Genomic DNA, 57,671 nt, shown 5'->3' with positions numbered 1-57,671 from the left:
AAGAGAATGGCGGCGCTTCGCGCCGCCATTCTCTTATTTGGTTTTGATTTTGTGCGGCGCAAAGCGCTGCCATCAATCTTTAAGGCAAAAAGGAAAAAGGACGCATTGTGTCCTTTTTCCTTTTTGCCTTAAAGATTTGCGAAATCTCGTGTAAATTTGTGGCGCTTAGCGACAATTTGTGGTATCACTTACCAGTATTATTTTTTCTTATTTTTGCTGAGACAAATTTAAAGCATTGTGATTTGGCTAAGATAGCGGTAAAAAACAGCACAACTTTGGGTATTACCAAATGTGCATGGCTTATGGAGTGAATAGGATCGGCATATGATGCAAAATACAGATAATAAAAACCAGTTTTATGTAACTCAAGACGTTGATGTTTATACAGACAACGTTGATAACTTAATGGACGATCTATTTGGAGATGTCGAATCCACACTCCATGTCGATTATGCTAAGCAGCGATCGCTTAGATCAAAAAATTCACAAACCAAACAAAGCAAATCATCAGCCCCCTATGCCTCTGTAAACTCCTCAAGCTCAGACATAGTTGCTATTTCCAAAATTGACACCTCCGAAAAAGAGATGTCAACATCAAAAGATACCGTTAGCATTACCAAACTTAACGTTGCTGATATTGCCTTACCGCCCATCTCTAAGCAAGATGTCCTCTGGATTCAACCCTACATCATGCGGAATCCAGAACCAACTAGCAACCTGCCACCGATACCACCCGAACCAGTAGCTCCAAAATATAACCTGCTTGATCGGCTGTTACTAGTGTTTGCTTGTAGCTCAGCCTTGATTGCCGCCATAATGTGGACAATTAATCACGGAATTTGGTTAGGTCGGCAGTCAGTCACAGTTGCTCAAGTTTCATCAAAAGATACCGCTACCAACAAATCCTTTGGCGAAGAAATTAAGCGGATGTTATCGGAAGTAGCCGATAAAAATCGCGCGATCGCCACTAATCCCAACAATATCAGCAGCAATATTCCGCTCATGGCTGCGCCCCTAGTCAGTAATATGCCCTTACCTGTTGGCGCAAATAATCCTTTTACTAATGGCATCCAACAACCTATGTATGTGCCTGTATATCAACCACCAGCCGTCAGCAATAGTGGTAATGCACCATCTCCTTTAGCCTTGCCACCTGTCACCGCAAATAACTCGGTTGATGTCTCTAACTCCACAACCACAGCAAAACCAAATACTGTGGCTGCATCTCGTCCAGTTGCTGCTGCACCAGCGCCATCGTATACATTAATTGGAATACTGGATTTGGGCGATCGCTCTACTGCCATGATTGATATCAATGGCTCTGTGCAATCCATCGGACTAGGCAAGGCGATCAATAACACAGGCTGGATTTTATCCCGTGTTAGCCAGCAAGAGATCATCCTCAAACGTGGTAAAGAAACTAAAACTATATTTGTTGGTCAAAAGTTTTAACCAAACCAAAAAGAGAGTGGTGGCGCAAAGCGCCGCCACTCTCTTTTTGGTTTGGTATCAAAGCCAATGTTGATATTGAGTTACAATTTTTCTGGAAAGCGCCTAAACCAATTGAGGAAAATATATGGGGTTAATAGAGGATATATCTCGCTTTTTAGAGACCCGCCTAGAGGAGTTTATTCGCAATAACCCACAGATTGAGTTGCAAATCCTCGAAGATAAGTTGCGTCAACAAGAAGAAGAAATAACGAAATTAATTGCTAGCTCGAAACTAGAAGAGAAAAAACTCCAAGATCGAATTCTAGAAATTGCCGAAGAAATTCGGGTCTGGCATGATCGCACTGTCAAAGCCGAATCCTTTGATCGCCCCGATCTAGCTAGTGCGGCAAAAGAACGTGAAGCAGCTTTATTGAGACAAGGCAATCAAATTTGGGCGCAGATGGAATTGGTCAAAAAAAGAGCGATCGATAGTCAAGCCCTACAAGTGCAAATCCAAGAACGGCGGAAGGAAGTCCAAGCCAAAATAGCGGAAGCTGCCAAAACTGCCAAGGCAAAATCGCCAACTAGTACTCCTTTAAATTGGGATAACCTTTATACACCACCCTTTCGAGATCCTAACGATCAGTTAGAAGAAACTTTTCGGCGTTGGGAAATGGATGAAGAACTCGATCGCCTCAAACGCAATATGGGCAAATAAAATCCACAATAAGGGTTCTACTATTTAATTAAGAACCAGATTTTTAGTGGCGCAGCTTCACTGTGCCATAAAAAGTTGGTTCTTTATTTTACTGCTTATCCCTAAGGGAGACAGACAGTGAGTATGGCTAGCCCTGATGCTGAAACTCATTTAGGACTAACCTTTGGTTAGTAATCATGGATTTACCACTTATCTATCATCCCAATTACGTCGCGCCGATCGCTAATACCAATCGCTTTCCGATGGAAAAGTTTCGCTTGCTGTATGAGATGTTACTGACGGATGGTGTAGCGCGACCTGAGCAATTTTTTCGACCAGAATTACCAGACTTAGATGCGATCGCCTTAGTCCATGATCGCGAATATGTAAATGCTTATTGGCAAGGCAATCTCGACCCTAAAGCCCAACGCCGCATTGGATTACCTTGGAGTCCCGAACTCGCCTATCGTACAAGAATCGCTGTTGGTGGCACATTATTAACCGCACGATTAGCCTTAGCTCATGGATTAGCCTGTAACACCGCAGGGGGAACCCATCATGCCTTTCCTAGCTATGGTTCAGGTTTTTGTATATTTAATGATCTGGCGATCGCTTCCCAAGTTTTACGCAGAGAAGGTTTAGTCAAGAAAATATTAATCGTTGATTTGGATGTGCATCAAGGCGATGGCACAGCTCTAATTTTTCAGGATGAGCCAGATGTGTTTACCTTCTCTATGCATTGCCAGATTAACTTTCCGTCTGTTAAACAAATTAGCGATCGCGATGTTCCCCTACGTGAAGGAATGGAAGACGATGAATACTTACGCACTCTTGCTAATCATTTACCCGATTTATTAACCGAATTCCAGCCCGACTTAGTTCTTTATGATGCAGGAGTCGATCCGCACATAGGCGATCGCTTAGGCAAACTTGCTCTCACTGATGCAGGGCTATATCGGCGCGATATGCAGGTTTTGAGTACCTGTGTCTCTCAAGGTTTTCCCGTCGCCTGTGTGATTGGTGGTGGTTATTGCGAAGACATGCGATCGCTAGTATATCGACATTCTCTATTACATCGAGCTGCTAGTGAAGTCTATCGACAATATTGTCTTCACTAGAAGAACTGCTTAAAGTTTAGGTATAGCGCTTTGCAAGCAAACGAGGTGTAAGGGTTTGTTTTCCCGCCTTCGGCGGGAAAACAAACCCTTACTTCACTAGACTGATAAACGCTGTAGTGCTAAAGAAGTGATGAACGATAGGCGATCGCCATACCCCAAAGACCCAAACAAGATTACAATATGTTAAGCAAAACTTAACAACAAGGTAACGACGGTCAGGGTCGAGCATAAACATGAAAGCAGTGATTATTGGTGCAGGCTTAGCGGGTATGAGTACTGCCGTGGAACTCAGTGAGCAAGGCTACGAGGTAGAACTTTTTGAATCCCGTCCCTTTGTTGGCGGCAAAGTCAGCAGTTGGCTAGACAAAGATGGCAACCATATCGAGATGGGCTTGCACGTATTTTTTGGCTGCTACTACAACCTCTTTGCACTGATGAAAAAAACAGGCGCATTCGACCATCTACGTCTCAAGGAACATACGCATATTTTTGTTAATCCCGGTGGCGCACAGGCTGCCCTTGATTTTCGGAACTTTGGCGGCGCACCCTTTCATGGTCTAAAAGCATTTGTAACCACAGGACAGCTGCCACTCAAGGACAAAATCCAAAATGCGATCGCGATCGGGCGGAGTCCCTTAATTCGCGGCTTAGTCGATCATGTCGGTGCAATGAAGGAAATCCGCGCCCTCGACAATATCAGTTTCAAAGATTGGTTTTTGGGCATGGGTGGATCACAGGCGAGTCTTGATTTGATGTGGGATGCGATCGCCTATGGTTTAGGCTTTATCGACTGCGAAAATATTTCTGCACGCTGTATGCTCACCATCTTCCAATTCTTTGCATCAAGAACTGAAGCTTCGATTTTGAGAATGCTCGAAGGTGCGCCCGACGAATTTCTGCACAAGCCAATTGTGAAGTTGATTGAATCTAAAGGCGGCAAGTTCCATTTACGTCGTGGTGTACGCGAAGTTCTCTTTGAAGGTGAAGGCGAAGATACTCGCGTTACAGGTTTGATCATTGGCAAAGAAGACGGTGAAGAAATCGTGAATGCCGATGTATATATCTGTGCCACCGATGTTCCAGGGGTAAAAAGGATTATCCCTGAGAAATGGCGAGCATGGTCACAGTTCGACAATATCTATAAGCTCGATGCTGTGCCTGTAATTACGGTGCAACTGCGATTTGATGGTTGGGTGACAGATATTGATAATTTACTTTATGCCATTAAAGTCGATTTCTCCACCTTTGCAGATTTGGCAATTACTAGCCCTACTGATTATTACAAAGAAGGCGAAGGCTCTCTCTTGCAATTAGTGATTACCCCTGCGGATGATTATATTAAGCTCAGTAATGAAGCGATCGTTGAGAAGATGATTGCTCAAGTACATCAGATTTTCCCTTCTTCCAATAAGCTGAATGTAACTTGGTCAAGTGTGGTCAAACTGGCGCAGTCGCTCTATCGTGAAGCCCCAGGCAAAGATCCCTTCCGTCCAACTCAAGCTACACCTGTAAAGAATTTTTTCCTCGCGGGAAGCTACACGATGCAGGACTACATCGACAGTATGGAAGGCGCGACACTTTCGGGCAAGATGTGTGCCGCAGAAGTGATTAAGGGTATTCGTATTGCCCAATAGAACCAAAACAAAAAATGGCTACGCCATTTTTTGTTTTGGTTCTATTGTTTTTTTATACCAATTCACGAAAGTATTACAACACTTTCGTGAATTGGTATAAAAAGATTGCAATTAGAATTGCTGATATTTTTATACCAATTCTAATTATAAAAATCGGTTTTTTGAAATCCTGCCGACGGCAGGATTTCAAAAAACCGATTTAGGTGTTTCCAGCGCCGAAGGCGCTGGAAACACCTAAATCGGTTTCATAATGAGAATTACTGATATTTTTTGCTATGGCAACGTAAGAGATAGCTCGGACAAAAATCAAAACCCAAAAGATGAGGGGCGGCGCGAAGCGCCGCCCCTCATCTTTTGGGTTTTATGTCCTAAGCAAAACTTACATTGCTATAGGTGTTAAAATTTGCAAATGATTATGCTATGATAGGAAAGCGTCAAAAACGCAACGGGATGTAGCGCAGCTTGGTAGCGCACCACTTTGGGGTAGTGGGGGTCTTGGGTTCAAATCCCAACATTCCGATTTAGTGATCAAAGAAATAGGTAGATTATTTTGCAATCTATCTATTTCTAAGCAAATAGTAATCTAGTTAAACTTTCTGGAACTAGTTTTATATTCTGCTGCTGCATATCTGTTAAGGACAGCCATTTTGCAGTGAGTTCCGTAGTTATGGAACTTTCATAATAGGTTAGTGCTTCCTTGTCATAACAAGATTTATCTACAAATTCAGCATCATAGACAAATACAACTTCATGTCCTTGCTTACCATCGTAGATAAATATATTCTCAATCACCTCAAGCAATTTTAAATTTTCTAACTCCAGCCCAAGCTCTTCTCTAATTTCGCGCAGCATTGCTTCTTGACTGCTTTCCCCAAACTCTATCCCTCCGCCCAATGGACGGCAAAAATATTCCTGCTTTGTCGATTCAAAGCTTGTAGAAACTAGAATTTTGTCTCCATTGCGAAATAAGCAAATGGAAACTGGTCTAATACATGGAATCTTATCCATAAGCCTAAATTTCTGGATTTTGTGATATCGATCGCAAATTACCACACATAACATCACCGAAACAAGAATTAGCGATCGCAGTCCCAAAACTTATAGAAAGCGATACTCATAGCTATAGAAAAATTCCTTTACAGATCGCAAGTTAACCGTCCAAAAGCCATGATTCTCAACTCGCTAAATGAAACTCGTTCAATTGAAGTTATCACCCTTGCTGGCAGAGAGCGCGGGATTGTCTTTTTAGGCAAAACTTTTGTTGCTGACAGGGCTTACAAGAGCTTAGATGAGGCGATCGCTGCTTGTAGACAAGACTTAGATTTGGGTTTAGCTGTATTGATTACCCCTGATGCAGAAAAGTTTCGGGTCTGGGTCTCTGTACCTAATCAAATGATTTTTCAAGCTGCTTAGTCAAGATCAAAAAAATCAAGCTCTGATTTTTTTGTATAGCTATCGCCATTTGTATTAAACCCAGAAGAGGAGTTGCGGCGCAAAGCGCCGCAACTCCTCTTCTGGGTTTGTGTCCTAATTTGATCTTGCTATACATAAGCGATCGTGTTAAAGTTTTGAATATCGTACTTTAATCAAAAAGCAAGCCTATGGAAAGTGACGAGCCGCATCAAAGTAAATTTAGGCAACTAAAAAGCAGTAGACATGATCCATCTGCTTTCAATATTCAGTTGCTAACTAATAAGAACGTCGTAAATATTGGATCATGGACAAAAGAACAGGTTAGTGGGCTTGCCGAAAGTGTTAGAGATATTCATCTTCCTGATATGAGTACTAAACTAGAATTGCCATTACAGAATTGTTCTGTTCCTGCGGGATTCCCTTCTCCTGCGGAAGACTATGTGGAACATAAACTCGATCTCAATAGTTATTTAGTAACTCATCCTGCGGCGACTTTCTTTGTGAGAGCTTCAGGGAATTCCATGACAGGAGCAAATATCCATGATGGCGATTTGTTGATCGTCGATCGCTCGATTGAAGCTACTCACAATGATATTGTCATCGCTGTAGTGCTAGGAGAAATCACCGTCAAACGCCTGCATTACTTAAGAGGAGAAATTGCCCTAGTCCCTGAAAACGAAAGCTATCAAACCATTTTCATTAACGAACATTCCGACCTACATATTTGGGGAGTTGTCACCAATGCCATCCACTGTGTTAGACCAAAAAGTCGAAAAAAGATTCGCCCTAGTCGATTGCAATAACTTTTACGTTTCCTGCGAACGTTTATTTAATCCCGTACTCATTGGTAAACCCGTAGTAGTTCTCTCCAATAATGATGGCTGCGTAGTGGCGCGATCGCAGGAAGTTAAGGATCTTGGCATTAAAATGGGTGTGCCTGTATTCCGAATTTATGAACTGATTAGGCGCTACAACATTCAAGTTTATTCCTCAAATTACAGTCTCTACGGCGATCTGTCAGGCAGAGTCATGTCCACACTGGCATATTTTGCCCCTGATGTGGAAATCTACTCAATTGATGAAGCATTTATCGATTTGTCGGGATTCCGATATCGTGACTTAACGACCTATGGCAGTGAAATCCGTCAAAAAGTGCTGCAATGGGTAGGAATTCCCGTGTCCGTAGGAATTGCCCCGACCAAAACCTTGGCAAAGCTAGCTAATCTCATAGCGAAGCAATCTAGTTCAGGAGTTTTTGATCTCAGTGTCTATCCATCTATAGATGAGATTCTATCTCAAGTGGATGTTGGCGATCTTTGGGGTATTGGCTCCAAATATGCGAATTGGTTGAAAGAAAGAAGAATAACTACAGCTTTAGATTTGAAGGAAGCCCATGAAGGCTTGATTCGGAGCAAGATGGGTATTGTCGGCGTGAAACTACAAAGAGAATTAAGGGGAGAATCTTGTCTGTCAATGGAATTGATAGACAATCCTAAAAAAGGAACCTGCGTCTCGCGCTCTTTTCCGCAGTCGATCAATAAACTGTCTGAACTAAAGGAAGCGATCGCCTCTTTTACGCATCGAGCCGCTGAAAAACTGCGACGGCAGCAACAAGCTGCTAGTGTGATCACCATTTTTGCGAGAACTAGTCCTTTTCGCGATAATTTCTACTCTAATAGCGCTACCGCAGAATTAGATTTATCAACCAACTACACGCTGGAACTATCCCGTGTTGCGTCACAGTTAACGGAAAGTGTTTATCGTCAAGGACAAAATTTTAAAAAAGCTGGTGTGATTATGACAGGGCTTGTGTCTGAGAAACAAATTCAAGGAAATCTTTTTGATGTTAGTAATGATGAGCAAAAGCAGCGATCGCGCAATCTGATGAGCGTGATGGATACGATCAATGAAATATATGGCAGAGATACTTTGCGATTTGCGACTACTGGAGTAATTCAAGTTTGGAAATCTAAATCTGAACAGCGATCGCCAAAATACACAACCTGTTGGCAAGATTTACTTGAAGTCTCCTAAAAGAAAGGAGGCGTGTAGCGCCTCCTTTCTTTTGTTTAGTCAGAGCGCAAAGCGCTATGAATTAAGCTAATAATTTTTCAACTGCGGCAATCACATCTTCAGGTTGAGGGATCGTCAGATTTTCCAAGCCACCGTTATAGGGAGTTGGTACATCAAGCGCCGCAAGACGTACGATCGGAGCATCAAGCTCATCAAAATAGCTGTCATTGATCGAAGCAATAATCTCTGAACCAATACTGGCACAGCGCATTCCTTCTTCAACAATCACAATCCGATGGGTTTTACGCAACGAAGTAACTATGGTTTCCATGTCCAAAGGCTTCAGGGAAATCAAGTCAATCACTTCAGGATCGTAGCCTTTGTCAACTAAGGTCTCGACCGCTTTGAGAACGTGATAGCGCATTCTTGAGTAGGTGAGAATGGTAACATCGCTACCTTCACGCACGATTTCGGCTTTGTCGAGAGGCAACAAATATTCTTCGTCAGGAATATCTTCCTTGAGGTTGTATAGCAACACATGCTCAAAGAAGAGGATCGGATTATCATTGCGAATCGCCGATTTCAGCAAACCTTTAGCATTGTAAGGCGTAGAACAAGCCACCATTTTAATGCCGGGAACAGCTTGGAAATAGGTTTCGAGACGCTGTGAATGTTCTGCACCGAGGTTGCGTCCCACACCACCAGGTCCACGAATGACGATGGGGATTTTGAAATTACCGCCAGAGGTATAGCGCAACATCCCTGCATTATTGGAGATTTGGTTAAAGGCGAGTAGCAAAAAGCCCATGTTCATGCCTTCGATGATCGGGCGCAAACCTGTCATCGCTGAGCCGATCGCCATACCTGTGAAGCTGTTTTCAGCGATCGGGGTGTCCAACAGGCGCAAGTCACCATATTTTTTGTAAAGGTCTTTGGTTACTTTGTAGGAGCCGCCATAATGCCCCACGTCTTCGCCTAAAACATAAACGGCTGGATCGCGCTCCATTTCCTCATCGATCGCTGCTCTGAGGGCGTTGAAAAAAGTAACCTCTGCCATATAAATCTGTGATTGTGTCTATGATTATGTAAATAAGTCTTAAGCGATTATATCTTTTGGGGTGCGCCAATATACACAACCTTGCTTGGGGATATTGACGCTATAGAATGCTCAAAAATAGCTAGTTATTATGCATCCAACTAAATTTCCTTCGATTATTACCCCCTCTCAAAAAGTTCGTATCATTGCTCCTAGTGGTGCATTGCGCGAATGGGAGCGCTTTGAGCAGGGGCTAAAAGTCTGGCGTGATCGCGGTTATGAACTGGTGATACCTGAGCATCTCAGTCAGCCTTGGGGCTATCTGGCAGGAACCGATGAGGAACGGTGTCAGCAATTAATTGATGCATGGAATGATCCTGACTCTGTGGCGATCGCCTGTGCGCGGGGTGGTTATGGCTCGATGCGCCTACTCGAAAAAATCGATTGGCAAGAACTGAGCGATCGCCCTAAATGGTTAATCGGGTTTTCTGATATTACGGCGCTACTCTGGGGCTTTGCTAAACATAAGGGGATTGGTGGCTTACATGCACCAGTAATCACGACATTAGCTAAGGAACCTGAGCGATCGCAACAGCAGTTATTTGATTGGCTCGAAGGAAAAATTAATGCGATTTCCTTGTCAGGTGATGGATGGAATAATGGTCAAGCTACAGGTGTTCTTTTACCCGCCAACTTAACTCTCGCAACTCATATTATTGGTACAAATATTTGTCCAGATTTAGAAAATGTCATTTTAGCCATTGAGGACGTATCTGAAGCACCTTATCGAGTCGATCGCATGTTAACCCATTGGCGTTGTTCGGGGCATCTTCAAAAGTTAAAAGGTATAGCGATCGGTCGATTTAGCCAAGCAGAAGTTAATACTCCCAGTTTTACAATGGAAGAAGTATGGCGCGATCGCCTGACGGATTTAGGAATTCCGATTGTGATGAACTTACCCTTCGGACATGATGGCGAAAATGCCCCTCTACCCGTTGGTTGTATGGCTGAGCTTGATGCTAATCAAGGAACTCTAACCTATTCGCACCCAAATACATAAAAGCGGCGCTTCGCGCCACTTTTACAGCTATTGCGGCTCAAACGAACCACAAGAAAAAAAATGAAAGCGTTGCTTCTCAACGCTTTCATTTTTTTTCTTGGTTTGGGTTTGAGCGCAAAGCGCTGTATGTATTACGAACCTGTCAGAGTAGCTAGCTTTTCTATCCATGTATTCATAAAAGGAATTGCCGCAGCAAGAGTTAAGTCATACTTGAGAGGTGTAATCGTCACGTAATTATCTCTAATCGCTTGAATATCTGTATCAGCTTCTGCTTCTTCTTCGACCACTACACCTGATAGCCAGTAGTAAGTTTTGCCACGCGGATCAATACGTTTTTCAAATAAATCCTTATAGCGACGAATTCCTAAACGAGTAACAACAGCACCGCAAATATCTGACTCTGGAATGGCAGGGATATTTACATTTAGAAGAATTGCTTCTTCTAGTGGATAAGTTGAGATCATGTTGACCATTTTTTTAGCGAAATTTGCCGCTGCGCTAAAATCTAAATGGGCGAAGCTAGTCAAACTAAAAGCAATACTTGGCACACCTTCTAGTACTCCTTCCATTGCGGCTGATACTGTACCAGAGTATAAAACATCAGTTCCTAAATTTGCGCCGCGATTAATGCCTGATAATACGAGATCGGGGCGATCGCTTAATAATGCATCGAGTGCTAATTTCACTGTGTCCGAAGGCGTACCAGAGCAAGCCCAAGCTTCAATATTGGATGGATAAACTCCTTCGATTTGATCAACCCGTAAAGGTTCTTGCAAAGTTAGGGCATGTCCTGTAGCCGATCTCTCTCGATCTGGACATACCACCGTAATCCGATGCTCAGTATCACTTAGAGCCTCAGCTAGCGCTCTTACCCCCGCCGCATAAATACCATCATCATTACTAATTAAAATGTTCATACTTGAAGTTGCACAAGGTCTGAAAAACTATATCAATAAAACCAGAAAATAGAGGAGGGCGCTAAGCACCCTCCTCTATTTTCTTTGGGTTATTAGTAAACTTTTATAGTTTTATACCAAAGCACAAAATGGCTAAATCATTTTGTGCTTTGGTATAAAACCAGCAATTCTAATTATAAAAATCGGTTTTTTGAAAGCCCACCGACGGTGGGCTTTCAAAAAACCGATTTTGGTGTTTCCAGCGCCGAAGGCGCTGGAAACACCAAAATCGGTTTCATAATGAGAATTGCTGGTATAAAACCCTTACTGGGTTTGGTTTTCAATTTACAAAATTGTTGTCACACTTTCGTGAATTTGGTATTAGTCAAGGGTAATTACCCATGAGCCAATATAAACTGGGACGGGAATATCGGCACGCATAACCCTGCCATCAAACTGATAGAAACCACTGTAGTCAGGATTTCGGACATTAGATAGCACGGCTCGTAAGGCTGTTTTGGAAGGAATTGCTTCTTTAGGAATGATTGTGATACGGCGAGTTTCTTTATCCCAAGTTGCTGATTCAATTTCTAAATCTTTGCCCCCACGGCATTGATCCGTTACGCGCAGTTTGATATCTGACGTATCAAAGCTACCAGTAAAGTGATCAGGATAGGTAATGATTACTTCGGAAACTTTAAATTTTTGTGGTTTTACTTCTAGATAGTATCGATCATTACGACCACTGCTGCCACTGTCGAGGCAATAGTCAAGTGCGCTATCCTTGATTCCGCCAAATAAAATGAATCCTGCATTGGATTGGGCGCGAACTACAGATGGCGAAACCACAGCACAAGCTACAGCCAGACAAGAAACAATACCCAGTTTTTTGATCATTTGGATCTTCATAAATCTCTCAAGATTCTACTATTATGCTACGCACTGATCATTCTGACGAAATTTGATAGCAAATGTATCCCATCAGTGGATGATTTTTCGGGATGAAATTGTACAGCCATGAGATTATCTTTGGCGATCGCCACAGTCACAGTCTGACTACCGTGGGTTGTCGTCGCTGCTGTTACTGAGTCATCTACAGGTGCAGTGTAGTAGGAATGCACAAAATACATCCAAGGACTAGCGCCCAAATCTTGCCAAAGCGGACAATTAGTTTGTTTTAGTTCTAGCTGGTTCCAGCCCATATGCGGGATTGTCAAGTTTGGCTCATTGCTAAATCTCTTAACCTGTCCCTTGATGAGACCCAATCCCGATTCTTGCCCCTCTTCACTGCTCTCAAATAAAATTTGCATCCCTAAGCAAATTCCTAAAAATGGTTTGCCCGACGCGATCGCTTCATGGATGGGCTGATCTAGCTTCGTCGCCCGCAATTTTTGCATTGCGGGATCAAATGAACCAACACCTGGTAAAACAATCCCATCGGCGGCGGCTAGCTTGTGCGGATCATTGGTCACTATGGGGGTGGCTCCTGCCATCTCTAGCCCTTTACAGGCTGAGTGTAAGTTGCCCATATCGTAGTCAATCACTGCCACAACTGGCATGATGTTACTCCTGCTTGATAGTCTTGCAACTGGGAACTTTAAGCTCCTTTGCGCTTTCTAAAGCGATTATAATGGCTCAAGTCCTGAAAAATACGTTATGAGGTTTAGGATGACTGACAAATTAGTTGTTAATCATATTTTATTAGCGCTAAGTATTGGCGCGATCGCACCATTGGTGATAGTAAGTGAGACCTCAGCAGAGGAGGTGATCACTATCCCTCAAGCACCAGTCGAGCCAAGTCTGTGGTGGAAAACTCAACGCTTGCAAGAAGGTTGGGTAGAAAATATTGAGATCGATGCGGAAGCTAAACAAGCGATCGTCACGATTAATACAACTAGATGGATAGCCTCTGATTATTTGCAGCGTTTTAGTTTTCTATTTAAGCTCGGCACTGAAGCCCAAAAGCAAAATTTTAATGTCATGCTGCATAATCGCCGCGATCAAAAGATAGCCGAGTACAGCACCATAGAAGAACGCTGGCGCATCGACCCAAAATCCCTAGGTGCTGAGCCGTTTCGGGTCAATGCCCCAGTCCTTTTTCAACAGCAATTTTAAAGTACAGCGCTTTGCGCTTTCTCAAAAACCAGAGAAATTATGAAAAAGCTTGCTTAGCAAGCTTTTTCATAATTTCTCTGTATTACATTACATAACCCCTAAATTGCGAAGCCCAAATAAAGAATCAGTGGCGCGGCGTTGCCGCGCCACTGATTCTTTATTTGGGCTTCGCAATTTAGCTAGTTACTTTCTGCGATCGCTTAACCATATATTTAGTCAGATCTACAAAAGTGTCACGACGTAAATAAGGATAATCTCCCACCCAGAGATTGTATTGAGGAATGTAAGCATCAGAAGTGATCCGACTAACCCGACCAAAGCGGCGATCGTTAGAAAATAACAACATGTATACCGTTTGCTCAGGTCGAATCCGCTTCAGTTCGCGCTTCATCGGTAAGCGTAAAGTCGTTACAAACTCCGTCTCATCACCCAGCTCAATATTTAAAAAACTTTCCGCATCATAACTAACATCCATGCGTCCCCGTGAGTTTACCTTTTCAGCACGAGCCAGCACTTCCTGCGAGACATACACATCCAACACTTCCGCCTGCCAAAAGCCACAATAGGCAAAGCGACGCAACTTGGCATTACGAATGCTAGCCAGTCCCACTGGCTCTAACATCCAATACAATCCGCCCAAGGCTGCACAAACAAACATGACTAGAGCCGCGAAACTACTGGGATTGTTTTCATGAACTCGGTTATAGAGGATTGTGAATACAATTACACTGGCGATCGAAATGGCAACGCGACGAAATACACTCTGACCATCGCCCCAATAGTATTGATACTGCTCTGAGGTAGGTACAGCAGGAATAAGCTCATCAAAATTTTTGCGTTTGAGTGGTGTAATCATAGAAACAATAATATAACCAAAATACAATCAACGAAAATCTTGTATAGCTATAGCCACCTATATCAGGACAATTCAAAACCCAAATAGTGTGAGGCGGCGCGAAGCGCCGCCTCACACTATTTGGGTTTTGTGACACTGTTTCTCAAATCAGAGTCAATCTCCAAAGACTTTTTCCTTATTATTCAGATGGCAACGTTAACTAATATTAAGGAAACCCGTAAAATATGCTTAGAACAAGTTAAGCAGTTTAAAAATACTTTATGGGCTATTGATCAAATAGCAAATAGCTTACTTATCAAAACCAATTTTAGGATTTCCGCGCCTACGGCGCGGAAATCCTAAAATTGGTTTCATAATTTCAGAAATGCTGACTCATCAAAACATAGAAACGAAAAGCAATGGGAAAACCGACAGGATTTATTGAGTACCTTCGCGAAGCACCGACGGAAATAGCACCAAGCGATCGCATCAAAAATTGGGATGAATTTCATGTCCATATGCCCGATGAAAATCTCCGCACACAGGGCGCTCGATGTATGGACTGTGGTACACCATTTTGTCATACAGGCAACCTGATCAGTGGCATGGCTAGCGGCTGCCCAGTCAATAACCTGATTCCCGAATGGAATGACTTGGTATATCGGGGACTGTGGCGCGAAGCCCTAGATCGTCTACACAAAACCAACAATTTCCCAGAATTTACAGGTCGTGTCTGCCCAGCTCCCTGTGAAGGTTCCTGTGTCTTAGGGATTACGAACCCACCTGTGACTATTAAGAATATTGAGTACTCAATCATCGATAAGGGTTGGGAAGAAGGTTGGATCGTCCCCGAACCTCCTGCAAAACGCACTGGAAAAAAAGTTGCCGTAATTGGTTCAGGTCCCGCAGGATTGAGTGCAGCAGCGCAGCTAAACAAAGCAGGGCATTGGGTAACTGTTTATGAACGCGCCGATCGCCCAGGTGGATTGTTAATGTATGGCATTCCCAACATGAAGTTGGACAAGCAAAAAGTGGTATTGCGCCGCTTAGGTATCCTTGAGCAAGAAGGGGTGAAGTTTGTTTGCAATACCGAAATTGGCAAGGATCTCCCTGCGGAAGATTTGCTTAAAGAATTTGATGCGGTTGTACTTTGTACGGGTGCAACTAAACCCCGTGATTTAAGTATCGAAGGACGCGAACTCAAAGGCATTCATTTTGCCATGGAATTCCTCACGGCAAATACTAAGGCAGTTCTCAATGGTAAGTCAGGGGATGACTTTATCTCTGCACAGGGTAAAGATGTGGTGATTATCGGTGGTGGCGATACAGGTACGGACTGTGTTGGTACATCAATTCGTCATGGTTGCAATAGTGTTGTCCAGTTAGAAATCATGCCTAAGCCTCCAGCCACCCGTGCTAAGGATAATCCATGGCCCGAATGGCCGAAAGTCTACAAGATGGACTACGGACAAGAAGAAGCAAGTGCAAAGTTTGGTGACGATCCTAGAGCTTATATCACGACTGCAACTAAGATCGAGGGAGATGAAAACGGTCAGGTCAAAGCGGTTCACACTGTGCAAGTGCAATGGGAACGCAATGATAAGGGTCAGTTCATTCCCAAGCAAGTAGCTGGTACTGAAAAGGTAATCCCTGCTCAGATTGTGTTGCTGGCAATGGGTTTCCTAGGACCAGAACAACCTTTACTGGATTCCCTAGGAGTGGAACGCGATCCTCGTAGTAATGTCAAAGCAAATCACGGTCAATTTACTACTAGTCTACCTAGCGTTTTTGCCGCAGGAGACTGTCGCCGTGGACAAAGTCTAATCGTCTGGGCGATTAACGAAGGTCGTGGTGCTGCCCGTGAATGCGATCGCTATCTTATGGGTAATACAGATTTACCCTAAATCAATCTATAACAAGGGGCTTAAGCCCCTTGCCTGTCATAAAGTAAGGAATGAACTATGGAAAGTAATGTGTTGGTTTCTCCTGAGACTGTCTATGAAAACCTCAACCAACTCGATCTAGTGGATCTCACCACTAGTGCCGAATATCGAGAAATGGCGCAGGAAGTTCTTGCTGATACTCATGTAAATCGTGATGTGCGAGAAGCGATCGCCGATCGTCTCAATCAAGCAAATCAACAACTAATTAATACGACTGTCAGTAAAACCGATAGCTATTAATAACTCCAAATATTTGAAGAGAGTGCGCCCCTTCGGGGCGCACTCTCTTCAAATTGACATAAAAAAGAGCGCTAGGCGCTCTTTTTTTATATGCTTCCCATGCGGCGCAACCAATGGAAGTGAGATAGACAACCCGCCCAGAAAGAAGTGTGATAGTTATATCTCACGCCAAACTCTAGACAGGTTTGCTCGACTACTTTGGAAATCTCAGGATAATTAACATGGCAAATATTCGGGAATAAATGATGCTCGACTTGGAAATTTAAGCCACCAATTAGCCATGTCACAAAGGGATTATTACGAGAGAAATTCACCGTTGTTTCAATTTGATGGATCGCCCAATCATTCTCAATAACGTTCACTTCTTGCACAGGCAGTGGGAAATTTGCTTCTTCAACTACATGGGCTAGTTGAAATACTACACTCAGTACGATGCCCAAAGTTACAGCGACTAACGTATAACCAGCTAAAACCTGCCATACAGAGTGAAATAGTAAGGGAATAGCAAAGGCAAGTGTGAAGAAAATGAGCTTGCCACCAAAGAAAATCGCAAGATTGCCCTTGGTAGGACGAGGATAGGTGCGATCGCCAATTTTGCCAGTGATCAGGCAATAAAAATCGTCATAAAAATGCCACTTGATCGCTAACAAACCGTACAGTAGCCAAAGATAATAATGTTGCCAACGATGAAATAGAAGTCTGGGATGGGAAGGAGAAAGCCTCCCAAAGATTCCTACTTCTAGATCCATATCGTAGCCAGCAATATTGGTATAGGTATGATGCAGGACATCATGTTTCCAATGCCAAATATAGGAACTTCCACCGATTAAATCTAAACTCATAGACATGAGCTTATTTACCCACGCAATATTTGAATAAGCATGGTGTGCGCCATCGTGCTGAATACTAAAACCGATTCCTGCGGTGATGACCCCAAGGGCTATACAAAGGGGGACTACTTGCCACCATGTCTGGGCAAAGAAAACTAGGGCAGTATATAACCCGATTAAGCTAAACAGCAAAATCACTGTTTTCATGTACATCTGTGAACAATCACGTTCTCTAAGCTCACTATTTTGAAAAAGTTGATCCACTCGTCTTCTCAGTTCAGTCTGAAATCCACTATTCTTGGCAAATTTTAGTTTCTTAGCTGGTTCTTGCTCGGAACTAATCACAAACTGTTGAGATCCGTTTCGCTCTTGCATCTTTTAACATTTCTAATCAATATCGTATTTATAATTTTTCACTTATACTAATTGCCTAAAGTGGTATAAAACTTTAGAAAATCAAAATTAAAACTCAAATCTGGGTTTTATTCGGCAAAAAATTGTTTTTTCTACAGTAAAAAAGCTTTTGGTAAGCGATCGCACTATCTTTCTGATGTTACATGATTCATCTGGATATTCCCTAAACGATTTGCAAAAAGCAATGAGAACCCAATTCAACCTTCGTCACTAAAGATGCATAAATACACTTTTTTAAGATTTTGCATTAACCTTGGTGCATTTTTATTACTCGCCCTAGGTTTGACAGTGATATGGGGATGGTATATCGGTTCTGAAAGGTTGATTCAGATCCATCCTAAATTTGTGCCGATGCAGTTTAATACGGCTCTAGGATTTGGGCTTATAGGTCTAGCGCTCTTGGGTGTAATCAATAATCGCAAAAAATTTGTCAAATATATTGGGATTGGACTAGTTTTATTAGGCGGATTAACTCTAGTTCAACATATTTTTGGGATAAATCTGTCGATCGACGAATTATTGATGAAGCATTACATTACGATCGGCACTTCGCAACCCGGCCGCATGGCTCCAAATACAGCTTTAAACTTTTTGCTAAGTGGTCTTGCCATCCTCATAATGTCAACAAAAAAACTTAATTTGAACCAACTTTTAGTTGGAAGTTTTTTGGGGACGGTGATTATGGGACTTGGAAGTGTTGCCTTTTTAGGATATTTATCTAATGTCGAAGCAGCCTACGGTTGGGGCAATTTAACGAAGATGGCGATCCATACTTCGATAGGCTTTATCGTAGTGGGGATGATGTTGGTTTTAGAAGCAAGATATTTGAGTTGGCAGATTCAGCAAAAAATCCCCTCAGTTGTGTTGCCCCTTATCTTAAGTGTTTTAGGTTTTACGATTACTATTTGTCTCTGGCAAGCGCTTTATTCAACTGAGCTATATATTACAAATCAATATGGTTTCAAAACAAAAAACTTTGTTGCTGAGGGAATTTTAATTTTTGGGGGACTATTTTCCATTGTCATTGCGATCGCGGTATGGTTTGCAATCCGATCACGCGAACAGTTGGAGGCTCTAAGGTTGGCTCAAGCAGAAATCTTGATTCTCAATCAACAATTAAAAAAGATGTCTTACCTTGATGGATTGACGGAAATCCCTAATCGCCGTTCTTTCGATACGGTCATCGAAAAGGAGTTAGCACGAGCCTGTCGATATCAACATTCCATTGCTATGATTTTGTTGGATATTGACTATTTCAAAGCTTACAACGATTACTATGGGCATCAAATGGGTGATCATTGTCTTCAGCAAGTTGCCCATACAATCAGTAATATGGCTCAACGTAAAACTGATGTGGCGGCTCGTTATGGTGGCGAAGAATTTGCTTTGTTGTTGCCTGATGCTACCTTGATTGACGCTGAAAAAATTGCGGCAATGACACTTCAAGCGATCGCAGATTTAAAGATTCCCCATGAGAAATCCAAGGTGAGTAATGTCGTTACTGTCAGTGCTGGGCTTAGTGTTTGTATTCCTTCCCTAGATACAACAATTGAAGAATTAATTCTTCATGCCGATCAAGCTTTATATGAAGCAAAAGCCCAAGGTAGATCTTGCATTGTTGCTACAAAATTTTAGTCATATTTGCATCGCTTTGCGCTCAAATTTGAACCAAATATTTTTGTGAAAGTTTTGCTTTGCAAAACTTTCACAAAAATATTTGGTTCGTTTAATCAGTAATTGCTATAGCAATTACCGAGTAGTCCTGCAATCAACTCTGGGATAAAAGCTCAAACCCTTTGAAACGGATTATATAGCTGTCGCCATTCTTGTTAGGACATAAAACCCAGATAGTGTGAGGCGGCGCTTCGCGCCGCCTCACACTATCTGGGTTTTGATTTGTCCTGATACAGGTGGCTATAGCTATATGAAAGTATCTTTAGTCCACTTCAGTGGACTTGAGCTTTTAGCCAAGAACTTGAGTTCTTGGCTCCTTATAGCTTCTTACCTTGGATAGAATAATCCAATAGTTCCATTGGATGCATAAGGAGAACATTCTTATTTTGCAATTTCAAATGCTTCCGAATTTGGGTAATACAGCCCACATTTGCCGAAGCTATTAATTGAGCGCCCGTATCCGTGAGATTAGTTACCTTCATCTCTCCCAATTCATGCCCAACTTCTGGTTGCAAAATGTTGTAGATTCCTGCACTACCACAGCATAGCGAAGCATCAACCGATTCCCTTAATTGGACATTGGGTATTTGACGCAACAAACGACGTGGCTCGAGGCTGATTTTTTGTCCATGCAGCATATGGCAAGCATCTTGATAGGCGATCGCTAAAGGTTCATCCTGCAAAGGAGAAAGCTTGGCAGTTAGCCCTACATGATCGAGAAACTCTTGGACATCCTTTACTTTTGTAGAGAATAGCTTTGCTTTCTCAGCATAGTGAGGATCATCTTTCAAAATATAACCATATTCTTTCAATGTATGTCCACAGCCTGAAGCATTGACTAGCACTGCATCAAGATTTAAGTCAGCAAAAGCATCGATGGTCTGCTTTGCAAGTTCTAGAGTTTGGGCTTCCTGTCCTTGGTGATGGGATAATGCTCCACAGCAACCTTGCAATTTAGGAACTACAACTTCACATCCATTGGCTGTTAGTACGCGCACTGTCGCATTATTTACCTCAGGCAAAAATACACGCTGCACACAGCCCAAAAGCATTCCCACACGGTAACGCTTTGCTCCTTGAGCAGCAATTACTTCGGGTAAATTATCCTGAAAAGCTTGGGGAGTCAATTCGGGTAGCACCGATTCCATAGCAGCTAGTTGCTTGGGCAAAAACTTTTCTAGCCAACCCTGCGATCGCAATAGTTTTTGCAACCCTAATTTCTGATAAGCCAATAAAGGCGCAAGCAACACTCGGAGGCGATTGGGATAGGGAAAAGTCGAAAAGATAAATTGCCGTAATAATTTCTCAGGTAGCGATCGCGGATGATTGCGCTCAACTTGAGCGCGAGTTGCTTCGATCAGTTGGTCATACTGTACGCCTGATGGACAGGTGGTGACACAGGCAAGACATCCTAAACAAGAATCAAAATGCTGGGTGATCGCAGGTGATAAAGGAATATCGCCTTCATTAATTCCATCCATTAAATAGATGCGACCGCGTGGCGAATCTGTTTCTTTACCGATGATGCGATAACTAGGGCAGGTAGACAGGCAAAAGCCACAATGTACACAAGCATCAATTAGTTGTGGATTTGGTGGATTTTTAGCGTCAAAACTAGGAATTATTTCCTGGTTGTTGGTAGATATATTCTCAAAGCTAGCTTTGTCAGAAACCTGCATATTTTAAAAGTGATTACGGCTACTAAGATTCTATAGCCAGACTAGTCATTATCCGTACCACCAAGATAAAAACTCAAAGACCAAATCACCAGATCTGCCTAAAATCGCCGCCACTCAATCTCAGAATCTGCGATCGCCATAAATAAAACCCATCAAAAAGCGAGCGCCTAAAATAGACCTAAAATAGACTTGTTGGGAAATAAAAGCAAGTCTATTAACCATTCGTTAAATCTTATACCTTTGATGAAAAGCTATGGGCTTTGAGAATTGCAGCAACGAGAAACGCATAGGAAAGACCGCCAACGATTGCCAATAGCCAAAAACTTACTAAAGCACTCGTATTCCAAAGGGCATGAAGTAAAGCCGAACTAAGATATCCAATTGTGAGAATTTGCCAACGGAGAGAAGGTTTCATAATACTCAACCCAATGAAATAGCCGAAATAACCGCTATAAGCCATATGCCCAGCTACTGAGCCAAGCACGCGAGGAATCAATAATTGCAAACCTGTCAGTTCCGCAATCTCAGGACTACCAGCTTGATTAGCTACACTCTGCACAATGCTAGGTACATATAAGCCCAAGGTTTCCGTCAGTGTAAAACCCACAGCCGAAGCCGCACCTATCAAGATTCCATCTAAAGGTTCGCTAATACCTACACGCGATCGCCATTTCTTCCCTAGTCGTAATCCCATAAACCAGAGCGCAAACACGGGCAAAGCCTTGAGCAACTCCTCCATTAATCCCGCCCCAAAAAACATCGCAATCAAAACACTGATAAAGCTAACCTGCCCCGTTGGTGCAGTCCCTGGTAAAACCTTATAAAAGAACCAGAAAAAAATATTTAAAATGGGACTTCTGAGAATCAATGCTGTAGATATTGCTGCGCCTAAAATTACCCACCAAGGTTTATTTTTGCCACAAAGTTGATAGACAAAATAATATGCTGCGAGACTGATATATACAGAAATTGTGAGATTAAATAATTGTGGTTGTCCCAAAAAAGCAAACATCATCACCACAAATCCCACGGTCGCAATCCCTGGCAAGAGATAAGCTTTTTTCCACAAATCATTTCCTGTGGAGAAAATTGGTAAGAGCTTCGTGAGAGTAATGCTGGTAATCTGCGATCGCGGACGCTTTCTAAGATCTGTGTTTAAAGTTGTCTCAGTACTAGGATCTAGCTCAAATACGAACTGGGGACCACCTTTAGTTAGCTGAATGCGATCGCCATGCTTGAGTGGATAACAGCTATACAAACGGTGATCATTAACAAATGTGCCATTAGCACTATCAAGATCACATATTTCCCATCCCTTAAACTTCTGTCTAACATCTTGACGATTGTTCTGCTCCACAAAAATGGGACGAATTTCCGCATGACGACGCGACACCGAGCCATAGATGTTGATATCGATCGCCACTTCACAACTAGGATCGCGCCCCAATGTAATCGGGTGATCGCCTAAAGTCGCCACAATTTCACTGCGATCGGGTTTGTGGAGATCGGCAGAAATTTGCTTGAGAAAAGCTATAGCAGTAAGGCGATCATACATAGCTTCATTTATATCACTAGTAATGTGCCTTACTATGCGATCGCCTTTACTAAATCAGAATTCTTTCTATGTCTAACTCTGAAGCCGCAAGCGCCAATTGTGCAATATCGCTCAAATCCTTGATATAAGGCAGAATTCCCAAAATGGGAACTGAGGCAAGTCGCGAAATCATCTGTGGCGGAGCAAGTTCTTCAATCTCTTCCGTAGAATAAACTTGAGAACAACTCAGCACAATTCCTCTGAGCTTCACCTTTTGCATATTCGCCAAAGCTACATTGGCGATCGCCTGAGAGATCGCACCTAAACGCACAGGCACAACCAAAATAGTGTCTAAAGCCCAATCTCTAGCCAAATCCGCCACAATATATTCATCGGTAATTGGTGAGCCTAAACCTCCCATAGCCTCAACTAATAGACATTCCTTCTGTTGTTGCAATTTTTGGAACTGTTGCCAAATTAGCCCTAAATCAATTGCTTTACCTTCTTTATAAGCGGCGATCGCAGGAGCGATCGGCGTTTCAAAATACAAAGGCGTAATTTCGGCAAGGGTTTGCGAAAGCGCAAAAGTCTGGTTATAGAACTCGCGATCGCCTTCTCCTGATTGCAAAGGCTTATAAATACCGAGAGATTTACTAGGTTCGGTTAGAGATACATTGCGATCGCGATAGGTCAACCAATAAGCCGCCAAAGCCGCCGTTAAAACAGTCTTCCCAATACCCGTATCACTACCAACAATCAATAGAGGTTTTATCATTTAGTTAATATTCAGTAAAGTCTGGCTAAGTTCTATTTGTAATATTTATCAAGCTTAAATCTTAGTTTAGGCGATCGCCTTCACATGAGCAATTTCTCACTTAATCATTCTGAGATTTTGCTATAGTAATATGGTTTATACTTCGGTAATGGTTCATTCTTTTCGATCGCAAGCTCTATTAGAATTTCGATCAGTTCCTTAGCATTTTGTAGTGCTTCTGAATAGGTTTTGCCATGAGTGCAAGGTTGGTTGATGTTGGTAAAGTCTGGCAAGAAAACAACAAAGCATTTATCTTCATCAGACCATTGAAGTGTAATTGTGTATTTCATAGGTTCTTAAATTAACGGTACGCAATTAACTCCTAGCCCACTCATTTGACGAATATGCTCATCAAAAGAAACAATAAAGACCGTTGAGATGATTACCCATCTTGTTTTAGGATTGGCGAAAAAGTAATCGTGTATTGCTTTATGGTGTTTTTCTGAGCCGACAAAAAAGGCTATAAGTGCTGATGTATCAAGAATAACTTCTAACATGAGAGATTCCCATACAAAATATCGTCAATCTGTTCGGCATAGTTTGTTTCAATAGTGGAAACATCGACGATATTCGTTTCTTTTGGCTGTGAAATTTGCAGTTTACCGCATAGTTGCCAAGTTTGTGTTTGTAGTAAAGTTGATTCACTATTAAGATATTGCTGAACTGCTTTCGCAACAATTTCTTGCAGGGAGAAGCCTGTTTGTTTGATTTTTGGTAGAAATTCATCGGGAATATCAACTGTAATTTGCATTGCTTAATTACCTGTATTTATTGATTACATTCTAGTTTATGCGATCGCCCTGAAATGAGTAATTTTGCGAACTCAAATTCCTAAGGAATACCCCTCTGCACAAAAAATTTGCTGCTCTTACTTGAATTTTCATAAAATAAAGATTACTGTCATAGTTAAACACGAAAAATCAAAAATGTAATCAAATGAATATTGAGCCTCAATCACTAACTCCAGTATATGTAACAGAGGAGATAAACCAACCATTGACTCTCTACGAAGGAGACATGAAATTTATTGGAAACCAAGGAGATCGGGATATCATAGCTCACGGGACTGGAACCGTAAAACTTAATTGGTTTCCCACAATAAGAATCAAATATTCTTTTAGATCTAACGATAGTGTTGCGTTTAGTTATGAGAAACCACATGTCTTAGAATTAGTCAATTTAAAGGCTTCCTGTGAAGCTAATGCTACTAAATATCAATTATCGGTAGGAATAAAAACAGAGGTTTCAGGCTTTTTACATGAGCCTGCTGTTATCACTTCTAATTCAAATCTTTCCTATGTAATATTTCACCTCACAAACTTTCATAGCTATCAGCTTTTATTAGAAGCAAATGGATGGAAAGTAACGATTGCTCCAGTAGAAAAAATCAAAGAACTGACTAACTCTCTAGAAGATGAGGGCGGATATGCAATTACCCATGTAGCTAAACTTGAAAAGAGCAACAAACATACATTTACCTCTGAAGAAGCTCTAGATATTTTAAGTGGTTTATCATCTTTTCTATCATTTGCTAGAGGAATGTGGGTAGTACCTTTACTGCCTATTGGTTTTAATGCTGAAAATATTCCTACATGGGAAATTTGGTATTCTTCTACAGCATCCGCATACCAACGAAATATAACTTCGTGGTTCCCAGTTCAAAGACCTGAAAATTTAACAGAAGCTTTTGTCGGATTTATGAATCTTTGGGAAGATCCAGATTGGCAGCAGCCACTACAACTTGCTATTCACTGGTATGTAGAAAGTAACCTTCAGGCAGGAGCTATTGATGGTTCAATCATCTTGGCTCATTCAGCCCTTGAACTTTTATACGAACATCGGATTGGTATATTTATTAAAAATAACGCAGCGTTGAAGCTAGAAAAATTGTTTAAAAAGTCAAAACTTCCCATTAATGACCTTGACAGTAAATCTAATTTAATCATCAAGCTACTAGAATTTGCTGAAGAAAAGAAAATTAATATGCCTAAGGCAATTACGGAAGTTCGCAATAAGCTTACTCATCTTGAACAAAAGGAAAAAGTACATCCCAAAAGCATAAGAAAAGAAGCATGGCGCTTGAGTTTGTGGTATTTAGAGCTTGTTCTTTTAGATCTTTTTAACTATCAAGGTGTCTACAAAAATCGTTTGAGATTCTCTTGGGAAGGGGATTATGACGAACTACCTAAAGGCTCGATTCATAATCATTTAGTTTAATAAAATCGCTCTTTTACTCTCAACCGATGATGAATTTTAGTGATCGCTTACTAAAATCATAGTTATATCCGCAAGAGTTGATTAAGCCATGTTACAAACAGCGATCGCTAATCATCAAAGAGATAAATTTAGCGATCGCTATTTATCTCTTTCTGCTCTTTTGCGTTCTAGTTCCGTTAGTCTCTGCTCTAAATCCATCTTGTCAGACTCAATTGCATCGGATAAATGCGATCGCCATTAATCTCAACTAATAGATTTGAGCGATCGCATTCTCATTTATTCACTATCCCAAACAGCGCAGAGACTCCAACATTCCCTTTGCTTTATTCAAGGTTTCTTGATATTCCTTCTCAGGATCGGAATCAGCTACCACACCAGCACCAGCCTGTACGCTAGCCGTTCCATCCTTCGTTACCATTGTCCGAATTGTGATGGCTGTGTTTAGCTGACCTTCAAAGTCATAGTAGCCATAGGCTCCCGCATAAGTGCCTCGGCGATCGCCTTCCAAGTTATGGATAATGTCCATGGCTCGAATCTTTGGCGCACCACTAACCGTACCCGCAGGGAAGCAAGCCTGAAGCAGATCCCAAGCTGTTTTTTCGGGACGAATTTCGCCAACGACATTACTGACGATATGCATCACATGGGAATAAAGCTCAATCGACATCAATTCATCGACTTTCACCGTGCCACTTTTGCAAACACGACCAAGGTCATTGCGTCCCAAATCTACGAGCATCACATGTTCGGCAACTTCCTTTGGATCAGCTAACAAATCCTTCGCAAGTTCGGCATCTTCGGCAGGTGTCGCACCTCTAGGGCGTGTGCCTGCGATCGGGCGGAGGACTGTGCGCGAGACTCCATCGATTACTTCCGCTTTGACCATGATTTCAGGGCTAGAGCCAATTAGCTGCCAATCTTTAAAATTGAAGAAAGCCATGTAAGGCGAAGGATTGACCACGCGCAAAGAGCGATACAAACTGAATGGTTCTCCCTTAAACTCTGTGGTCAATCTTTGTGAAAGAACAACTTGGAAAACATCTCCAGCCTTAATATGCTCCTTTCCCTGCTCTACGGCTTTGCAGAATTTCTCACGGGTGACATTGCTCGTATAACTTACGGGTGGTTGCAAACGGGGATTTGTCCAAGTAATCGCTGTTTTGTGGCGATCTAGCGGCGATCGCAGTTTATCCACCAGCACCGTCAAGCGATCGCAAGCTGATTTATAGGCTATTTCAGGATCTTGACCATTACTCAAATCGGCATAGGCGATCGCCCAAATTTTACGTTTGACCTGATCGAACACCAGCAAACTATCGACCTGCATCCACACCCCATCAGGCGTGTCTCCCTCTTGGCAAGGAAATACAGGAACTTTTGGCTCGATCCAATTAATTAATTCATAGCCCCAATAGCCAAATAGTCCCCCTAAACTCGGCGGTAACTGGGGCAAATGCACAGGATGAATCGGTGCAAGGCAATTATTCAAATGTTGAAAGGGATTGCCTATAAATTCCTTCACTGTGCCATCACGAAATGTCTGTGTGGTGCGATCGCCTCTTGCTTCTAGTACCCATAGAGGATCGCAACCCAATAAGCTATAACGCCCAAGCCTTTCGCCGCCTTCCACTGACTCTAATAAAAAACTATAGGGTTGACCTTGACAGACACGATACCAAGCTGAAACAGGCGTATCGAGATCGGCAACCAGTTCCATATGTACAGGTACAAAGTTACCTTTGCTAGCAAGCTCAATAAAGTCAGAATACTCAGGGAAAATCATGCGATCGGGATTTCTAAGAAATTTGCTGCAACTAAATTAAGATTTTATCGCGATTTTCATAAATACTATAAAATTCGTGCAAGTTAGAAATTTGAAAGTCACCGCCTCAGGACTTGGCATCTATAGCTATAGCCACCTGTATCAGGACAAATCAAAACCCAAATAGTGTGAGGCGGCGCTTCGCGCCGCCTCACACTATTTGGGTTTTATGTCATAACAAGATTGGCGACAGCTATATATGCCAAGTCCAAGGATTTCATTTTGGATGAAACTGATGTTACGTAGAACCAAAACCGTCATAATGTTGCTATCTAATCTTAAAAGAGGATTTGGAGACCAAATCTCTACATATTTGTAAAGGTAGGGGCTTGGAGACCAAGCCCCTACCTTAGTTTACATTGCTATATAAGGGGGACAAAAAAGAAGGTTCGCTTAGCGAACCTTCTTTAGTCTATTGGCTTAAACTTGGTGCAGCCTGAGCTTGTAAACTTGCCAAACGTTTGTTATCGCGTTTATTCGCTAGAGCGGGAACAGCTTCACGCAAAGTCGCCGCCAGTTGTGTCGTGGTCGAATCATAGATTTGAGTCACGACTTTAGGATAGAAACCGATACCGATGATTGGAATCAATAGACAAGCGATGATGAAGACTTCGCGAGGTTCTGCATCAACGAGATCTTGATGAGAAGTGAGAGTTTTATTTTCTTGTCCATAGAAAATTTCGCGCAACATCGAGAGCAGATATACAGGCGTTAAGATCACACCCACTGCCATCAACAAGATGGCAATCACTTTAAATGTGCCGCTATAAGCATCACTCGTCGCAAAACCAACAAAAATCATTACCTCAGCCACAAATCCACTCATCCCTGGTAACGCCAGAGATGCAAGGGAGCAGGTTGTAAACATCGCAAAGATTTTGGGCATCTGCTGACCGACTCCACCCATCTCATCAAGGATCAATGTGTGGGTGCGATCGTAGGTTGCGCCCACAAGGAAGAATAAGCTCGCGCCAATTAATCCGTGGGAGATCATTTGCAACATAGCGCCGCTTGTACCAAGATCAGTGAATGAAGCTAAACCAATCAACACAAAGCCCATGTGGGAAATTGAGGAATAGGCAATTTTGCGTTTGAGGCTGCGCTGAGCAAAGGATGTAAGCGCCGCATAAATAATATTGACGATCCCCAATATTACTAAGATGGGGGCAAAGTAAGCATGGGCTTCAGGTAACATGCCCGCATTCATCCGCATCAGCGCATAGCCACCCATTTTCAGCAAGATACCTGCAAGGAGCATATGCACGGGCGCAGTTGCTTCACCGTGAGCATCGGGTAGCCATGTATGCAAAGGGAAAATCGGTAACTTAACCCCGTAGGAAATTAAGAATGCACCGTAGGCTAGCAATTGGAAGGTGAGGGGGTAGTTCTTATTAGCAAGGGCTGCCATGTCAAAGGTGACAGTATCGCCATAAAAAGCCATCGCCAACCCAGCCACGAGAATGAACAGTGAGCCGATCGCTGTGTAAAGAATAAACTTCGTAGCAGCATATAGGCGCTTATATCCGCCCCAGATCGAGAGTAATAGATATACAGGTATTAGCTCTAATTCCCAAGTTAGGAAAAATAGCAGCATGTCCTGAACGGCAAATACAGCAATTTGTGCGCCATACATCGACAGCAACAAAAAGAAAAATAAGCGTGGCTTCAGAGTAACGGGCCAGGAAGCCAAGATTGCTAATGTGGTGATAAATCCAGTCAGCAATACCAAAGGCATCGAGAGTCCATCAACACCCACTGACCAATTTAGCCCCAGTTGGGGAACCCAAGAATAGCTCTCAACAAGTTGGAGGTTAGGGTTGCTGTAGTCATACTTTACGCAGAAGGCATAGGCGATCGCCGCAAAGTCAATTAGTCCGACTACGAGTGCAAACCAGCGAATGGTTTTGCCGTCACCTTTGTCTGGGACAAAGGCAACCACGAGGGACATAACTATGGGAAAGGCAATGATAAACGTGAGCCAAGGGAAGTTTTCGAGACTTAACATATTCAAAAGTAACCGTTGTAATTACCCACCCATTTTCTAGACAGTCATTCTACCTATGGTCACTTACCGACTCTGTAGTTGTTTATAGTTACTTAAACCTAGGCGATCGTCATAAATTTAGAATTTTAGGCTGGGATCGTTATAGCGTAAGGTATTAAGAAATTTTTATTGGTTTGAAAATTATGCGAGGATTTGTAAAGGAACGTTAACAAATAGAAATAATTATTTACATATGCTTTATTTGCCAGCCCTAAGGCTTTGGGTTTCCACTTTTCTGCTAATCTCGAAAGTGAATAAATTATTTTTTTAATAGAGAGACCTTAGGCATGAAAGCACTTATACGCTTTTCTGTTTTATTAGTGGCGATCGCGTCAATTTGGACAACTGGCTTTTTAGGTTCTTTTGGCAGTAACTCTGCATTTGCCGAAGAATTACCTGCTACCAATTTTTACACACAAGATCTTAGCAAAATCGACCTCAACAACTCTAATATCAACACTTTCCGACAAGTACGTGGCATGTATCCAACCTTGGGGCGGATCATTATTGAAAATGCACCTTACAAATCACTAAACGAGGTGCTAGAAATTGATGGTTTAAATGAAGCGCAAAAAGAACTGATCAAAGCAAATGCTGACAAGTTCACACTTAAAAAGCCTGATGAGTCTATGGGACGTGAGCGCATTAACAACGCTAACTACAGATTGTAATTAAATTGTAATTAAAGAGGCGATTTCGCCAAGAATCAAAAAAAAGCAGCACTAAGTGTTGCTTTTTTTATTGTTAAAAATCATCGCGATCGCGATTGCACGGTATGTTGCTAAAATGTTACACATCGCAATAAAAAGACAAATTCAACCCAATTTCAGGAAAATAGGTATAAATACATGGCTCTTTTCGGCTTATTTGGCAAAAAGGATGAGAAGAAGGATGCAGGCAACACAGAATCATCTTATTTTCTAGATGAAGATTCCGCCAAAACCTTTGGCAACATTGATTACATGCGTACACCCAAGGCTGTCAAAAAAACATTCCCTACGGTTAACGGGGTCAAAGGCGCTGAAATTACAGAGATTGTATCAGCAACCGAGAAAATTGAAGGTAATGAAATTGATGTTCCTACCAGCAATGTTTCTGAACCAAAACCACAATCCACATTTGAGCCAAAGATTAACACTCGTGTAGATTCGAGTATGGATATCTTTCTCAACATGGCAAAAGATATCAAAAAGAAATAAATCCATAAAAAAGAAGCGATGCTTGATTAGCATCGCTTCTTTTTTATGGATTTCGGAAAACCGTCTAGATCTGATTTAGTACTAATAACCTATACACCGTAAACTATCCTAGTAAGTTGACCACATATTCAATGATTTTTAGAGAGCGCTTCGCATCTTCTACAAATCATTGAATATAGATTCAAGCATGGCGCAAGGGTATTAGCATGGTGTTTAACTGGTTTCGGCGAAAGTTTGACGATGACAAAAGTGTAAATGATCAATCCGTAGAGTCACCCCAAACTGAAGAAAAAACACCTGAATCTACACCTGTTGAAGATCCTAGCCCGATCGCAACGCCAGCATCACAAGATCTATTAAATTGGGCAAAGGCTGCCTATGCCAATGTGCAACAACAAGCCGAAGTTGCGGAAGATCAAGCGACCGAGGTAGAAGTCTCAGAGCCAGAAATTACTCAGCCAGAAGCCAAGGTTGCTGAGCCTGAGCTTGTTGAAGCGACACCAGAAATTATTCAGCTAGAAGCCAAGGCTACTGAGCCAGAAATTGCCCAGCCTGAGATAGCAGAACCAGAGGTTGCCCTAGAAATTAGGCAGCCTGAAATCATTACTGAATTGCAAGTTGATGAACCTGCGGTGGTTGAAGCTGAGCTAGAAATTACTGAGCCAGTTGCTGAGTATTCTTTAGAAGTATCTCCAGAATCAACCACTGAAGTTCCTGCTTCGGTTGAACCTACGATCGCCGAAGTTATTTCCTCAGAAGCAGTTTCTCCAGAAATAACTACTCCTGAACCTGAAGCAGTGCCTTTTTGGATGCAGTCCGAAAGCGATCGCCAAGCACGGATTGCCGCCCTCGAAGCCACAGCGATCGTTGAGCCAGAGCCAGAAGTTAAACCTGCTGCTACTTCCAGACGCAAAGCCACGATCAAGTTTGATGATGATTTTATCTGGTCAGCCGAAGTCCTCGCATCCCAAGGTCGTCGCCCCGAAGAAATTTCAGTCGAAGAGATCACATGGCTGAATCGTTTACGCCAAGGCTTAGATAAAACCCGTTTATCGTTAGTTAATCAACTAAAAGCGATCGTTGGACAAGGACCACTCAGCGCTGATTCGGTTGATGATATTGAGGCTTTGCTATTACAGGCTGATGTTGGCGTTAAGGCAACTGATCAAATTATTGCCAAGCTGCAAGACAAACTCCGCAAAGAAGTTTTGCCACCAGAAGAAGCGATCGCCTATCTCAAACAAATTTTGCGTGAAATGCTTGATGTATCAGCACAGAAAGGTGGTGAACCGATCCCCATGTTGATTCCAGAGAAGAATCAACTCAATATCTGGTTAATCACTGGCGTAAATGGGGCTGGTAAAACGACAACGATCGGTAAACTGTCGCATCTCAGTGTCAAATCTGGTTATAAAACCCTCATTGCTGCCGCCGATACTTTCCGCGCAGCCGCAGTCGAGCAAGTCAAGAGTTGGGGACAAAGATCGAATGTCGATGTAATTTGCAACCCCGCCCAAAATGCCGATCCCGCCGCCGTGGTTTTTGATGCGATTAGCGCGGCTCAAGCCAGAGGCACTGAGTTATTACTTGTTGATACTGCTGGCCGACTGCAAAACAAGAAAAATCTGATGGAAGAACTTAGCAAAATTCGCCGCATCGTCGATAAAAAATCTGCCGAGGCAAAAATCGAATCTTTGCTAGTGCTAGATTCTACGCTTGGACAAAATGGACTTAAACAAGCCGAAGTTTTTGCTCAGTCCGCAGGGATTACAGGCGTGATCCTCACTAAGCTTGATGGGACGGCAAAAGGTGGGGTGGCGATCGCCGTAGTCCAACAACTTGGTTTACCCATTAGATTTATTGGCGCAGGTGAAGGGATTGAAGACTTACGCCCCTTTTCAAGCTATGAATTTGTCGAAGCATTATTAAGTAACTAGTTTTGCGGCGCTTCGCGCCGCAAAACTACTTTTAAAAAATTCCTGAAATCGTTTGTTAATTTCTGTCCAACTAAGGCTACACTGTTTGACTAAATTAGCTTTCGTTCAAACCACCTAGCGTTGCAGCATTGGTATGTCTCTATCATTGCCACCTAGAAATAGATCACTCCCATCACAGCCAGATATCGACAATGCCTCTGTGATGGTGATGAAGGATCTCAAAGACCTACTCAGACGGATGAGTCAGGATCAAAATAAAATCCATGAGCTGCTGAGCTTTTTGGGTTACGCTCTCCGCAGCTTTAGTAACCTCAATCAGTTTTTAGAATTAATTCCCCTGATAGCCAGTCGTGTGACCGACTCCGATGGTGGTGCGCTAATTTTATTTAAGGCAAGTGGACAGATGCGCCTAGAGTCTTTGCATTGTCCTGAGCGCAATCAAGGCGGCATGAAAGCGCAGCAAGTGAGAACGGCGATCGAGCGAGCGATCCAACAGGTTTTAACAGGCAGTCCAACCGCTCTTGATGAGATGGTCAGTCGCTATCTAGGTGCAGATGTCCATTTGTACGGCACATCAGTTTTAGTCAAAAATGCAGTGCGCGGTCGCCTTTATATTTTCAGCCGCAAACCTGATTATATTTGGACAGATAACAAACGTACTTTGATGCGCCTTGTTGCCGATCAAACCTCAGTAGGTTTAGAAAATCATGAACTCACTACCGAATTAATCAAAAAAGAGCGGCAAGATCGGGAGATGGAGATCGGCGCAGAAATCCAGCGCCAACTCTTACCACGCAACTGTCCCAAGATTCAAGGTATTGAGATCTCAGCGAAATGCTCTACGGCTAGCCGAGTGGGTGGCGACTATTATGACTTTATCCCGATGCAAAAGGGCGATCGCTGGAGTTTTGTGGTCGGTGATGTGATGGGCAAGGGGGTTCCCGCAGGTTTGATTATGACTATGACAAGGGGGATGTTGAGGGCTGAAGTTTTAAATAACCACTCTCCCAGCAAAATTTTGGAACATCTCAATGAGGTGATGTATGAAGATTTAGAGAAGTCTCATCGCTTCGTGACCATGTTTTATTCCGAATACGATCCCGAAACGCAGATTCTCTCTTTTAGTAATGCGGCTCATACTCCTGCTTTACATTGGCGAGCTAAGTCGCGCTCTGTCCATGCCCTTGATACAATGGGGGCTTTGATTGGCTTAGAGGCTGGTTCAAAGTATGAAGAACGTAGCACTCACCTAAATTCAGGTGATGTCGTCATTTATTACACTGATGGCTTCACTGAGGCGGCTAGTCCAGAAGGCGATCGCTTTGACGAAGAAAATCTCCGTAAAGCCCTAGATTGGGCTTGTCAAAATTGTTTTCCCTTATCTGATGATGTAACTCGCCCCCAGATGATTCTTGACTACATCTTCCAAGAAGTGCAAAACTTTATTGGAGAAGGGCATACTCATACCGATGACATGACCCTTGTGGTTCTGCATATAAAAGATAAAGCTCTAGTAAATTAACCCAAGACTAAAAATTATGTTTGACTTAGCCCAAGCCCAGCATTTGGTGACTAGTGTAACTAGCGCTGACTTATCGTTTCATCTCTCAGCGATCAATCTTCCTAGCAACTTACATCTCAATATTGCCGATCTGCACTCACATATCGATATGGACTTACTAGCCCAACAATTTAATCAAGATGTCATGGGAGACTTAGGAAAAGGTTGGAATAACTTTGTGAAATCTGGCCAAATTTGGGCGCTGATGATTGGTGTCGTCGTCGGCTATCTATTTAGAAGTATTACCAATACTTAAAGATAAAAAAAGCTGCACAATGTGCAGCTTTTTTATTAATGGCGGGGGACGGATTTGAACCATCGACCTTCGGGTTATGAGCCCGACGAGCTACCAGGCTGCTCTACCCCGCGTTGTTTCGCTTAGCTAATATAGCATGGTTTGATAGGAACGCAAGCATTTTCTCAAAGTTTTTTAAAAATGGCTCTGTACAATGTACAGAGCCATTTTTAAAAAACTTTGATTTTTCACCCCTCCGCAACGCCGTCTTACCTCAGTTGTTTGACCCGGTAAAACCAGGTGGAGGCTTGGCTCTCAGCCTAACTTAAGTTCCCAGATGCAAGTCTGGTTTACTGCGGCGGAGATTACGAAGACTCCTAGAAAACAATTATCGATCAAGACACATTATCGGTAGTCACGCACGCCACAGAGGAGCTTGACTAATTATAGCAATCTAAGCCAACAAAATAGGAAAAGTGCAAAGCACCCAGCAACTCTCAATATATGGCTATCGCCATTCTTGTATAGTGTGAGGCGGCGCGAAGCGCCGCCTCACACTATTTTGTTTTTTTTGTCCTGATACAGGTGGCTATAGCTATAAAAATCGCTTTTTGAAAGTCCGCCGTTGGCGGACTTTCAAAAAGCGATTTTGGAGTTTCCAGCGCCTGCGGCGCTGGAATTATTGAAGACCATCTGCTAACCAGTAAACTAATGGCGCGATCGCTAAAGCTGGTAAAAAAGATGCAACTCTGACTTTAGCGAGTTCTAACAAGTTTAAACCTAGCCCCAAAAGCATTAAGCCACCAACTCCCGTAATGATTAGTACAGGCTGAGCGTTAGCGGGATCTGGTAAACTTTGCGCCAAATTTCCTGCAAGCAAAGATAAACTCCCTTGATATAGCGCAACGGGCAAAGCTGAGAACCCAACACCGATTCCATAGGTGCTAGCAAATACGATTGAAATGAAGCCGTCTAGAGCCGACTTGAGAACCAAAAGATTATCTTCGCCTCTGAGTCCGTTATTGAGGCTGCCAATAATTGCCATTGGTCCAATACAGAATAAAAGACTTGCCGCAACAAACCCTTCTGTAAATTTACCTTTGCCCTTAAATTTCGCTTTTAACCAATCGCCAACCGATTCTAAACGTTTCTCGATTTGCCCTAATTCACCAATTACGCCGCCAATAATTAACGCAATCAGCGATAGAATCACGCCGTCTAAAGCACCAGCTTTAACCTTAAGTAAGCTATTTGCCATATTTATGCTGACAAACATGGTGATTAGCCCGATCGCTTGTTTGAGAATGGGTAACGACTGAGAAAGAAAACGACCGCGTAAAATGAGTCCGAGGAATGTGCCGAAGGCGATCGCCAAAACATTAATCCAAGTCCCACTGGTTTTAGTCCAAAAATCTAGCATTTAGTTACGGTTGGTTTACCTTTGAGCATCAAATATATCAATAAGTAGCAGTAGGCGTTCGACACTCACCTTTACTTATGGGATTCCTGTAAACCTTTGCAACTTTTTGCCCCATCTCTTGGCTTTACTAAATATAGTAAAGGGAATTAACTTATTCGATTGCTTAGCAATCAAACAACTTTTTGACATAAGACAGGGCATAGTCCTGCCAAAGATGAAGGCTTAGCCTTTTTAAGAAAAAACTAGGGTTTAGCCCAATAGGAGAGCAAAACATGGCTGTAGAGCCTTGCACAGAAGTTCCTGCCCATATAAAAAATCAATCAACCGCTGATCTGCCCGTACTTAAAGAACGTGGACAGAGAGAGGTTTTTTGTGGCTTGACAGGAATCGTCTGGCTACACCGTAAAATGCAGGATGCTTTTTTCCTTGTGGTGGGATCACGAACTTGCGCCCATTTGATCCAGTCGGCGGCAGGAGTAATGATCTTCGCCGAGCCAAGATTTGGAACCGCAATTCTTGGCGAACGAGATCTGGCTGGGCTTGCCGACGCTAACGAAGAACTCGATCGGGTTGTCGATCAGTTATTGGAGCGTCGCCCTGATATTGGTACTTTGTTCTTAGTGGGATCATGTCCCTCTGAGGTAATTAAGCTTGATCTTGCCAAAGCTGCTGAACGTTTAAATCACAGATTCTTTCCAAAAGTCAGAATCCTCAATTACTCTGGCAGTGGCATTGAAACTACATTTACTCAGGGTGAAGATGCTTGTCTGGGATCAATGGTTCCCGTATTGCCACGTAGCCAAGATGAACCAAGTCTAATGGTGGTTGGCAGCCTTGCGGATGTGGTGGAAGACCAGTTTCAAAGACTATTTGACAAAATGGGTATTGGACCTGTGTATTTCTTTCCGCCTCGTCGTGCGGCAAATTTACCACCCATTGGGAAAGGGACAAAATTACTACTAGCACAGCCATTTTTAAGTGAGACTGTGCGATCGCTAATTGCTCGCGGCGCAACTCTATTACCATCGCCCTATCCCTTTGGGATCGAAGGAACGACTTCATGGTTAAAGACTGCTGCTGATGCTTGGAATATTGCTGATGACCAGTTTGAACAGGCGATCGCCCCCTCTGTAAGCCGTGGCAAAATTGCTTTAGAGCGCTATCGTCAAGCCCTGACAGGTCGAAAAGCATTTTTATTCCCTGACTCACAGTTAGAAATTCCTTTGGCACGTTTTCTGTCTAGAGAATGTGGCATGGAGCTAGTCGAAGTCGGTACGCCTTATATCGATCGCCTATTGATGGACAGCGAAATTAACCTACTACCAGTTGGAACAGCACTTTCAGAAGGTCAGGACGTAGAAAAGCAGCTAGATCGCTGTCGTGAAGCTAGACCCGATATTACCGTCTGTGGTTTAGGGCTTGCCAACCCTCTCGAAGCCGAAGGTATGGCAACTAAATGGTCAATCGAATTAGTGTTTTCACCGATTCATGGTTATGACCAAGCTGCCGACTTAGCAGAATTGTTTGCCCGTCCACTTGAGCGACGCAGAAGATTAACAGTGTAAGAGTAATTAGCAATTAGCGATTAGCCTTTCAAAAGCTAACAGCTAATTGCTAATCGCTAACGGTCAAAAGCTAACCAACAAACTACCAATTACCCAATTTATGGAATTAACCCTCTGGACTTACGAAGGTCCTCCCCATGTGGGAGCGATGCGAATTGCAACTAGTATGGAAGGCGTGCATTATGTACTTCACGCACCACAGGGCGACACTTACGCCGATCTATTGTTTACGATGATCGAGCGACGCGATCGCCGTCCACCTGTAACCTATACGACTTTTCAAGCTCGTGATCTAGGCGGTGATACTGCGGAAATGGTCAAGACTTCAGTGCGTGATGCTTATGAAAGATTTAAGCCTCAAGTAATGTTGGTTGGCGAAAGCTGCACTGCTGAGTTGATTCAAGATCAGCCAGGTTCTCTCGCCAAAGGCATGGGCATCCCAATTCCGATTGTGAGTTTAGAATTGCCAGCTTATTCCAAAAAAGAAAATTGGGGCGCGAGTGAAACTCTATATCACTTAGTCCGCACTTTACTTTTGCCTGTTGTCCCTGCACCAAACACCCCAAGACCTAAGCGCGATCCCCATATTCGTCCGAAAGCTAATATCTTAGGACCAACAGCATTAGGCTTTAGGTGTCGTGATGATATTCGTGAAGTAATTAAGTTACTTGGGGAAATTGGCGTTGATGTGAATGTAGTCGCCCCGATGGGAGCAACACCAGATGACTTGATGCGGATTCCCGATGCTGACTTTAATATTTGTCTCTATCCTGAAATCGCTCTTACTACTTGTACATGGTTGACTCGCAGTTTTGCCCAACCAGTTGTCAAGATAGTGCCAATCGGTGTTGGCGCAACTCGTGACTTTATTGCGGAAATTGGTAAAGTAGCAGATATTGATGTTAGTCAAGCGTTGCAGCGATCGCAATCTGATACTTTAGGAAACTGGGATGCTGCAAGAGTATCATCAGCCTCCGAAGCTAATGCTTCCAGACTTCCTTGGTATTCGCGATCGGTTGACTCTACATATCTAACGGGTAAGCGCGTATTTATCTTTGGTGATGCGACTCATGCCTTAGCGGCAGCAAGAATTGCTACGGAAGAACTAGGCTTTACCCTTGTAGGTATTGGAACCTATAGCCGTGAATTTGCGCGAGAAGTACGCGAAGTAGCGAAAAAGCACGGACTCGAAGCCGTGATTAGTGATGATTATCTTGCTGTGGAAGCTAAAGTTGCTGAAGCCGCTCCAGAACTAGTGCTTGGCACTCAGATGGAACGACATATTGCCAAACGCTTGGGTATCCCTTGCGCGGTAATTTCTGCACCAATCCACGTTCAAGATGTACCTGCTCGTTATTCACCCCAAATGGGTTGGGAAGGTGCAAATGTGATTTTTGATAGCTGGGTGCATCCTTTGATGATGGGTCTAGAGGAGCATTTGATTGGGATGTTCCGTGAAGACTTCGAGTTTGCGGAAGGTCATATGAGCCATCTGCACACTGCGCCATCACAGGAGAATCGCCGCGAAACATTGACGACTGAGTCAGTGGGAGAAGCGATCGCTCTCACATCGACAGGTGCTGCTAATCAAGCCGTTCTTACGGCTGTGGAAGTGAATCAAGATTTGCAGGGAATTACTTGGAGCGCGGATGGTGAAGCTGAGTTGAAGAAGATTCCCTTCTTTGTACGCGGCAAAATCAAGCGCAATACTGAGAAATTTGCTAGCGATCGCGGTATCACTTCGATCACCGTAGAAACTCTCTACGAAGCAAAAGCAGCGATCGGGAAGTAATGGCTTTGGGCGCTTTGCGCCCAATGGAAGTTTATTAATGTAGTTGTTTTATAGGAGTTCATTTTGGCAGTTTTAACAGCGCATCCACCATCAATCACTAAATGTGAAGATGGAGAAGGTAGTGTTCAAGTACACCAAGACCCTGGAATGGTTATTGAGGGTGCTTTGGTAATCGCCGTCTACGGTAAAGGCGGTATCGGCAAATCTACTACTTCATCTAATCTATCAGCAGCATTCTCACATCTTGGCAAGCGCGTCCTCCAAATTGGGTGCGATCCTAAGCATGACAGCACTTTCACTCTTACCAAGAGAATGGTTCCGACCGTAATCGATGTTCTCGAAACCGTTGACTTCCATTCTGAAGAGTTACAAACTAATGACTTCATGTTTGAAGGCTATAACGGAGTCATGTGTATTGAAGCTGGTGGTCCCCCCGCTGGAACTGGTTGCGGAGGCTATGTCACAGGTCAAACCGTCAAACTTCTTAAGGAACATCATCTACTTGAAGATACTGATGTTGTGATTTTTGATGTATTGGGTGATGTGGTCTGTGGTGGCTTTGCTGCACCATTGCAACATGCTCATTACTGCTTGATCGTCACGGCAAATGACTTTGACTCCATCTTTGCAATGAATCGCATCGTCGCCGCGATTCAATCAAAAGCAAAAAATTATCGCGTTCGTCTTGGTGGCATTATTGCTAATCGTAGTGAAGGAACCGATCAGATTGACAAGTTCAACGATCGCGTTGGGCTAAAAACCTTGGCGCATTTCCGCACCGTTGATGCCATTCGTCGCAGTCGGTTGAAAAAATGCACAGTGTTTGAAATGGAGCCAGATCCTGAAGTTCTCGAAGTTCAGCAAGAATATCTCAAGCTGGCTAAAGGGATGCTGGAAAATGCTGAGCCACTATATGCTCAACCACTGAAGGATCGCGAAATTTTTGACCTCCTTGGTTTTGACTAATCATCACAAAAAGCCCTCGCTGAGCGAGGGCTTTTTATTAGAAATCTAGAGATCGCACGATCGCATACATCTTCACATCCCAAGGACGATTTTTAGTGAAAACATAATTATGCAAAATCCCTTCAAATTGCATTCCTACCTTCTCTAAAACCTTTGCAGAACCAATATTTTCTACAGCACAAAAGGCTTGAATTCTGAGTAATTGCATCACATGAAAGCCAAAAGCGATCGCTGCTTTTGCTGCCTCAGTCATTAATCCCTTACCCCAATAATCTCTTGCTAGCGCATATCCTAACTCAGCACGTCGATGAGTAGGTGTAGTGTGCAAACCACAAGTTCCAATCAGTTTGTTACTTTCTTTGTCAATTATTCCCCAATCCATACCTTTGCCAGAACGATATAGTTCAAAGACAATATTGTTTAAATAGGCATAGGTGTCATCAATTGATTGATGTGCTTCCCACAGGGTGTAATTAGCAACTTGGGGATCGCTCGCATAGGCAAAAATATCTTCGGCATCAGCGATCGTCAATTTCCGCAAGATGAGCCGAGGTGTTTGCAAAGTTAAAAATTGGTCTGGCAGATCTAGCATAGTTAATACCAAATCACAAAATGGTGTAGCCATTTTGTGACTTTAATTTAATAAGGAAGCAGATTTTGATGGCGCGGCTAAGCCGCGCCATCAAAATCTGCTTCCAGTTCCCAACTCTATAGATAGCTATAGGTTCGCGATCGCGATAAATTACTACACAATGCTTTACATTTCACCTAGGTATCACAGACTAAATGTAGAGTATTTATTAGTGATAAACGCTTATAAAAAAATCCTAAGTCCAAATCCCTGAAATATTAGTAAGTAGAAAGATAACGATTATGACTATCGCCCCTGTTGCTCCTAGCAAGGTTTTACTCAAAGTTCCTGTTGATTCTAAAACTCGCGTGAAACAGTTCATGCAAGGCTTACAAGACAGCATTTGCCAAGGTTTAGAGGAACTAGACGGCAAAGCCAAGTTTAAACAGGATCAGTGGGAGCGTCCTGAAGGTGGTGGCGGGCGATCACGTGTAATCACCGATGGTGACTATTTTGATAAGGGCGGCGTAAATTTTTCTGAGGTCTATGGCTCCCAGTTGCCTCCAGCCATTTTGCGCCATCACCCAGAAGTTGCAGGCGAAACTTTCTATGCAACGGGTACTTCGATGGTGCTACATCCTAAAAATCCTTACGCACCAACAGTACACCTGAACTATCGCTATTTTGAAGCAGGACCAATCTGGTGGTTTGGTGGCGGACTTGATCTCACACCTTACTATGGCTTTGCTGAAGATGCTAAGCATTTGCACAATACACTCAAAGATGCTTGCGATCGCCACAATCCTAATTACTATCCTGTGTTCAAGCAATGGTGTGATGATTACTTCTTCCTTAAACATCGCGGTGAGACTCGCGGCGTAGGTGGTATTTTCTTTGACTACCAAAATGGCGAAGATGGACTTTACAAAAATAGTAATGACTCCACAACGGCTCAAGTCATGAGTGACGAGATCGGTGATGTCCCTCGCACTTGGGAAGAGATTTTTGCCTTTGTTAATAGCTGCGGTAATTCTTTCTTGCCAGCCTATACGCCGATCGCCAATCGTCGTCGCAACATGGAATATGGCGATCGCGAAAAGCAATGGCAACTCTACCGTCGTGGACGTTATGTCGAATTTAACCTCGTCTACGATCGCGGCACAATTTTTGGTTTACAAACAAATGGACGCACTGAATCAATCCTGATGTCACTTCCTCCTCTTGTACGTTGGGATTACGATTATCATCCTGAACCTAATACCCCTGAAGCTGAACTGCACACAACTTTCTTGAAACCCCAAGACTGGGTTAATTGGCAAGTTTAATAAAAAAGCACCCCTTACGGGGTGCTTTTTTATTGGTTGGGGTCGATGCCTTGCGATCGCAAAATTTCCTCTAATCGCTCAGCTCTCTGGATAGCTTGTTCTTTAGCTAGACGTTCCTGTTCCTCTGGCAGTGGCACAATCTCACCATCAGCATTAAACCAGCGCAATTGGCTTTCTTGGATGCCCAAATACAATTCAAGCTGATCGCTCCATAGCAATCCTGAGTCAGTGGGGGGAATCGCCTCATATTTGCCATCAACTAGCTTAAATCCTGCGAATTCTAAACTATAGGGATCGAACCAGAAGTAATTCGGTAAGCGCCACACATCTTGATATAGCTGTTTCTTTTTGCCGCGATCCACTTTTGCGGTGGAGCTAGATAGTAATTCAATCACCAAATTGGGATATTTGCCACCTTCTCCCCATAACACCCAACTCTTGCGATCGCGCTTTTCAGCATCCATAACCACAAATACATCTGGCCCGCGAAAGTCCCTATTTTTTAACTGCTGCTCGTTGAAATAAACGGTGAGGTTGCCAGTAATGTAAACGTCTTGGCGATCGCGCCAATAGTATTTCAATAGGCGAATTAATAGATCAATCTGTTCACGGTGCAAATCACTTTCCAATTCTGGCTCATCACTTTCTAAATCAGTTGGTGGACATTTAATCTCATCAATTAGCTCTTCATCAATCTCACTGACCAGATTTTCACTAACCGATGGTGGGTTGACAGTCAAAAGAACCATTGCAAGTCTCCACAGCAATATTTGATTTAGTATAACTTAGACAACAGTGCTAAAAAGGTGTGCATAGGTGCATCGTGCCGCCTATACCTACCTACAGCTATTTGCGCTCAAACCCAAACCAAGAGAGATTTTGAAAGCGTTGCGAAGCAACGCTTTCAAAATCTCTCTTGTGGCTCGTTTGCTCGGCAATTGCAGTAATACCAATTCACGAAAGTGTGACAACACTTTTGTGAATTGAAAACCAAACCCTGTAAGGGTTTTAAAAACACAAAATGGCTACGCCATTTTGTGTTTTGGTATAAGACTAAACTTGGGAGATTAAGGATCGGTGTTAGAAATCAACAACCTTAGTGTTAACTATGGCGGAATTCAGGCTTTGCAAGATGTGAGCTTGACTGTCAATGAGGGAGAAGTTGTCACTTTAATTGGGGCAAATGGTGCGGGTAAAACTACAACTTTACGCACAATTTCACGATTAGTATCTCCGCGATCGGGACAGATACTCTACAGCGGCAAAAATATTACAAACCTAAGACCCGATCAAGTGGTACAAGCTGGCATCGCCCATAGTCCAGAGGGGCGTAGAGTGCTAGCCAGACAATCGGTTTTAGATAATTTGGAGTTAGGGGCTTTTTTACGCAGCGATCGCTGGGGAATTAAAGCTGATATCGAAAAGCAATTTCAGATTTTTCCGAGACTAGGTGAACGTCGCGATCAACTCGCAGGAACCTTAAGTGGTGGTGAACAACAAATGCTAGCGATCGCCCGTGCGGTGATGAGTCGCCCCAAGTTATTGCTATTAGATGAGCCAAGTTTAGGGCTAGCACCGCAAATTGTGCGCGAAATTTTTAAAACTATTGTTAATCTCAACCAAGATGGGGTCACGATTTTATTAGTTGAGCAAAATGCCACCTTGGCTTTGCAACATGCAAATCGCGGCTATGTGATGGAGTCGGGAGTGATCACCATTGAGGGGCAAGCGTCAGACCTCTTAGTTGATGAAAGGGTTCGCCAAGCTTATTTAGGATAAAACCCAAAATAAGCTTGGTGGTGCTTCGCACCACCAAGCTTATTTTGGGTTTTGTTTTTTGATCTTTGTAGGAAACTTTTAGTGAATTTGTGTTTTATCCAACACTTTTAGCGCACAATTTTAAGTAGATACCTAGCGCGTCACATTGTTCCGTATGATTGAGACCCTCAATAAGTTGCCTCGTTGGTTTTCACTGGGCTTGACTTTCCCGTTAATTTTTTTGAACGGTTGGTTATTGCTATTGCTTGGTCGAGAATTGCAACCCTTGGTCAGTATTCTCATTACAGCGACAGTGATTTCGTTTTTGCTAGATTATCCTATTCGCTTCCTGATCAAACTCAAGGTCAAGCGGGGTATTGCCGCAGGCATCGTAATTCTGATCTTTTTTATGCTGCTTAGCACTTTAGCGATTTTTCTTGTGCCTTTGATTTTGGCGCAGGCAAATGAATTAATCGTGCGTTTACCTGAATGGATTAAGTCGGGTCAGCAGCAGCTCCAAACTCTTGAAACTTGGGCGATCGCCCAGCAGTTACCGATCGATATTAGTAGCACCTTTAATCAACTCATCGAAAAGTTAACGGGTGTCTTGCGATCGCTGACCAGTCAACTTTTTAGTATTGTCTTTGGTGCGATCGGTAGTCTTGTAAATATCTTCTTGACCTTGATATTTTCAATTTTTCTCGTTTTGCGTGGCTCATTTTTGTGGAATGGTTTGCTAAGTTGGCTACCCCCGAAATGGAACGATCAAGTTCGGAATTTATTGCCCCGTAATTTTGAGCGTTTTATTGTTGGACAGGTAACTTTAGCAACGATCCTCGGTGTGTCGCAAACTACCGCCATGCTAATTTTAGGGGTTCCTCTTGCCCAACTATTTGGCTTTGGTATTGGCATTGCCAGTTTGATTCCCCTTGGTGGTTCCAGCACGATTATTACCGTTAGCCTATTAATTGCCCTACAAAATTTTTGGCTTGGAGTCAAGGTGTTATTGGTCGCTGTAGCAATAATTCAAATTGTGGAGAATGTACTCGGTCCTCGAATTGTTGGCGAGTTAACGGGATTAAATCCTGTTTGGATGCTGATTTCTCTTGATATTGGCTTTAAGTTAAATGGTGTACTTGGCTTATTGGTAGCTGTGCCGATCGCAGGTTTTATCAAAGGTACTTTCGACACAATTCGCGGCGTTAACAGCCCGCCTACTATTGAGGCGAGTCCTGAAGCTCATACAGAAGTTTCAATTAAATGAGTAATACCAAAGCAAAAAATGGCTACGCCATTTTTTGCTTTTAAAACCCTTACTGGGTTTGGTTTTTAATTCACAAAAGTGTTGCCACACTTTCGTGAATTGGTATAAGAGGATGCAAGGCATACTACATACTTTAAGTTTTTGTAACTTATGCCCCAATTATTGGATATCCTGTTAACCTAAGTAAAAGAAACATGAGTAGCAATCAAGCGCCGCTCATGTTTCTCTATTTAGAGAACTACTGAATAATTTGTGCATATGAAGCGTTTTCGGGATGAATGGATTGATGAATGGTGTCAAGAAAATGGTTGGACTGATCTATTTGTAGAACGTTGCTGTAATTACTGGGCCTTTCCACCTAGTTCTGTAATGCCATTGCCAATTCCTAACGATACTCTTCGAGCCATTAAAAATGCCAAAGGAATGAGTGATGATGAAAAGACTTGGACATTTGCCGCGATCGCCATTTCTTGTCTAGCATCAATCTTTTGCTTTATCCTCAAAAATCCCTTGCCGATTACCTGTGCATTTGGCTGTGTAGCCTTTATCGTGGGACAACTAGAAATAGAAGAGTTTTAATAGAGGTCAATAGAGATGCAAAATACCTCTATCTATATCAGTAAAAATCATAAAAAAAGCTCGCTGATGCGAGCCTTTTTTTTATATAGCTGTAGTCAAGTGTATTAGGACAAATCAAAACCAGAAGGGAGTGGCGGCGCTTCCCGCCGCCACTCTCTTCTGGGGTTTTATGTCCTAACAAGAATGGCGACAACTATAGTGCGAGTATTTTGGCTACGAGTGCAAGGCTTTCTTCGTAGAGAGCCTCTCTACCCCAACGCTGTAGCTGTTGACCCAGCAGAGTGTCAGCACTTTGATCAGACAAAGGTGATACTTGATGCACACGGTAGTTTTGCGCTCCACCACCAGCTTCCATCCGCATACAGCCAGTAGATTCCGAACAAAATACATTACAAGCATCAGTGTTTTGATTAGAGGCTGTCAAGCGCAAACCAATCAGATCGCCAACTACTTCACCTACATCACCAATGGGGATCGCCGCTAATTCAGCTTTAACTTGGATATGGTTACGACCTTCAAAAATAATATGTTGAATGTCGTAGTCACCACCCTCAGAAGTGCGCTCGATTGGTTCCCACTCTAGACGACTGGCAATCCAGCCCAGAAACATGAGAGCCTGAGTACTGTTACCACGTTCGTAATCAATGGTGATCCCATCAATTTCCCATACAGCTGCACGGCGATCGGGTTGGTCAAATGCTTGAGCAGTCAACTCTTGCCAAGGTGCAAGACGTTGCCAATTCAAATCTGCAATTTGCGTACCCACTTTGATCATGCCTTGCACTTTGAGTAAGTCTGCCTCAGAATTGGCAAAAGTAGCTGAGTCCATAATTAAGCGATTGCTTAAATTAACTAGCTTCTCAAACATGCGCGTATTTGGCGCAGGACTATCTTTCCACCATAGAAAAACAGGTAGATCGGGGATCAGTAACTCTGGAAGAATGCTATGTACGCGATCGAAAGCTCGTTTCGCGCCAGTGAGAGTGATGTATTCACCACAAATTAAGGAGCTACGGCTTTTTTGAATTGGGCAGTAGGCTGCTACTTGTGCGGATATACCTTGATCTTCTTCATCAAGAGTTACCAAATCGACGACTCGACATGGACTCTGAGAAACGATCGCATCAACGGAAGCCATTCGTGATGCTGCGCCAATGGTTTCTGGTTCGTACACTAACAGATTAAATGTAGTAGCACGGGCTGCTGAATTTTCGCCATAGGACTGCCAGATTTTGCTTAGCTCTGCTTCGACTTGAGATACCGAGACATCTTTGGGAGCTTGCAAAGATACAACGGAAGTTGCTTGCGTATTCATAATTTTGTTGAATCAACACCGTTTATATTGATCTTAAATAATTTGGCAATGCCAAATTATTTAAGGTGGTTATAGTCGTCGCCACTGCCGCCCATCACGTTCGATCAGTTGTTCAGCTTCAGATGGGCCCCATGTCCCCGCTTCGTATTGGGGAACAACTATGGGATCATTGGGCATTTCCCAAGCTGTAAGTGCTGGTGTCACCACTTTCCAAGCAGCTTCCACTTCGTCACCGCGTGTAAATAAGGTCTGATCGCCCAACATACAGTCTAGCAACAAGCGATCGTAAGCATCGGAGCCTTCGATACCAAAGGTTTTGCCATAGCCAAAGTCCATGTCCACCGATCGCGATCGCAGGTCAGCCCCTGGCATCTTTGCCTCGAACTTTAGGGCAATGCCCTCGTTGGGTTGAATCCTTAGGGTCAGCACGTTTGGTGATACCTGTTTAGCTGCTGACTGAAACAGTAAATAAGGCACATCACGAAATTGAATTGCAATTTCACTGACTTTTTTCGGCATCCGTTTGCCAGTTCGCAAATAGAAAGGAACGCCTTGCCAACGCCAGTTATTGACTTCAAACTTCATTGCCACATAGGTTGGCACTAACGAATCAGGATTAACATTTGGCTCGCGGCGATAGCCTTGTACCTGTTTTCCCTTCATCCAGCCCTCGCTATACTGCGCCCGCACTGCCGATCTGTCTAACCTTCTGGTGTCAGCAAGTCGAGTAGCCTGAATTACCTTCACCTTCTCATTGCGAAGAGAATCTGCATCCATGGAATTTGGTGGTTCCATTGCGGTTAAGCAGAACAGTTGCATCAAATGGTTCTGCAACATATCCCTGAGCGCTCCCGAGTTTTCGTAATAGCCCGCCCGATCTTCAACGCCAACGGTTTCAGCAACCGTAATTTGGATGTGATCGATAAACTGGCGATTCCATAGTGGCTCAAAAATAGCATTAGCAAATCTCAGTACCAAAAGATTCTGGACTGTTTCTTTGCCTAAATAATGGTCAATACGATAGATCTGTTTTTCATCACAAGATTTCTGCACAACCCGATTCAGGTCTTGACATGATGACAAATCACGTCCGAAGGGTTTCTCAATTACCACTCGCGTTTTTTGGGCATTTTTAATCATGCCGGCCTGACCCAACTTTTCGATCGCATCGGTAAAGTAATTGGGCGAAACAGCTAAATAAAAGACGCGATTACCACGAGTACCTCTTTCTTTATCAATTTGCCCCAAAAACTCATCAAGTTTGCGGTAATCATCAAGGTTGCTCATGTCAAGCGATTGATAATATAAGCCTTCAGCAAAATCGTCCCAAATTGCTTCGGCTCCAATACCCACGGAGAACTTTTCTACGCCCTCACGCATTTGCTCTCGGAAGTAGTCATGGCTCCAAGGTCGGCGTGCGACACCCACGATCGTGAGTTCGGGCGGTAGGCGACGTTGCTGTTTGAGGTGATAGATTGCAGGAACTAGCTTGCGGATCGTCAAGTCACCCGACGCACCAAAGATTACCAGAATCGATGGCTCAGGTGTTCTTTCTTGCTGTAAACCAACCCGTAAGGGATTTTCGAGTATTTGTACCACAGGCTCGGTTGTTGAACGCTAGCTAGATTCTAGCCAATATATTCATTTTTCCAACAATATCGTCTGTTTTCCTTTAGGATCACTGGGCTAATTGTGGGGTTTTCTGGGTTGCAGGTGCTAAACATCACAAAACTGAGTTTGATGAAAACATGACAATTAAATTTTCAAACGTCAGAAAAGCTCTCGGTAATGATAAAGCACAAAATTGCGTAGCAATTTTGTGCTTTTAAAGACCTGAATGGTTTTTAGTCTTAATTCATGAAAGTGTTGCAACACTTTCATGAATTGGTATCAAATCTAAATGGCTAGGTACGGTTGAGCTAGAGTTTTCGCCGAAAAATGCAGATGATGTGAGTCCCCTTGGAATCCGTTTGCAATATACTCGCGCCTCAGTAAATAATCTGGACTACAACACAGTCTTGAGTTGGCTTTCCCCCTAGTTCCTCTTCTTGCAAAGGAGAGGGTAACAGGAAAAATCAGTTACCTAATTTCAAAAGCATTTCGACTAATTGCGATATTCCGCTACAGCAGGGATTTGAGTATTCAGGCAAGCTGTCACGCTTGGCTAGTTCATCAAGTTTATTGGCATTCTTGATCGCATCTTTAGTCCGCACCTTTAGCTCTTTTTGATAGTAGCATCGGGCTTTGTCATAATCGGGAATATGCTGTTTTAAGCGTTCCTTTGCTTTGTCTCGCGCAATAGTAGCTGAGTGATCTTGAAAATGGATAAGATACCAAAACTCAATACTGGGATTGGTAATCGCAAGATTAATTTTTTGACTTTTAGCAATTTGAATAGCTTGACACCAGTTGGGGCGATTATTGGCGATATGTTCATCCCCATCAAAGACTGCCCAAGCGGAATCTTGATCATCAAACCAAGTCTTTTCACGTTTTTTATCTTTTCTGGCTTCTAATACCGCGTTTACAACACTAAGTGGATCGGTTCCATCGTGAGGGAGTATCAAAACTTGTACGGTAGTAAGACGTAGATCTTGACGAATTGCATTGAAATATTTTGGTTCTGTTTGTTTACCTTCACAAGCTATCAAAATCTTTTTGCCAATTGTTCTCGTTGAAGCATTTCTTTTAAAAGAAGGTTTAGCCATTATCCTCACCTACTGGCATAAAGTCATCTTCATCAGAGATAAACGGAACTGCTCCAAATCTTCCATCTAAATATGCTTTATCTATCGCTAGATCATTACGCACTTTAAAATCGCTAAGTGGATATAGTTCTGTACTTTGGTCAGGACGCTTCTGCGTAAACCAAATCTGATCGCGCCGTAACAAGTTATTTCTCTGTAAAGTATTATCGTGACTAGTAAAAATTAGCTGGGTTCTATTTCGATTGGTTTTAGAACTTTGAAATGTTTTTATGATTTCACGAATTATATTTGGATGAATATTTGCACCTATTTCATCAAATATTGCAAGATCTTTACCCCTCAATATAAGGTATATATTGCAGGCTAAATTGAATAACTTTTGGGTTCCTGTAGATTCTTCTTCAAACTTCCAACTAAGAATTTCACCTTGGGTTGTCTTGTGAAAAGCTTGGATATCTAGATCATTATTTGCATTCTTTTTTATTTGAATATCATACAAACCAGTATCAAATTTAAACAGTAGATTTTTTGTATTTTCTAGTACCAATGAAAATGATAGATTCTCATTATTGCTTAACGACCATACTGCATCAATCAAAATATCATGATATATATTAGAACTTAATTTATTGGTCAAAACACTTGATTCCAACCAAAATGCAAAACGTTCAACTGATTTAATTTCTAATTTTGAGAAAAGGCTAGTAAAAGGTTCACGTTCATGTATATTTTTTTCGAGTTGAATATGCGATCCTTTAAAATACGAACCATTTTTCCACTCAAATTTTTGATGTTCTTCATTCCAAGAGCGAGAGTACAAAAGCCGATTTTGTTTTGTAGAGGCTAAGGCATATTCTAGTTTTTCGGAAAGTATTCGATTACTATTTAAGATTAAAGAATAAATGTATATCGTTCCATCAATTACAATGCGAAGCCTAAAACAACTTGGACTTTCTCTGCTTTGTTGATCTAGTTTAAAAGGTATTAATTCTGTTCCGTGATCATAATTACCCTCGGACATAAATTTGAGCAAATAATTTAAAGCTTTTAAAATATTGCTTTTACCTGAAGCGTTAGCACCAAAAATTGCGATAACTGGTAGAACATCAATATCCCAACCCTCAACATGAAAAGGCTGAGCAATTTCATCATCGGACTTAACTCGACGACGGCTCTCACTATTATTAGCTTTAGACTTGCTCTTATTCGCCGCAACAGCACTAAGCGTTTCCGCGCCCTTAATTGAGCGAAAGTTCTCTACAGTAAAGTCTAAAAGCATAATTTTTTACTCAAAAGGCAAAAATACGTGAATAATTCACGCAAATAATATTGTAACAACCTTAAAGCACCTAATTAAGTTAAATCATCATCTTCCCAAATTGTATATCTTTGTTCAAAAACCTCTTCCCAACTTAGCGCCGTGATTTCGGCTTTCTTGCCCATCTCATCCCTAGCATCCTGTTTCGCCGCCAGAAAACACTTGTCCCAAATCGAATTTAAAAAATCTCTATTCAGACTTGGCATCTCTCGCTGACTTTCCGCAATCTCACGCCGCGCCGAACGGATCGAAATTACCCAACTAGCACTACGTTTTTCAGGTTGACATTTCCACTTAATCACATGCAACATCAGCCGAGTTAGCTGACTACTTACCCCCCTCTTTTCAGATCGCCCCATTGACTCCTCTAAACACTCCAAAAGGCTGTAGGCTTCAGTCATCTGTCCCTCTTGCAACAATTGCTTTGCTGTCACCACTGCTAGATATGGCGACTCAAACACCAGATTATCCCATGTTGTTTTTGCCATGACTGCTTATATTCTTAACTGAGTGAGCCAGATCTAAATCTTAGCTTAGACTACTAAACGCTATAATTGACCCGAAGCTTAAAATTTCATTTCCTAAAACTTTTATATTTTCAAACCTAATAACTCGATCGCATGGTATCTTCGCCGCCCACCAACCCAACCACTAACAACACTTACACCCCTATCACATTTCCCCTTGCGGCTGTAGTCGGTCAAGAAGCGATTAAAACTGCTTTACTGCTAGCAGCGATCGATCCTGCGATCGGTGGTATTGCCCTCGCAGGTAGACGCGGCACAGCAAAATCCGTCCTTGCGCGTGGGATTCATGCCCTCTTGCCCCCCATCGAAGTCGCCGTTGAGTCTCTGAGTAACTGTGATCCAACTAAGCCCGACACATGGGACGATGCTCTAGTCAAGGCAATGAAGGATAAAGACAAGAGTGAAATTGTCACTAAAGTTATTCCTGCACCATTCATCCAAATTCCATTGGGAATTACCGAAGATCGGCTGATTGGTTCTGTGGATGTAAGTCGCTCGGTGCGCGAAGGTCAGACTGTATTTCAACCAGGGATTTTAGCAGAAGCCCATCGCGGCGTTCTCTATATTGATGAGATTAATTTACTCGATCCCCAAATATCTAATTTACTGCTTTCCGTTCTCTCTACAGGCTATAACCAAGTCGAACGCGAAGGCATCAGCTATCAACATCCTTGTCAACCTTTACTGATAGCCACCTATAACCCTGAAGAGGGCATTTTAGGCGAACATCTGATGGATCGGATTGCGATTAATCTTTCGGCTGATGGAGTTCTCTCACTCGATCAACGAGTGGAAGCAGTGGATATGGTGTTGGGCTATGCCAATTCTCCTGAAGCCTTTTTGAGTAGCTATGACTCGGATATTGACGATCTGCGAACACAGATTATTTTGGCGAGAGAATGGCTCACTGATGTGACGATTTCTAGGGCGCAGATTCAATACTTAGTTGCAGAAGCTGTGCGGGGTGGAGTGCAAGGACATCGTGCTGAGTTGTTTGCTTTGCGGGTTGCCAAGGCGGCGGCGGCGTTGGAAAGTCGCACTCAAGTTAATGCTGATGATTTGCGTCAAGCGGTGGAATTGGTAATCGTGCCGCGATCGCCTCTTTCTCCTGAGCAACAACAGCCCGAACAACAACAGCAACAACAAGCACCTCCTCCTCCTCCCAATCAAGACGATGGCAAACAGGAACAGGACGATAATCAAGAGGATCAGGAACAAGATCAAGAGCAGGAAGATGAATCTCCTGAAATCCCTGAAGAGTTTATCTTCGATCCCGAAGGTGTAATTCTCGATCCTGAAGTTCTCTTCTTTGCTCAGTCGATGCAAAAGCAGGGGAGATCGGGTACGCGCAACCTAATCTATTCTCAAGAGCGTGGGCGTTACATCAAGCCAGTTTTACCTCAGGGCAAGAGCGATCGCATTGCCGTTGATGCCACCCTCCGCGCTTCAGCTCCTTATCAAAAAGCGCGAAGATTGCGTCAGCCCCATCGCAAAGTGATCGTTGAGGATGTGGACATCAGAGCGAAGAAGTTAGCACGTAAGGCGGGAGCGCTGACGATTTTCTTGGTGGATGCATCGGGATCGATGGCACTCAATCGGATGCAGTCGGCTAAGGGTGCAGCTTTGCGGATGTTGACTGATAGCTATCAAAACCGTGACCAAATTTCGCTAATTCCCTTTCGAGGAGAAAAAGCCGATGTATTGTTGCCGCCCACCCGTTCCATTGAGGCAGCACGTCGTCGTCTTGATACGATGCCCTGTGGTGGTGGTTCGCCGCTAGCGCATGGCTTAACGCAGGCTGTGCGGGTGGCGATGAATGCTAGGCAGTCGGGCGATGTTGGTTCAGTGACGATTGTGGCGATTACGGATGGGCGCGGCAATGTGCCTTTAGCGCGATCGCAAGGTGAACCCATCGATCCTGAAAACAAGCCTGATATCAAAGCCGAATTAATCGATATTTGTCGTAAGATTCGGGCTTTGAATTTGGGGCTGTTGGTGATCGATACGGAAAATAAATTCGTATCTACGGGATTTGCCAAGGAACTCGCCGCCGCAGGTGGTGGTAAGTATTACCATTTGCCCAAGGCTACCGATCAAGCGATCGCGAATGTCGCTCTCAGTGCGATCGCCGATCTGCGTAACTAAAAAAGAAAGGGTGCAAAGCACCCTTTCTTTTTTTATGGCTCAATTCCTAATTCTCTAAGTTTTGCCGCAAGGCGATCGGCACGTTGTTTTTCTGCTTCAGCACGTTGACGCTCCTTTGCTAGCAAATCTTGGATTTCGGTATAATTTAAGAAAGGATTACCGTCAGCATGAAACATTTTTAAGGTTTCATCATTAATTTCAAACTGAATTCCTAATCTAGGGCTTTGCCAACCACGAACAATAACGAGAGGCGCTAGACTGTCACCCTGTCTTAGCCATACTAATAAGCGATTAGCTTCGTAGTCATAAATATAATACTCTTCCACTCCATAGCGATCATAGAATAGGAGTTTCTTATCCATTTCTTCTTGAGTATTAGAGGGAGAGAGAATCTCAAATACAACTTGTGGAGGAATATTATCTTCTAACCATTGTTTGTAAGAGCCTCGATGTCCTCTTGGTCTACCGATCGCCACCATGACATCAGGAGCAGTCGAGAGATCATTGCGTCCTTGGACGGGATACCATAACAAATCACCTGCAACAAAAATCTTCAGATCACTATTTTGATTTTGACTAAAAAACCAGTCAAGATTTTCTTTGATTGTGACAATCCAAATGAAATGCGTTGTATTGCTTGCCATGGGCTGACCATCGCTTTCAGGGTAAATAATTTCAGTTGATGGGATGGTTAGCTGCGAAACCATAGCACAACTCCATAAAAAGATAATTGACTTATTTTAACATTACGCTAACTTTTAGGATGGGCAGCGCTTTGCGCTGCCCATCCTAAAAGTTAGCATGAACACATTATGATAATTGGAGCATAGACAATATTTTTAAAATTGCCCATGACCCGTAAGCAGAAAACTGCAATATTTCTAGGAATATTACTGGGGATTTTGATCGCGATCGCCAGTTATTTTCTCTATTGTCCTAGTCCAACTGTGGGTTTATTTCCGCCTGCACCCAATGCCAAAACTCGCACAATTTATTTTGTCCAACATGAATGGCATTCGGGCTTAGCATGGGCGCAACAGAGAGGAGAAACTTTTGGTGCGGAAGAATGGAAAGATTCTCCCTATGTGGAAGTGGGATGGGGCGATCGCCAGTTTTATTTTGCGGGTGATCAGTCTATTCCTTCGATGCTGCGAGCTGTGTTCATTCCATCGGATAGCGTCATGCATGTGACAAGCTTTGCAGAAGCACCTGAGAAATTTTTTAAATTTCCTATTTTGCCGATAGAGCTATCAGAGGCGGGATTTCAAAATTTATTTGCTCATGTGAAGCAGACCTTTGCAGTTAATGAGAAAGGCGAACGCTTAGCAGCGATCGGCAAAGGTCAATATGGCGTGAGTAACTTCTATGCGGCTGTGCCGAGATATTTCTCCGCTTTTAATTGCAATACCTGGGCTGCCGAGGCGTTACGCAATGGAGGAGTTTCTGTATGTCCTAATCGCGCTGTATTAGCAAAAAATCTTGGTGAGCAAATCAAATCCTTACAAAAAGCAGGTAAGGGCAATTCATGAATTGCCCTTACCTGCTTTTTGCCCTTAAGTGAATTCTTTTAATGCCGATCGCAATATTTTCGTAGTTTCATAATTATGTTGCTGCTCGTGGAGTTGGATTGCTCTTGTGAACGAGGCGATCGCTTCTGGGAAATCGCCTCTTTTCATCAGCACAACACCTAAATTTTGATGTGCCTCAGCATAGTTCGGTTCGAGGGCAATTGCTTTTTGGTAGGCAGCGATCGCATCGGTCAAACGTCCTGATGTTTTGAGCGAAATTCCGTAATTAAAATGTCCTTGGGCGAAGTTAGGAGCGATTTGAGTCACCTTTTCAAAATAGGCGATCGCTTCTTTTTGTTGATGTTCTTGATAGATATTGCCTAGATTGAGATAAGCCGAAAGCTTCACAAGATTAGGAACATCTAGGGCAATCACCTGCTCATAGGCAGTCTTGGCTAATTCCCAATCGGCATTTTGGTGATAGGCAAGCCCTAAATGGTAATTTAATTCACAGCGAATTAAATTTTGTTGATCGGCATCCTCAAGTAAAGCTAATCCCTTTTGTAATAGCTCAATTCCTAAATGGCGATCGCGATCTTGAGGACTACTAATGTACAAAGCCCCCAGTTTGTTGAGCATATAGCTATCATCGGGAAATGCTTCCAAATGTTTGTGCATCAACTGTTTAGAAAACTCATACTTATGCTTAAGTTGAATTTCGCTATCCGTATAGCCGTAATGCAGTAAAACTGGAACTTCTATATTTAGTACTTGCCAATGAGGTTCTTTAGTTTGTAAGGATACTACTGATTGATCGATGGATTCATGATAGAGTCCCGTAAAAGTAAGCGCAGGATGATTGCGAAATAGGCGTAATACTAAGGAATAGGGGGATTGCTTTGCTTCTATTTCCGATCGCAAAAGATTGACCGCTAAACAATCATCCCGCTGCATCACCTCTTGCAAAGTAGCGATCGCGTTTTGCTGCAAAACTTCGTCAGCATCAATGACTAAAATCCATTTACCCTTAGCCTTTGCGATCGCATAGTTCCGCGCCTGTGAGAAATCATCACACCACTCAAAATGAAATACTCGCGCCTGATATTTCTTGGCGATCATAACTGTGCGATCGCTTGATCCCGTGTCAACGACAATAATCTCATCGGCAATTGCTTTTAAACTCTCCAAGCATTTTGGTAAGCGCTGCTCCTCATTTTTGACAATCAAGCAGGCACTTAACTCGATGGATATTGGCGATCGGGCAAATCCTTTCTTGACAGATTTAGCTACGGGTTTAGATGTTTGGGTACGGGACATTGAGCATCACATTTGAGAATCTCAGGAAAAATTTTAAAAGCTCTACTTCGCAGAGCTTTTAAAATTTTTCTAGGTTTGGTTTGCAACGTAAAGTACCGTAATTATACCAATTCACAAAAGTGTGACTACACTTTTGTGAATTGAAAAGCAAACTCAGCAAAGGTTTTAGAAACACAAAATGGCATAGCCATTTTGTGTTGTGGTATTACGGGTTAGGATATTTATCTTAACAGTTGAACTGACCTATGCAGCTTAGATATATATTGCGCGTTACGACGACTTTATTTGCCACTTACTACGCCTATATGCTCGAATATCGGGCTGAACTTTTCATCTGGTTATTATCTAATTCTTTACCATTTATTTTAATGGGAGCATGGCTAAAAGCATCAGAAACTGGCAGCTTCGGTTTCACAGCTTTAGAGTTTATTCGTTACTTCTTAGCCGTGTTTATAGTGCGTCAATTCAATATTGTTTGGGTGATTTGGGACTTTGAGAGAGAACTGCTTTCAGGACAGCTTTCCCATCGTTTATTACAACCAATAGATCCATTTTGGCATCACTTGATCAATCACATTGCGGAACGTTTTGCCAGACTGCCAATGCTAGTAGTGCTGATTGCTCTATTTTTTGTGCTCTATCCGCAATCCTTCTGGGTTCCATCATGGTCAACGGGTTTGATGGCAATATTCATTGTCACGATCGCCTTCTTGTTGAGATTCCTGATCCAATATACCTTTGGACTTTTATCATTTTGGACTGAGCGTGCAAGTGCGATCGAGCAACTTTGGTTTTTAGCCTATATATTTTTATCAGGAATCATTGCTCCTTTGGATGTATTTCCGCCGCTAGTGCGCGATATTGTCCTGTGGACTCCTTTCCCTTATATGGTGTATTTTCCTGCGGCGCTTTTGGTGGGAAAGGCGATCGCTGTTTGGCAAGGAATTGGCATCATGGCAGGATGGATGGCTATCTTTTTTGTAGCCAATCGTTGGCTATGGCGTAAGGGAATACAACAATATTCTGGTATGGGAGCCTAAATGTGTTTCTCTCGCTACGCGAGAGAAACACATTTATAGCAATGTAAGAAATAGCTAGGACCTAAGTACAGGACAAAAATTTAATGGAGTTGAAGAAAGCCTCGGAATTGAGATGAAGGTCAAAGATGAAGTGACGCAGGAAATCAAAACCACGACGAAAAA

Annotated in this window: 54 protein-coding genes, 2 tRNA genes and 1 other RNA gene; 30 read left to right on the top strand and 27 right to left on the bottom strand. The window is 42.8% G+C overall.

The features are described 5' to 3' along the window. The first annotated feature begins 324 nt into the window (after window positions 1-324). From H6G05_RS17595 to H6G05_RS17575, 5 genes are all read left to right on the top strand, one after another. The gene (locus H6G05_RS17595; protein ID WP_190579845.1) at window positions 325-1,452 is read left to right on the top strand and encodes a hypothetical protein; all 1,128 of its coding nucleotides are present in this window, start codon (window positions 325-327) and stop codon (window positions 1,450-1,452) included. 124 nt (window positions 1,453-1,576) lie between these two features. Further along, window positions 1,577-2,149 carry a TIGR04376 family protein gene (locus tag H6G05_RS17590; protein WP_190579843.1) on the top strand — a complete coding sequence of 191 codons (573 nt, stop codon included), beginning with the start codon at window positions 1,577-1,579 and terminating at the stop codon, window positions 2,147-2,149. Between the two features lie 176 nt (window positions 2,150-2,325). Continuing rightward, window positions 2,326-3,246 (top strand): histone deacetylase family protein, encoded by a 921-nt coding sequence (locus tag H6G05_RS17585; RefSeq protein ID WP_190579841.1) that lies wholly within the window; start codon window positions 2,326-2,328, stop codon window positions 3,244-3,246. Window positions 3,247-3,479: 233 nt separating this feature from the next. Beyond that, window positions 3,480-4,880, top strand: coding sequence for a 9,9'-di-cis-zeta-carotene desaturase (gene zds, locus H6G05_RS17580; protein WP_190579839.1), 1,401 nt, complete (start codon window positions 3,480-3,482; stop codon window positions 4,878-4,880). A 446-nt stretch (window positions 4,881-5,326) separates the two neighbouring features. Continuing rightward, window positions 5,327-5,400, top strand: a tRNA-Pro gene (locus H6G05_RS17575). Between the two features lie 47 nt (window positions 5,401-5,447). Here H6G05_RS17575 and H6G05_RS17570 read toward each other — a convergent pair. Continuing rightward, the gene (locus H6G05_RS17570) at window positions 5,448-5,888 is read right to left on the bottom strand and encodes an NUDIX domain-containing protein (RefSeq protein WP_190579836.1); all 441 of its coding nucleotides are present in this window, start codon (window positions 5,886-5,888) and stop codon (window positions 5,448-5,450) included. A gap of 159 nt (window positions 5,889-6,047) precedes the next feature. Between H6G05_RS17570 and H6G05_RS17565 the strand changes: the two genes are divergently transcribed. The 3 genes from H6G05_RS17565 to H6G05_RS17555 all read left to right on the top strand — a co-directional run bounded on the left by H6G05_RS17565 (window position 6,048) and on the right by H6G05_RS17555 (window position 8,327). Further along, window positions 6,048-6,293, top strand: a complete 246-nt coding sequence (locus H6G05_RS17565; protein WP_190579834.1) for a hypothetical protein — start codon at window positions 6,048-6,050, stop codon at window positions 6,291-6,293. 188 nt (window positions 6,294-6,481) lie between these two features. Beyond that, on the top strand, window positions 6,482-7,096 hold the full coding sequence (locus tag H6G05_RS17560; RefSeq protein ID WP_242025606.1) for a LexA family protein: 615 nt from the start codon (window positions 6,482-6,484) through the stop codon (window positions 7,094-7,096). Further along, window positions 7,035-8,327, top strand: a complete 1,293-nt coding sequence (locus tag H6G05_RS17555) for a Y-family DNA polymerase (protein WP_190579832.1) — start codon at window positions 7,035-7,037, stop codon at window positions 8,325-8,327. Before H6G05_RS17560 ends, H6G05_RS17555 begins: the two co-directional genes overlap by 62 nt. 61 nt (window positions 8,328-8,388) lie before the next feature. Here the strand turns inward: H6G05_RS17555 and H6G05_RS17550 are convergent, their stop codons facing one another. After that, window positions 8,389-9,363, bottom strand: coding sequence for an alpha-ketoacid dehydrogenase subunit beta (locus tag H6G05_RS17550; protein ID WP_190579830.1), 975 nt, complete (start codon window positions 9,361-9,363; stop codon window positions 8,389-8,391). 130 nt (window positions 9,364-9,493) lie between these two features. On the opposite strand from H6G05_RS17550, the gene H6G05_RS17545 reads away from it, so the two are divergent. Continuing rightward, window positions 9,494-10,402, top strand: coding sequence for a S66 peptidase family protein (locus tag H6G05_RS17545; protein ID WP_190579828.1), 909 nt, complete (start codon window positions 9,494-9,496; stop codon window positions 10,400-10,402). A 131-nt stretch (window positions 10,403-10,533) separates the two neighbouring features. Here H6G05_RS17545 and surE read toward each other — a convergent pair whose 3' ends face one another. The 3 genes from surE to hisH all read right to left on the bottom strand — a co-directional run bounded on the left by surE (window position 10,534) and on the right by hisH (window position 12,857). Continuing rightward, window positions 10,534-11,319: a 5'/3'-nucleotidase SurE gene (gene surE, locus H6G05_RS17540; RefSeq protein WP_190579826.1), complete on the bottom strand. Its 786-nt coding sequence runs from the start codon at window positions 11,317-11,319 to the stop codon at window positions 10,534-10,536. 360 nt (window positions 11,320-11,679) lie between these two features. Next, window positions 11,680-12,195, bottom strand: coding sequence for a DUF2808 domain-containing protein (locus tag H6G05_RS17535; RefSeq protein ID WP_190579824.1), 516 nt, complete (start codon window positions 12,193-12,195; stop codon window positions 11,680-11,682). A gap of 38 nt (window positions 12,196-12,233) precedes the next feature. Next, complete coding sequence (gene hisH, locus H6G05_RS17530) at window positions 12,234-12,857, bottom strand: imidazole glycerol phosphate synthase subunit HisH (protein ID WP_190579822.1); 624 nt, start codon at window positions 12,855-12,857, stop codon at window positions 12,234-12,236. Between the two features lie 109 nt (window positions 12,858-12,966). Here hisH and H6G05_RS17525 point away from each other — a divergent pair, with 109 nt between their 5' ends. After that, window positions 12,967-13,413, top strand: a complete 447-nt coding sequence (locus H6G05_RS17525; protein ID WP_190579821.1) for a hypothetical protein — start codon at window positions 12,967-12,969, stop codon at window positions 13,411-13,413. Window positions 13,414-13,588: 175 nt separating this feature from the next. Here the strand turns inward: H6G05_RS17525 and H6G05_RS17520 are convergent, their stop codons facing one another. Then, complete coding sequence (locus H6G05_RS17520) at window positions 13,589-14,269, bottom strand: hypothetical protein (RefSeq protein WP_190579819.1); 681 nt, start codon at window positions 14,267-14,269, stop codon at window positions 13,589-13,591. A gap of 398 nt (window positions 14,270-14,667) precedes the next feature. Here H6G05_RS17520 and gltD point away from each other — a divergent pair, with 398 nt between their 5' ends. Both gltD and H6G05_RS17510 read left to right on the top strand, forming a co-directional pair. Then, a complete protein-coding gene (gltD, locus tag H6G05_RS17515; RefSeq protein ID WP_190579817.1) occupies window positions 14,668-16,152 on the top strand; it encodes a glutamate synthase small subunit in 1,485 nt (494 codons plus the stop codon). Window positions 16,153-16,209: 57 nt separating this feature from the next. Then, window positions 16,210-16,431, top strand: coding sequence for a hypothetical protein (locus H6G05_RS17510; RefSeq protein ID WP_190579815.1), 222 nt, complete (start codon window positions 16,210-16,212; stop codon window positions 16,429-16,431). A gap of 86 nt (window positions 16,432-16,517) precedes the next feature. Here the strand turns inward: H6G05_RS17510 and H6G05_RS17505 are convergent, their stop codons facing one another. Then, window positions 16,518-17,636, bottom strand: a complete 1,119-nt coding sequence (locus H6G05_RS17505) for a fatty acid desaturase family protein (protein WP_190579813.1) — start codon at window positions 17,634-17,636, stop codon at window positions 16,518-16,520. A 255-nt stretch (window positions 17,637-17,891) separates the two neighbouring features. Here H6G05_RS17505 and H6G05_RS17500 point away from each other — a divergent pair, with 255 nt between their 5' ends. Then, complete coding sequence (locus tag H6G05_RS17500; protein WP_190579811.1) at window positions 17,892-19,310, top strand: GGDEF domain-containing protein; 1,419 nt, start codon at window positions 17,892-17,894, stop codon at window positions 19,308-19,310. A 356-nt stretch (window positions 19,311-19,666) separates the two neighbouring features. On the opposite strand, the gene H6G05_RS17495 is transcribed toward H6G05_RS17500, so the two are convergent. From H6G05_RS17495 to H6G05_RS17470, 6 genes are all read right to left on the bottom strand, one after another. Continuing rightward, the gene (locus tag H6G05_RS17495; RefSeq protein WP_190579809.1) at window positions 19,667-21,028 is read right to left on the bottom strand and encodes a (Fe-S)-binding protein; all 1,362 of its coding nucleotides are present in this window, start codon (window positions 21,026-21,028) and stop codon (window positions 19,667-19,669) included. 232 nt (window positions 21,029-21,260) lie between these two features. Then, complete coding sequence (locus H6G05_RS17490) at window positions 21,261-22,583, bottom strand: PrsW family glutamic-type intramembrane protease (RefSeq protein ID WP_190579807.1); 1,323 nt, start codon at window positions 22,581-22,583, stop codon at window positions 21,261-21,263. 49 nt (window positions 22,584-22,632) lie between these two features. Beyond that, a complete protein-coding gene (gene bioD, locus H6G05_RS17485; protein ID WP_190579806.1) occupies window positions 22,633-23,337 on the bottom strand; it encodes a dethiobiotin synthase in 705 nt (234 codons plus the stop codon). A 104-nt stretch (window positions 23,338-23,441) separates the two neighbouring features. Beyond that, window positions 23,442-23,666 (bottom strand): type II toxin-antitoxin system HicB family antitoxin, encoded by a 225-nt coding sequence (locus H6G05_RS17480; RefSeq protein WP_190579804.1) that lies wholly within the window; start codon window positions 23,664-23,666, stop codon window positions 23,442-23,444. Between the two features lie 6 nt (window positions 23,667-23,672). Next, window positions 23,673-23,873 (bottom strand): hypothetical protein, encoded by a 201-nt coding sequence (locus H6G05_RS17475; protein WP_190579801.1) that lies wholly within the window; start codon window positions 23,871-23,873, stop codon window positions 23,673-23,675. Then, a complete protein-coding gene (locus tag H6G05_RS17470) occupies window positions 23,867-24,127 on the bottom strand; it encodes a hypothetical protein (protein WP_190579799.1) in 261 nt (86 codons plus the stop codon). The genes H6G05_RS17475 and H6G05_RS17470 overlap by 7 nt, the downstream gene beginning before the upstream one ends. A 185-nt stretch (window positions 24,128-24,312) precedes the next feature. On the opposite strand from H6G05_RS17470, the gene H6G05_RS17465 reads away from it, so the two are divergent. Continuing rightward, window positions 24,313-25,593, top strand: a complete 1,281-nt coding sequence (locus tag H6G05_RS17465) for a hypothetical protein (RefSeq protein WP_190579797.1) — start codon at window positions 24,313-24,315, stop codon at window positions 25,591-25,593. A gap of 88 nt (window positions 25,594-25,681) precedes the next feature. Next, window positions 25,682-25,834 (top strand): hypothetical protein, encoded by a 153-nt coding sequence (locus H6G05_RS17460; RefSeq protein ID WP_190579795.1) that lies wholly within the window; start codon window positions 25,682-25,684, stop codon window positions 25,832-25,834. A 42-nt stretch (window positions 25,835-25,876) separates the two neighbouring features. Here the strand turns inward: H6G05_RS17460 and trpE are convergent, their stop codons facing one another. Together trpE and H6G05_RS17450 are read right to left on the bottom strand one after the other, a co-directional pair. Further along, window positions 25,877-27,376 (bottom strand): anthranilate synthase component I, encoded by a 1,500-nt coding sequence (gene trpE / locus H6G05_RS17455; protein WP_190579793.1) that lies wholly within the window; start codon window positions 27,374-27,376, stop codon window positions 25,877-25,879. Window positions 27,377-27,827: 451 nt separating this feature from the next. Further along, window positions 27,828-29,420, bottom strand: coding sequence for an NAD(P)H-quinone oxidoreductase subunit 4 (locus tag H6G05_RS17450; protein ID WP_190579791.1), 1,593 nt, complete (start codon window positions 29,418-29,420; stop codon window positions 27,828-27,830). Between the two features lie 326 nt (window positions 29,421-29,746). On the opposite strand from H6G05_RS17450, the gene psbU reads away from it, so the two are divergent. The 5 genes from psbU to H6G05_RS17425 all read left to right on the top strand — a co-directional run bounded on the left by psbU (window position 29,747) and on the right by H6G05_RS17425 (window position 34,412). After that, window positions 29,747-30,130, top strand: coding sequence for a photosystem II complex extrinsic protein PsbU (gene psbU, locus H6G05_RS17445; RefSeq protein WP_190579788.1), 384 nt, complete (start codon window positions 29,747-29,749; stop codon window positions 30,128-30,130). Between the two features lie 177 nt (window positions 30,131-30,307). Further along, window positions 30,308-30,658, top strand: coding sequence for a hypothetical protein (locus H6G05_RS17440; RefSeq protein WP_190579786.1), 351 nt, complete (start codon window positions 30,308-30,310; stop codon window positions 30,656-30,658). A gap of 206 nt (window positions 30,659-30,864) precedes the next feature. After that, the gene (ftsY, locus tag H6G05_RS17435; protein WP_190579784.1) at window positions 30,865-32,595 is read left to right on the top strand and encodes a signal recognition particle-docking protein FtsY; all 1,731 of its coding nucleotides are present in this window, start codon (window positions 30,865-30,867) and stop codon (window positions 32,593-32,595) included. 133 nt (window positions 32,596-32,728) lie between these two features. Beyond that, window positions 32,729-34,117, top strand: coding sequence for a PP2C family protein-serine/threonine phosphatase (locus H6G05_RS17430; RefSeq protein ID WP_190579782.1), 1,389 nt, complete (start codon window positions 32,729-32,731; stop codon window positions 34,115-34,117). A 16-nt stretch (window positions 34,118-34,133) separates the two neighbouring features. After that, on the top strand, window positions 34,134-34,412 hold the full coding sequence (locus H6G05_RS17425; RefSeq protein WP_190579862.1) for a hypothetical protein: 279 nt from the start codon (window positions 34,134-34,136) through the stop codon (window positions 34,410-34,412). Window positions 34,413-34,451: 39 nt separating this feature from the next. Here the strand turns inward: H6G05_RS17425 and H6G05_RS17420 are convergent. The 3 genes from H6G05_RS17420 to H6G05_RS17410 all read right to left on the bottom strand — a co-directional run bounded on the left by H6G05_RS17420 (window position 34,452) and on the right by H6G05_RS17410 (window position 35,811). Continuing rightward, window positions 34,452-34,525 (bottom strand) — tRNA-Met (locus H6G05_RS17420). A gap of 115 nt (window positions 34,526-34,640) precedes the next feature. After that, window positions 34,641-34,827: non-coding RNA, 6S RNA (gene ssrS, locus H6G05_RS17415), on the bottom strand. 243 nt (window positions 34,828-35,070) lie between these two features. After that, window positions 35,071-35,811, bottom strand: coding sequence for a DUF554 domain-containing protein (locus tag H6G05_RS17410; RefSeq protein ID WP_190579780.1), 741 nt, complete (start codon window positions 35,809-35,811; stop codon window positions 35,071-35,073). A 272-nt stretch (window positions 35,812-36,083) separates the two neighbouring features. Between H6G05_RS17410 and H6G05_RS17405 the strand changes: the two genes are divergently transcribed. From H6G05_RS17405 to bchL, 3 genes are all read left to right on the top strand, one after another. Beyond that, complete coding sequence (locus H6G05_RS17405; protein WP_190579778.1) at window positions 36,084-37,376, top strand: ferredoxin:protochlorophyllide reductase (ATP-dependent) subunit N; 1,293 nt, start codon at window positions 36,084-36,086, stop codon at window positions 37,374-37,376. A 46-nt stretch (window positions 37,377-37,422) separates the two neighbouring features. Further along, the gene (gene bchB / locus H6G05_RS17400) at window positions 37,423-39,168 is read left to right on the top strand and encodes a ferredoxin:protochlorophyllide reductase (ATP-dependent) subunit B (protein WP_322096388.1); all 1,746 of its coding nucleotides are present in this window, start codon (window positions 37,423-37,425) and stop codon (window positions 39,166-39,168) included. 63 nt (window positions 39,169-39,231) lie between these two features. Next, entirely contained in the window at window positions 39,232-40,134 is a 903-nt protein-coding gene (gene bchL / locus H6G05_RS17395; RefSeq protein WP_199310623.1) for a ferredoxin:protochlorophyllide reductase (ATP-dependent) iron-sulfur ATP-binding protein, read from the top strand. A gap of 37 nt (window positions 40,135-40,171) precedes the next feature. On the opposite strand, the gene H6G05_RS17390 is transcribed toward bchL, so the two are convergent. Beyond that, window positions 40,172-40,759: a GNAT family N-acetyltransferase gene (locus tag H6G05_RS17390; protein ID WP_242025604.1), complete on the bottom strand. Its 588-nt coding sequence runs from the start codon at window positions 40,757-40,759 to the stop codon at window positions 40,172-40,174. A 248-nt stretch (window positions 40,760-41,007) separates the two neighbouring features. Between H6G05_RS17390 and hemF the strand changes: the two genes are divergently transcribed. After that, window positions 41,008-42,030, top strand: a complete 1,023-nt coding sequence (hemF, locus tag H6G05_RS17385; RefSeq protein ID WP_190579776.1) for an oxygen-dependent coproporphyrinogen oxidase — start codon at window positions 41,008-41,010, stop codon at window positions 42,028-42,030. 29 nt (window positions 42,031-42,059) lie between these two features. Here the strand turns inward: hemF and H6G05_RS17380 are convergent, their stop codons facing one another. Continuing rightward, on the bottom strand, window positions 42,060-42,779 hold the full coding sequence (locus tag H6G05_RS17380) for a Uma2 family endonuclease (protein ID WP_190579773.1): 720 nt from the start codon (window positions 42,777-42,779) through the stop codon (window positions 42,060-42,062). A gap of 328 nt (window positions 42,780-43,107) precedes the next feature. Between H6G05_RS17380 and H6G05_RS17375 the strand changes: the two genes are divergently transcribed. From H6G05_RS17375 to H6G05_RS17365, 3 genes are all read left to right on the top strand, one after another. Continuing rightward, on the top strand, window positions 43,108-43,809 hold the full coding sequence (locus H6G05_RS17375) for an ABC transporter ATP-binding protein (RefSeq protein WP_190579771.1): 702 nt from the start codon (window positions 43,108-43,110) through the stop codon (window positions 43,807-43,809). 154 nt (window positions 43,810-43,963) lie between these two features. Then, window positions 43,964-45,052, top strand: coding sequence for an AI-2E family transporter (locus tag H6G05_RS17370; RefSeq protein WP_190579769.1), 1,089 nt, complete (start codon window positions 43,964-43,966; stop codon window positions 45,050-45,052). Window positions 45,053-45,310: 258 nt separating this feature from the next. Beyond that, window positions 45,311-45,631, top strand: a complete 321-nt coding sequence (locus H6G05_RS17365; protein WP_190579767.1) for a slr1957 family protein — start codon at window positions 45,311-45,313, stop codon at window positions 45,629-45,631. A gap of 193 nt (window positions 45,632-45,824) precedes the next feature. On the opposite strand, the gene opcA is transcribed toward H6G05_RS17365, so the two are convergent. From opcA to H6G05_RS17340, 5 genes are all read right to left on the bottom strand, one after another. After that, window positions 45,825-46,946, bottom strand: a complete 1,122-nt coding sequence (gene opcA, locus H6G05_RS17360; RefSeq protein WP_190579765.1) for a glucose-6-phosphate dehydrogenase assembly protein OpcA — start codon at window positions 46,944-46,946, stop codon at window positions 45,825-45,827. A gap of 69 nt (window positions 46,947-47,015) precedes the next feature. Next, complete coding sequence (gene zwf / locus H6G05_RS17355; RefSeq protein ID WP_190579762.1) at window positions 47,016-48,545, bottom strand: glucose-6-phosphate dehydrogenase; 1,530 nt, start codon at window positions 48,543-48,545, stop codon at window positions 47,016-47,018. A gap of 476 nt (window positions 48,546-49,021) precedes the next feature. Next, window positions 49,022-49,654, bottom strand: a complete 633-nt coding sequence (locus tag H6G05_RS17350) for an RloB family protein (RefSeq protein WP_190579760.1) — start codon at window positions 49,652-49,654, stop codon at window positions 49,022-49,024. Further along, window positions 49,647-50,933 carry an AAA family ATPase gene (locus tag H6G05_RS17345; protein WP_190579758.1) on the bottom strand — a complete coding sequence of 429 codons (1,287 nt, stop codon included), beginning with the start codon at window positions 50,931-50,933 and terminating at the stop codon, window positions 49,647-49,649. The genes H6G05_RS17350 and H6G05_RS17345 overlap by 8 nt, the downstream gene beginning before the upstream one ends. 74 nt (window positions 50,934-51,007) lie before the next feature. Next, window positions 51,008-51,460, bottom strand: a complete 453-nt coding sequence (locus tag H6G05_RS17340) for a DUF29 domain-containing protein (RefSeq protein WP_190579756.1) — start codon at window positions 51,458-51,460, stop codon at window positions 51,008-51,010. A 132-nt stretch (window positions 51,461-51,592) separates the two neighbouring features. On the opposite strand from H6G05_RS17340, the gene bchD reads away from it, so the two are divergent. Then, window positions 51,593-53,644, top strand: coding sequence for a magnesium chelatase ATPase subunit D (gene bchD / locus H6G05_RS17335; RefSeq protein ID WP_190579754.1), 2,052 nt, complete (start codon window positions 51,593-51,595; stop codon window positions 53,642-53,644). 32 nt (window positions 53,645-53,676) lie between these two features. On the opposite strand, the gene H6G05_RS17330 is transcribed toward bchD, so the two are convergent. Then, window positions 53,677-54,351 carry a Uma2 family endonuclease gene (locus H6G05_RS17330; protein ID WP_190579752.1) on the bottom strand — a complete coding sequence of 225 codons (675 nt, stop codon included), beginning with the start codon at window positions 54,349-54,351 and terminating at the stop codon, window positions 53,677-53,679. A gap of 144 nt (window positions 54,352-54,495) precedes the next feature. Here H6G05_RS17330 and H6G05_RS17325 point away from each other — a divergent pair, with 144 nt between their 5' ends. Then, a complete protein-coding gene (locus tag H6G05_RS17325; RefSeq protein WP_190579750.1) occupies window positions 54,496-55,173 on the top strand; it encodes a DUF2459 domain-containing protein in 678 nt (225 codons plus the stop codon). 24 nt (window positions 55,174-55,197) lie between these two features. On the opposite strand, the gene H6G05_RS17320 is transcribed toward H6G05_RS17325, so the two are convergent. Next, a complete protein-coding gene (locus tag H6G05_RS17320) occupies window positions 55,198-56,469 on the bottom strand; it encodes a glycosyltransferase (protein ID WP_190579748.1) in 1,272 nt (423 codons plus the stop codon). Window positions 56,470-56,714: 245 nt separating this feature from the next. On the opposite strand from H6G05_RS17320, the gene H6G05_RS17315 reads away from it, so the two are divergent. Continuing rightward, window positions 56,715-57,509, top strand: coding sequence for an ABC transporter permease (locus H6G05_RS17315; RefSeq protein WP_190579746.1), 795 nt, complete (start codon window positions 56,715-56,717; stop codon window positions 57,507-57,509). Window positions 57,510-57,671: the final 162 nt, after the last annotated feature.

This window comes from Phormidium tenue FACHB-1050 (assembly GCF_014696925.1).
Classification (GTDB): domain Bacteria; phylum Cyanobacteriota; class Cyanobacteriia; order Pseudanabaenales; family Pseudanabaenaceae; genus Pseudanabaena.
This window is presented reverse-complemented; position numbering and strand designations above follow the sequence as displayed.

What these genes read in the sequence shown, in the direction of transcription:
- surE (WP_190579826.1), bottom strand. Translation starts at nt 11,319, where the DNA reads ATGAACATTTTAATTAGTAATGATGATGGTATTTATGCGGCGGGGGTA.
- hisH (WP_190579822.1), bottom strand. Translation starts at nt 12,857, where the DNA reads ATGCCAGTTGTGGCAGTGATTGACTACGATATGGGCAACTTACACTCA.
- H6G05_RS17380 (WP_190579773.1), bottom strand. Translation starts at nt 42,779, where the DNA reads ATGGTTCTTTTGACTGTCAACCCACCATCGGTTAGTGAAAATCTGGTC.
- H6G05_RS17405 (WP_190579778.1), top strand. Translation starts at nt 36,084, where the DNA reads ATGGCTGTAGAGCCTTGCACAGAAGTTCCTGCCCATATAAAAAATCAA.
- H6G05_RS17365 (WP_190579767.1), top strand. Translation starts at nt 45,311, where the DNA reads ATGAAGCGTTTTCGGGATGAATGGATTGATGAATGGTGTCAAGAAAAT.
- H6G05_RS17590 (WP_190579843.1), top strand. Translation starts at nt 1,577, where the DNA reads ATGGGGTTAATAGAGGATATATCTCGCTTTTTAGAGACCCGCCTAGAG.
- H6G05_RS17470 (WP_190579799.1), bottom strand. Translation starts at nt 24,127, where the DNA reads ATGCAAATTACAGTTGATATTCCCGATGAATTTCTACCAAAAATCAAA.
- zds (WP_190579839.1), top strand. Translation starts at nt 3,480, where the DNA reads ATGAAAGCAGTGATTATTGGTGCAGGCTTAGCGGGTATGAGTACTGCC.
- H6G05_RS17370 (WP_190579769.1), top strand. Translation starts at nt 43,964, where the DNA reads ATGATTGAGACCCTCAATAAGTTGCCTCGTTGGTTTTCACTGGGCTTG.
- opcA (WP_190579765.1), bottom strand. Translation starts at nt 46,946, where the DNA reads ATGAATACGCAAGCAACTTCCGTTGTATCTTTGCAAGCTCCCAAAGAT.
- H6G05_RS17495 (WP_190579809.1), bottom strand. Translation starts at nt 21,028, where the DNA reads ATGCAGGTTTCTGACAAAGCTAGCTTTGAGAATATATCTACCAACAAC.
- H6G05_RS17430 (WP_190579782.1), top strand. Translation starts at nt 32,729, where the DNA reads ATGTCTCTATCATTGCCACCTAGAAATAGATCACTCCCATCACAGCCA.
- H6G05_RS17345 (WP_190579758.1), bottom strand. Translation starts at nt 50,933, where the DNA reads ATGCTTTTAGACTTTACTGTAGAGAACTTTCGCTCAATTAAGGGCGCG.
- H6G05_RS17390 (WP_242025604.1), bottom strand. Translation starts at nt 40,759, where the DNA reads ATGGCTACACCATTTTGTGATTTGGTATTAACTATGCTAGATCTGCCA.
- H6G05_RS17500 (WP_190579811.1), top strand. Translation starts at nt 17,892, where the DNA reads ATGCATAAATACACTTTTTTAAGATTTTGCATTAACCTTGGTGCATTT.
- H6G05_RS17320 (WP_190579748.1), bottom strand. Translation starts at nt 56,469, where the DNA reads ATGTCCCGTACCCAAACATCTAAACCCGTAGCTAAATCTGTCAAGAAA.
- gltD (WP_190579817.1), top strand. Translation starts at nt 14,668, where the DNA reads ATGGGAAAACCGACAGGATTTATTGAGTACCTTCGCGAAGCACCGACG.
- H6G05_RS17480 (WP_190579804.1), bottom strand. Translation starts at nt 23,666, where the DNA reads ATGAAATACACAATTACACTTCAATGGTCTGATGAAGATAAATGCTTT.
- H6G05_RS17340 (WP_190579756.1), bottom strand. Translation starts at nt 51,460, where the DNA reads ATGGCAAAAACAACATGGGATAATCTGGTGTTTGAGTCGCCATATCTA.
- H6G05_RS17440 (WP_190579786.1), top strand. Translation starts at nt 30,308, where the DNA reads ATGGCTCTTTTCGGCTTATTTGGCAAAAAGGATGAGAAGAAGGATGCA.
- hemF (WP_190579776.1), top strand. Translation starts at nt 41,008, where the DNA reads ATGACTATCGCCCCTGTTGCTCCTAGCAAGGTTTTACTCAAAGTTCCT.
- H6G05_RS17535 (WP_190579824.1), bottom strand. Translation starts at nt 12,195, where the DNA reads ATGATCAAAAAACTGGGTATTGTTTCTTGTCTGGCTGTAGCTTGTGCT.
- bioD (WP_190579806.1), bottom strand. Translation starts at nt 23,337, where the DNA reads ATGATAAAACCTCTATTGATTGTTGGTAGTGATACGGGTATTGGGAAG.
- ftsY (WP_190579784.1), top strand. Translation starts at nt 30,865, where the DNA reads ATGGTGTTTAACTGGTTTCGGCGAAAGTTTGACGATGACAAAAGTGTA.
- H6G05_RS17565 (WP_190579834.1), top strand. Translation starts at nt 6,048, where the DNA reads ATGATTCTCAACTCGCTAAATGAAACTCGTTCAATTGAAGTTATCACC.
- H6G05_RS17450 (WP_190579791.1), bottom strand. Translation starts at nt 29,420, where the DNA reads ATGTTAAGTCTCGAAAACTTCCCTTGGCTCACGTTTATCATTGCCTTT.
- H6G05_RS17550 (WP_190579830.1), bottom strand. Translation starts at nt 9,363, where the DNA reads ATGGCAGAGGTTACTTTTTTCAACGCCCTCAGAGCAGCGATCGATGAG.
- H6G05_RS17465 (WP_190579797.1), top strand. Translation starts at nt 24,313, where the DNA reads ATGAATATTGAGCCTCAATCACTAACTCCAGTATATGTAACAGAGGAG.
- H6G05_RS17555 (WP_190579832.1), top strand. Translation starts at nt 7,035, where the DNA reads ATGCCATCCACTGTGTTAGACCAAAAAGTCGAAAAAAGATTCGCCCTA.
- H6G05_RS17475 (WP_190579801.1), bottom strand. Translation starts at nt 23,873, where the DNA reads ATGTTAGAAGTTATTCTTGATACATCAGCACTTATAGCCTTTTTTGTC.
- trpE (WP_190579793.1), bottom strand. Translation starts at nt 27,376, where the DNA reads ATGATTTTCCCTGAGTATTCTGACTTTATTGAGCTTGCTAGCAAAGGT.
- H6G05_RS17505 (WP_190579813.1), bottom strand. Translation starts at nt 17,636, where the DNA reads ATGCAAGAGCGAAACGGATCTCAACAGTTTGTGATTAGTTCCGAGCAA.
- bchD (WP_190579754.1), top strand. Translation starts at nt 51,593, where the DNA reads ATGGTATCTTCGCCGCCCACCAACCCAACCACTAACAACACTTACACC.
- H6G05_RS17585 (WP_190579841.1), top strand. Translation starts at nt 2,326, where the DNA reads ATGGATTTACCACTTATCTATCATCCCAATTACGTCGCGCCGATCGCT.
- H6G05_RS17490 (WP_190579807.1), bottom strand. Translation starts at nt 22,583, where the DNA reads ATGTATGATCGCCTTACTGCTATAGCTTTTCTCAAGCAAATTTCTGCC.
- H6G05_RS17350 (WP_190579760.1), bottom strand. Translation starts at nt 49,654, where the DNA reads ATGGCTAAACCTTCTTTTAAAAGAAATGCTTCAACGAGAACAATTGGC.
- psbU (WP_190579788.1), top strand. Translation starts at nt 29,747, where the DNA reads ATGAAAGCACTTATACGCTTTTCTGTTTTATTAGTGGCGATCGCGTCA.
- H6G05_RS17520 (WP_190579819.1), bottom strand. Translation starts at nt 14,269, where the DNA reads ATGATTACACCACTCAAACGCAAAAATTTTGATGAGCTTATTCCTGCT.
- H6G05_RS17525 (WP_190579821.1), top strand. Translation starts at nt 12,967, where the DNA reads ATGACTGACAAATTAGTTGTTAATCATATTTTATTAGCGCTAAGTATT.
- H6G05_RS17595 (WP_190579845.1), top strand. Translation starts at nt 325, where the DNA reads ATGATGCAAAATACAGATAATAAAAACCAGTTTTATGTAACTCAAGAC.
- H6G05_RS17545 (WP_190579828.1), top strand. Translation starts at nt 9,494, where the DNA reads ATGCATCCAACTAAATTTCCTTCGATTATTACCCCCTCTCAAAAAGTT.
- H6G05_RS17315 (WP_190579746.1), top strand. Translation starts at nt 56,715, where the DNA reads ATGCAGCTTAGATATATATTGCGCGTTACGACGACTTTATTTGCCACT.
- H6G05_RS17325 (WP_190579750.1), top strand. Translation starts at nt 54,496, where the DNA reads ATGACCCGTAAGCAGAAAACTGCAATATTTCTAGGAATATTACTGGGG.
- H6G05_RS17570 (WP_190579836.1), bottom strand. Translation starts at nt 5,888, where the DNA reads ATGGATAAGATTCCATGTATTAGACCAGTTTCCATTTGCTTATTTCGC.
- H6G05_RS17410 (WP_190579780.1), bottom strand. Translation starts at nt 35,811, where the DNA reads ATGCTAGATTTTTGGACTAAAACCAGTGGGACTTGGATTAATGTTTTG.
- H6G05_RS17560 (WP_242025606.1), top strand. Translation starts at nt 6,482, where the DNA reads ATGGAAAGTGACGAGCCGCATCAAAGTAAATTTAGGCAACTAAAAAGC.
- H6G05_RS17330 (WP_190579752.1), bottom strand. Translation starts at nt 54,351, where the DNA reads ATGGTTTCGCAGCTAACCATCCCATCAACTGAAATTATTTACCCTGAA.
- H6G05_RS17460 (WP_190579795.1), top strand. Translation starts at nt 25,682, where the DNA reads ATGTTACAAACAGCGATCGCTAATCATCAAAGAGATAAATTTAGCGAT.
- H6G05_RS17510 (WP_190579815.1), top strand. Translation starts at nt 16,210, where the DNA reads ATGGAAAGTAATGTGTTGGTTTCTCCTGAGACTGTCTATGAAAACCTC.
- H6G05_RS17425 (WP_190579862.1), top strand. Translation starts at nt 34,134, where the DNA reads ATGTTTGACTTAGCCCAAGCCCAGCATTTGGTGACTAGTGTAACTAGC.